This is a genomic window from Bacillus sp. N6, assembly GCF_052805735.1.
On record NZ_CM127843.1, the window covers coordinates 417,844 to 475,514 of the forward strand.

At 35.2% G+C, this 57,671-nt stretch carries 52 protein-coding genes, 1 pseudogene, 2 riboswitches and 1 other annotated feature (1 of these 56 running past the window's edge); of the genes and pseudogenes, 38 read left to right on the plus strand and 15 right to left on the minus strand.

Going from position 1 to position 57,671, the window contains the following annotated elements:
- Positions 1-70: 70 nt before the first annotated feature.
- The gene (locus ACUXVC_RS02175) at positions 71-1,384 is read right to left on the minus strand and encodes an anaerobic C4-dicarboxylate transporter family protein (protein ID WP_064532153.1); all 1,314 of its coding nucleotides are present in this window, start codon (positions 1,382-1,384) and stop codon (positions 71-73) included.
- Positions 1,385-1,666: 282 nt separating this feature from the next.
- Positions 1,667-1,751, plus strand: a riboswitch (cyclic di-GMP riboswitch).
- 135 nt (positions 1,752-1,886) lie between these two features.
- Between ACUXVC_RS02175 and ACUXVC_RS02180 the strand changes: the two genes are divergently transcribed.
- The 7 genes from ACUXVC_RS02180 (at position 1,887) to ACUXVC_RS02210 (ending at position 12,350) form a co-directional block, all read left to right on the plus strand.
- The gene (locus ACUXVC_RS02180) at positions 1,887-3,629 is read left to right on the plus strand and encodes a methyl-accepting chemotaxis protein (RefSeq protein WP_000761077.1); all 1,743 of its coding nucleotides are present in this window, start codon (positions 1,887-1,889) and stop codon (positions 3,627-3,629) included.
- Between the two features lie 137 nt (positions 3,630-3,766).
- Positions 3,767-7,348, plus strand: coding sequence for a non-ribosomal peptide synthetase family protein (locus tag ACUXVC_RS02185; protein ID WP_098976617.1), 3,582 nt, complete (start codon positions 3,767-3,769; stop codon positions 7,346-7,348).
- A gap of 52 nt (positions 7,349-7,400) precedes the next feature.
- A riboswitch (TPP riboswitch) is annotated at positions 7,401-7,502 on the plus strand.
- Positions 7,503-7,603: 101 nt separating this feature from the next.
- Complete coding sequence (locus tag ACUXVC_RS02190) at positions 7,604-7,924, plus strand: MTH1187 family thiamine-binding protein (protein ID WP_000082906.1); 321 nt, start codon at positions 7,604-7,606, stop codon at positions 7,922-7,924.
- Positions 7,896-8,669, plus strand: a complete 774-nt coding sequence (locus tag ACUXVC_RS02195; RefSeq protein ID WP_001057164.1) for an ABC transporter permease — start codon at positions 7,896-7,898, stop codon at positions 8,667-8,669. The genes ACUXVC_RS02190 and ACUXVC_RS02195 overlap by 29 nt, the downstream gene beginning before the upstream one ends.
- Complete coding sequence (locus ACUXVC_RS02200) at positions 8,666-9,664, plus strand: ABC transporter substrate-binding protein (RefSeq protein WP_000715573.1); 999 nt, start codon at positions 8,666-8,668, stop codon at positions 9,662-9,664. The genes ACUXVC_RS02195 and ACUXVC_RS02200 overlap by 4 nt, the downstream gene beginning before the upstream one ends.
- The gene (locus tag ACUXVC_RS02205) at positions 9,661-10,410 is read left to right on the plus strand and encodes an ABC transporter ATP-binding protein (protein WP_098976616.1); all 750 of its coding nucleotides are present in this window, start codon (positions 9,661-9,663) and stop codon (positions 10,408-10,410) included. The genes ACUXVC_RS02200 and ACUXVC_RS02205 overlap by 4 nt, the downstream gene beginning before the upstream one ends.
- 395 nt (positions 10,411-10,805) lie before the next feature.
- Complete coding sequence (locus ACUXVC_RS02210; RefSeq protein WP_064532160.1) at positions 10,806-12,350, plus strand: ABC-F family ATP-binding cassette domain-containing protein; 1,545 nt, start codon at positions 10,806-10,808, stop codon at positions 12,348-12,350.
- Between the two features lie 446 nt (positions 12,351-12,796).
- On the opposite strand, the gene ACUXVC_RS02215 is transcribed toward ACUXVC_RS02210, so the two are convergent.
- Positions 12,797-14,821 (minus strand): glycosyl hydrolase family 18 protein, encoded by a 2,025-nt coding sequence (locus tag ACUXVC_RS02215; RefSeq protein ID WP_064532162.1) that lies wholly within the window; start codon positions 14,819-14,821, stop codon positions 12,797-12,799.
- 371 nt (positions 14,822-15,192) lie between these two features.
- Between ACUXVC_RS02215 and ACUXVC_RS02220 the strand changes: the two genes are divergently transcribed.
- The 7 genes from ACUXVC_RS02220 (at position 15,193) to ACUXVC_RS02250 (ending at position 18,680) form a co-directional block, all read left to right on the plus strand.
- The gene (locus tag ACUXVC_RS02220; RefSeq protein ID WP_017657409.1) at positions 15,193-15,564 is read left to right on the plus strand and encodes a DnaJ family domain-containing protein; all 372 of its coding nucleotides are present in this window, start codon (positions 15,193-15,195) and stop codon (positions 15,562-15,564) included.
- Positions 15,565-15,574: 10 nt separating this feature from the next.
- A complete protein-coding gene (locus tag ACUXVC_RS02225; protein WP_064532164.1) occupies positions 15,575-15,889 on the plus strand; it encodes a thioredoxin family protein in 315 nt (104 codons plus the stop codon).
- A gap of 13 nt (positions 15,890-15,902) precedes the next feature.
- Positions 15,903-16,142 (plus strand): hypothetical protein, encoded by a 240-nt coding sequence (locus ACUXVC_RS02230; protein ID WP_089170349.1) that lies wholly within the window; start codon positions 15,903-15,905, stop codon positions 16,140-16,142.
- A gap of 125 nt (positions 16,143-16,267) precedes the next feature.
- On the plus strand, positions 16,268-16,411 hold the full coding sequence (locus tag ACUXVC_RS02235) for a hypothetical protein (protein ID WP_000817985.1): 144 nt from the start codon (positions 16,268-16,270) through the stop codon (positions 16,409-16,411).
- Between the two features lie 80 nt (positions 16,412-16,491).
- A complete protein-coding gene (locus tag ACUXVC_RS02240; RefSeq protein WP_001254447.1) occupies positions 16,492-17,073 on the plus strand; it encodes a TetR/AcrR family transcriptional regulator in 582 nt (193 codons plus the stop codon).
- Positions 17,074-17,139: 66 nt separating this feature from the next.
- A complete protein-coding gene (locus tag ACUXVC_RS02245; RefSeq protein WP_098975830.1) occupies positions 17,140-18,372 on the plus strand; it encodes an MFS transporter in 1,233 nt (410 codons plus the stop codon).
- A gap of 56 nt (positions 18,373-18,428) precedes the next feature.
- Positions 18,429-18,680: a helix-turn-helix transcriptional regulator gene (locus ACUXVC_RS02250; protein WP_095691464.1), complete on the plus strand. Its 252-nt coding sequence runs from the start codon at positions 18,429-18,431 to the stop codon at positions 18,678-18,680.
- A 69-nt stretch (positions 18,681-18,749) separates the two neighbouring features.
- Here ACUXVC_RS02250 and ACUXVC_RS02255 read toward each other — a convergent pair whose 3' ends face one another.
- Together ACUXVC_RS02255 and ACUXVC_RS02260 are read right to left on the minus strand one after the other, a co-directional pair.
- Positions 18,750-20,033 (minus strand): MFS transporter, encoded by a 1,284-nt coding sequence (locus ACUXVC_RS02255; protein ID WP_000738820.1) that lies wholly within the window; start codon positions 20,031-20,033, stop codon positions 18,750-18,752.
- A gap of 108 nt (positions 20,034-20,141) precedes the next feature.
- The gene (locus ACUXVC_RS02260; protein ID WP_053565342.1) at positions 20,142-21,455 is read right to left on the minus strand and encodes an alkaline phosphatase family protein; all 1,314 of its coding nucleotides are present in this window, start codon (positions 21,453-21,455) and stop codon (positions 20,142-20,144) included.
- A gap of 153 nt (positions 21,456-21,608) precedes the next feature.
- On the opposite strand from ACUXVC_RS02260, the gene ACUXVC_RS02265 reads away from it, so the two are divergent.
- The gene (locus ACUXVC_RS02265; RefSeq protein WP_000383860.1) at positions 21,609-21,902 is read left to right on the plus strand and encodes a YesK-like family protein; all 294 of its coding nucleotides are present in this window, start codon (positions 21,609-21,611) and stop codon (positions 21,900-21,902) included.
- A gap of 93 nt (positions 21,903-21,995) precedes the next feature.
- Positions 21,996-22,202: a binding site (T-box leader), on the plus strand.
- Positions 22,203-22,249: 47 nt separating this feature from the next.
- The gene (proS, locus tag ACUXVC_RS02270) at positions 22,250-23,680 is read left to right on the plus strand and encodes a proline--tRNA ligase (protein ID WP_446025913.1); all 1,431 of its coding nucleotides are present in this window, start codon (positions 22,250-22,252) and stop codon (positions 23,678-23,680) included.
- A 115-nt stretch (positions 23,681-23,795) separates the two neighbouring features.
- Here proS and ACUXVC_RS02275 read toward each other — a convergent pair whose 3' ends face one another.
- On the minus strand, positions 23,796-24,821 hold the full coding sequence (locus tag ACUXVC_RS02275; protein WP_446025914.1) for a cell wall anchor protein: 1,026 nt from the start codon (positions 24,819-24,821) through the stop codon (positions 23,796-23,798).
- A gap of 201 nt (positions 24,822-25,022) precedes the next feature.
- Between ACUXVC_RS02275 and ACUXVC_RS02280 the strand changes: the two genes are divergently transcribed.
- The 7 genes from ACUXVC_RS02280 (at position 25,023) to ACUXVC_RS02310 (ending at position 31,603) form a co-directional block, all read left to right on the plus strand.
- Positions 25,023-25,901, plus strand: a complete 879-nt coding sequence (locus ACUXVC_RS02280) for an ROK family protein (protein ID WP_089170354.1) — start codon at positions 25,023-25,025, stop codon at positions 25,899-25,901.
- Positions 25,902-26,029: 128 nt separating this feature from the next.
- The gene (locus ACUXVC_RS02285) at positions 26,030-26,626 is read left to right on the plus strand and encodes a TerD family protein (RefSeq protein WP_001121586.1); all 597 of its coding nucleotides are present in this window, start codon (positions 26,030-26,032) and stop codon (positions 26,624-26,626) included.
- 22 nt (positions 26,627-26,648) lie between these two features.
- Positions 26,649-27,233 carry a TerD family protein gene (locus ACUXVC_RS02290; protein ID WP_000146729.1) on the plus strand — a complete coding sequence of 195 codons (585 nt, stop codon included), beginning with the start codon at positions 26,649-26,651 and terminating at the stop codon, positions 27,231-27,233.
- Positions 27,234-27,318: 85 nt separating this feature from the next.
- Entirely contained in the window at positions 27,319-27,897 is a 579-nt protein-coding gene (locus tag ACUXVC_RS02295) for a TerD family protein (protein WP_000236649.1), read from the plus strand.
- 72 nt (positions 27,898-27,969) lie between these two features.
- Positions 27,970-28,761 (plus strand): TerC family protein, encoded by a 792-nt coding sequence (locus ACUXVC_RS02300; protein ID WP_023520991.1) that lies wholly within the window; start codon positions 27,970-27,972, stop codon positions 28,759-28,761.
- 109 nt (positions 28,762-28,870) lie between these two features.
- Positions 28,871-30,502: a YceG family protein gene (locus ACUXVC_RS02305; RefSeq protein WP_095691460.1), complete on the plus strand. Its 1,632-nt coding sequence runs from the start codon at positions 28,871-28,873 to the stop codon at positions 30,500-30,502.
- Positions 30,503-30,520: 18 nt separating this feature from the next.
- Entirely contained in the window at positions 30,521-31,603 is a 1,083-nt protein-coding gene (locus tag ACUXVC_RS02310) for a toxic anion resistance protein (protein WP_001064413.1), read from the plus strand.
- Between the two features lie 35 nt (positions 31,604-31,638).
- Here ACUXVC_RS02310 and ACUXVC_RS02315 read toward each other — a convergent pair whose 3' ends face one another.
- Together ACUXVC_RS02315 and ACUXVC_RS02320 are read right to left on the minus strand one after the other, a co-directional pair.
- The gene (locus tag ACUXVC_RS02315; RefSeq protein WP_095691459.1) at positions 31,639-34,305 is read right to left on the minus strand and encodes a cation-translocating P-type ATPase; all 2,667 of its coding nucleotides are present in this window, start codon (positions 34,303-34,305) and stop codon (positions 31,639-31,641) included.
- Between the two features lie 193 nt (positions 34,306-34,498).
- The gene (locus tag ACUXVC_RS02320) at positions 34,499-34,723 is read right to left on the minus strand and encodes a DUF1128 domain-containing protein (protein WP_000366196.1); all 225 of its coding nucleotides are present in this window, start codon (positions 34,721-34,723) and stop codon (positions 34,499-34,501) included.
- Between the two features lie 174 nt (positions 34,724-34,897).
- Here ACUXVC_RS02320 and ACUXVC_RS02325 point away from each other — a divergent pair.
- The 3 genes and pseudogenes from ACUXVC_RS02325 to ACUXVC_RS02335 all read left to right on the plus strand — a co-directional run bounded on the left by ACUXVC_RS02325 (position 34,898) and on the right by ACUXVC_RS02335 (position 36,804).
- Positions 34,898-35,362: pseudogene (locus ACUXVC_RS02325) on the plus strand (low molecular weight protein-tyrosine-phosphatase).
- 53 nt (positions 35,363-35,415) lie between these two features.
- A complete protein-coding gene (locus ACUXVC_RS02330; protein ID WP_001085387.1) occupies positions 35,416-35,931 on the plus strand; it encodes a DUF4075 domain-containing protein in 516 nt (171 codons plus the stop codon).
- 6 nt (positions 35,932-35,937) lie between these two features.
- Positions 35,938-36,804, plus strand: coding sequence for a YihY/virulence factor BrkB family protein (locus ACUXVC_RS02335; RefSeq protein WP_001226536.1), 867 nt, complete (start codon positions 35,938-35,940; stop codon positions 36,802-36,804).
- Between the two features lie 186 nt (positions 36,805-36,990).
- Here the strand turns inward: ACUXVC_RS02335 and ACUXVC_RS02340 are convergent, their stop codons facing one another.
- The gene (locus tag ACUXVC_RS02340; RefSeq protein ID WP_088024143.1) at positions 36,991-38,916 is read right to left on the minus strand and encodes a heavy metal translocating P-type ATPase; all 1,926 of its coding nucleotides are present in this window, start codon (positions 38,914-38,916) and stop codon (positions 36,991-36,993) included.
- 271 nt (positions 38,917-39,187) lie between these two features.
- On the opposite strand from ACUXVC_RS02340, the gene ACUXVC_RS02345 reads away from it, so the two are divergent.
- The 3 genes from ACUXVC_RS02345 to lepB all read left to right on the plus strand — a co-directional run bounded on the left by ACUXVC_RS02345 (position 39,188) and on the right by lepB (position 41,653).
- On the plus strand, positions 39,188-40,138 hold the full coding sequence (locus ACUXVC_RS02345) for a DMT family transporter (protein WP_063546354.1): 951 nt from the start codon (positions 39,188-39,190) through the stop codon (positions 40,136-40,138).
- A 120-nt stretch (positions 40,139-40,258) separates the two neighbouring features.
- Positions 40,259-40,939: a lysoplasmalogenase gene (locus ACUXVC_RS02350; protein ID WP_001051080.1), complete on the plus strand. Its 681-nt coding sequence runs from the start codon at positions 40,259-40,261 to the stop codon at positions 40,937-40,939.
- A 177-nt stretch (positions 40,940-41,116) separates the two neighbouring features.
- Complete coding sequence (gene lepB / locus ACUXVC_RS02355) at positions 41,117-41,653, plus strand: signal peptidase I (protein WP_000983310.1); 537 nt, start codon at positions 41,117-41,119, stop codon at positions 41,651-41,653.
- A 36-nt stretch (positions 41,654-41,689) separates the two neighbouring features.
- Here the strand turns inward: lepB and ACUXVC_RS02360 are convergent, their stop codons facing one another.
- Complete coding sequence (locus tag ACUXVC_RS02360; protein WP_095691458.1) at positions 41,690-44,452, minus strand: tetratricopeptide repeat protein; 2,763 nt, start codon at positions 44,450-44,452, stop codon at positions 41,690-41,692.
- A gap of 475 nt (positions 44,453-44,927) precedes the next feature.
- Here ACUXVC_RS02360 and ACUXVC_RS02365 point away from each other — a divergent pair, with 475 nt between their 5' ends.
- Positions 44,928-45,521, plus strand: coding sequence for a DedA family protein (locus tag ACUXVC_RS02365; protein ID WP_000434876.1), 594 nt, complete (start codon positions 44,928-44,930; stop codon positions 45,519-45,521).
- Between the two features lie 11 nt (positions 45,522-45,532).
- Here ACUXVC_RS02365 and ACUXVC_RS02370 read toward each other — a convergent pair whose 3' ends face one another.
- From ACUXVC_RS02370 to ACUXVC_RS02380, 3 genes are all read right to left on the minus strand, one after another.
- Positions 45,533-45,961: an EamA family transporter gene (locus tag ACUXVC_RS02370; protein WP_000100295.1), complete on the minus strand. Its 429-nt coding sequence runs from the start codon at positions 45,959-45,961 to the stop codon at positions 45,533-45,535.
- A gap of 209 nt (positions 45,962-46,170) precedes the next feature.
- Positions 46,171-46,317 carry a BH0509 family protein gene (locus ACUXVC_RS02375; RefSeq protein ID WP_000817786.1) on the minus strand — a complete coding sequence of 49 codons (147 nt, stop codon included), beginning with the start codon at positions 46,315-46,317 and terminating at the stop codon, positions 46,171-46,173.
- Between the two features lie 154 nt (positions 46,318-46,471).
- A complete protein-coding gene (locus ACUXVC_RS02380; RefSeq protein WP_016083647.1) occupies positions 46,472-46,888 on the minus strand; it encodes a pyridoxamine 5'-phosphate oxidase family protein in 417 nt (138 codons plus the stop codon).
- Between the two features lie 176 nt (positions 46,889-47,064).
- Between ACUXVC_RS02380 and cax the strand changes: the two genes are divergently transcribed.
- Together cax and ACUXVC_RS02390 are read left to right on the plus strand one after the other, a co-directional pair.
- Positions 47,065-48,120: a calcium/proton exchanger gene (cax, locus tag ACUXVC_RS02385; protein WP_000482133.1), complete on the plus strand. Its 1,056-nt coding sequence runs from the start codon at positions 47,065-47,067 to the stop codon at positions 48,118-48,120.
- An 81-nt stretch (positions 48,121-48,201) separates the two neighbouring features.
- Positions 48,202-48,999 carry a YfkD famly protein gene (locus tag ACUXVC_RS02390; protein WP_002083605.1) on the plus strand — a complete coding sequence of 266 codons (798 nt, stop codon included), beginning with the start codon at positions 48,202-48,204 and terminating at the stop codon, positions 48,997-48,999.
- A 35-nt stretch (positions 49,000-49,034) separates the two neighbouring features.
- On the opposite strand, the gene yfkAB is transcribed toward ACUXVC_RS02390, so the two are convergent.
- Entirely contained in the window at positions 49,035-50,162 is a 1,128-nt protein-coding gene (yfkAB, locus tag ACUXVC_RS02395) for a radical SAM/CxCxxxxC motif protein YfkAB (RefSeq protein WP_000156022.1), read from the minus strand.
- Between the two features lie 213 nt (positions 50,163-50,375).
- Here yfkAB and ACUXVC_RS02400 point away from each other — a divergent pair, with 213 nt between their 5' ends.
- The 6 genes from ACUXVC_RS02400 to truA all read left to right on the plus strand — a co-directional run bounded on the left by ACUXVC_RS02400 (position 50,376) and on the right by truA (position 56,300).
- Complete coding sequence (locus ACUXVC_RS02400) at positions 50,376-50,558, plus strand: SE1561 family protein (RefSeq protein ID WP_000513558.1); 183 nt, start codon at positions 50,376-50,378, stop codon at positions 50,556-50,558.
- 206 nt (positions 50,559-50,764) lie between these two features.
- Entirely contained in the window at positions 50,765-52,285 is a 1,521-nt protein-coding gene (fumA, locus tag ACUXVC_RS02405; RefSeq protein ID WP_000413530.1) for a class I fumarate hydratase, read from the plus strand.
- A gap of 125 nt (positions 52,286-52,410) precedes the next feature.
- Positions 52,411-53,193 carry a delta-lactam-biosynthetic de-N-acetylase gene (pdaA, locus tag ACUXVC_RS02410; RefSeq protein ID WP_000875957.1) on the plus strand — a complete coding sequence of 261 codons (783 nt, stop codon included), beginning with the start codon at positions 52,411-52,413 and terminating at the stop codon, positions 53,191-53,193.
- A gap of 59 nt (positions 53,194-53,252) precedes the next feature.
- A complete protein-coding gene (locus tag ACUXVC_RS02415) occupies positions 53,253-54,116 on the plus strand; it encodes a DNA-3-methyladenine glycosylase family protein (RefSeq protein WP_095691457.1) in 864 nt (287 codons plus the stop codon).
- Between the two features lie 10 nt (positions 54,117-54,126).
- Positions 54,127-55,506 (plus strand): 23S rRNA (uracil(1939)-C(5))-methyltransferase RlmD, encoded by a 1,380-nt coding sequence (gene rlmD / locus ACUXVC_RS02420; protein WP_089170364.1) that lies wholly within the window; start codon positions 54,127-54,129, stop codon positions 55,504-55,506.
- Between the two features lie 56 nt (positions 55,507-55,562).
- Positions 55,563-56,300 carry a tRNA pseudouridine(38-40) synthase TruA gene (gene truA / locus ACUXVC_RS02425; RefSeq protein ID WP_095691456.1) on the plus strand — a complete coding sequence of 246 codons (738 nt, stop codon included), beginning with the start codon at positions 55,563-55,565 and terminating at the stop codon, positions 56,298-56,300.
- Positions 56,301-56,345: 45 nt separating this feature from the next.
- Here the strand turns inward: truA and ACUXVC_RS02430 are convergent, their stop codons facing one another.
- A complete protein-coding gene (locus ACUXVC_RS02430) occupies positions 56,346-56,549 on the minus strand; it encodes a hypothetical protein (protein WP_089170366.1) in 204 nt (67 codons plus the stop codon).
- An 83-nt stretch (positions 56,550-56,632) separates the two neighbouring features.
- Positions 56,633-57,671, minus strand: the 3' portion of a protein-coding gene (locus tag ACUXVC_RS02435; RefSeq protein ID WP_089170367.1) for a sigma-54 interaction domain-containing protein. It continues 365 nt past the right edge of the window; 1,039 of the gene's 1,404 nt are visible here — the last part of the coding sequence; its start codon lies beyond the right edge, outside the window — the gene reads right to left on this strand; the stop codon is at positions 56,633-56,635.

The following is a 57,671-nucleotide window of genomic DNA, read 5'->3' on the forward strand; positions in this document are numbered from 1 at the left end:
CCCCAAATTTTAAACAAACGTTTGATTAAAAAAGCACAAACCTTTTTAAATAAGGGTTTGTGCTTTTTCTTTAAAACATAATAGAAATTAAAAGCATTCCAATGCCGATAGAAGTAAATGTTGCGATTAAACCTGGAATCATAAAGCTATGATTTAATACGTATTTACCGATACCTGTTGTACCAGTACGGTCAAAGTTAATGGCAGCAACGATTGTTCCATAGTTTGGAATGAAGAAATATCCGTTTACTGCAGGGAACATTGCAATCAGTAGTGCTGGTGGAATACCAAGGGATAGTCCAAGTGGCATTAAGGCACGTACTGTTGCTGCTTGGCTGTACAGTAAAATAGATAGAATGAATAGCGCGATGGCAAATAGCCAAGGTGCACTTGTTACTAAATGCTGAATGGATCCTTGAATCATATTTAAGTTTCCGTTAAAGAAAGTATCTCCCATCCAAGCGATACCGAAAATAGCAACAACTGCTGTTGCCCCTGCTTTAAAGACGTTACCAGACACAATGCTTTCTACATTTGGTTTACAGAAAATAATAATAAGAGCCGCGATAGTTAACATGACCATCTCAATTGTGTTCGGCATGGAAAGGCGAGCTAACTTCCCATCAACTATCCATCCTGGACGAAGTGCTTCAAATGAACCAAGAAGTACAACAAGGAAGGTTCCTACAAGGAAAAGGATAACTGATAATTTTGCGCCCTTTACACCTACAAATTCTTTTTTCTCTTCAAGCTTAGGAATCATTCCTTCTTTTAATCGTTTTAAGTATTCAGGGTCCTCACTTAATTCTTTTCCCATCTTACTAGCAACGAATGCTGCTAACATACAAGCAATGAAAGTGGAGGGAATACTCACTTTTAAAATATCTAATAAAGTGATTTTATAGTCAGCTAACATTGCTAAAAGAGCAACTGTGGCAGCTGAAATTGGACTAGCTGTAATTGCTTGTTGAGAAGCGATTACGGCAATCGACATTGGGCGTTCCGGTCTAATCCCTGATTCACGAGAGACTTCTGCAATAACAGGAAGTACAGAATAGGCAACGTGACCAGTGCCTGCACATAGTGTGAATAAATAAGTAACAATTGGAGCAAAAAAAGTAATACGCTTTGGATTTTTTCGTAATGCCTTTTCAGCTAGATGAACAAGATAGTCCATTCCTCCAGCAGCTTGCAAAGCACCAGCAGCTGTAATTACTGCCAAAATCATAAGCATTACATCGATAGGAGGCGCGGTTGGTTGTAAGTGGAAGACAAAAACGAGTATTGCCATACCAACTCCACCCATTACTCCTAAACCAACTCCGCCTAGGCGTGCACCAATAAAAATACAGAGTAACAAGGTAAGAAATTGTAGCCAAAACATGATAAACTACCTCCGAAATTCATTAGTTAAGATATATTCGAATAGTTTAATTTGAATGAAAATTAAATAAATACCCGAAGAAATCCTTGTTGTTTATACATTTTTTATTATATAACACAAAAAAAGTAACATTCACGTACTTTTTGAAATTATTTTGAAAAAGCAATGCATTAAAAATTTGTATTTATATCTCTAAATAAGTAGACATTTTGATTTATATGTTGTAATCTTTGAAAGAGAATAAATTAATTCTCATAGAACTCCCATATCGTTCAACTCGTTCAGCGAGAAAGGCAAACTGATGGAAACATGAGGACGCAAAACTACAGGAGCTAAGGTCGAAAGGCTACGCTAGCCAGTTACCGGACGGATAGGGTTGGTCTTGGCCAATGCTTTTACATTGGCTTTTTTTTATTCTCGAACATATTGAGAAACATTTTCAAACAAAATATTCATATATTTTGTTTTTTTTGTTTATGTTAATTAAGGAAGGTGGATATTAATGAAAAAATATTGGCATAAGTTATCGTTCCTTCAAAAGAACGTCTTATTAACCGTATTAGTTATTTTGACACTTGTTGGAAGTATGGGTGCACTAAGTTTCAACATGTTTCAAAATAGTATGATGTCTTTATTTGAAAGGCAGTCTATTGAAACAGGAGAAATAGTATTGAAAAAATTGGATGTAGAATTAGTTAGAGACATGGCGAAAGATCCTACAGCCGAAAAAGTGAAAAAAGAAAAGTTAACAGAGAAATTAGATGAAGTGTCAAAAGAATTGAAAAGTGTTGGACAAACGTATGTTACAGGAGCAAAGCCGAATGAAAAGCGAGAATTACAACTCGTTGGTTTGACTACAGAGTTAACAAAAGCGTTCCCTATAAAGCCGGGAGATTATTATGAACAACCCGCTCATTGGATGAAGGCATACGATAAAGTCATTGATACGAAAAAGGCCCAAATGACAGAAGTATATGAAGATGAAATAGGTTCGTGGGTGACAATATTAGAACCAATTACAGATGGAGAAAATAATATTGTTGCAATTATTGCGGCTGACTTAGATGCTTCCATTGTTCCTATTACAAAAGAGAAGTTTATGATACAGGGCTTACTCTTTATCATTATTTCATTAGCAATTGCGACTATTACTCAATTCTTTATCGTGCGTCACTCGTTAGCTCCATTAAAAGATTTACGAGAAGGGTTACGTAAAATTGGTGAAGGTGACTTAAGTATTAAATTAAAAGAAAGACCAGATGATATTGGAATTATTAATGTTTATTTCAATAACACGATTGAAAAATTTAAAGGGATTATAGATAAAGTAAGGCAAACTGCTGAGCAAGTTTCTTCTTCTTCACAAGAATTGTCGGCGAGTACAGAGGAAAACAGCATGGCAGTTCAAGAGATTGCAAGTTCTATTGAAGGTTTAAGAGTAGGGGCACAGTCTCAAAAAACTTCAGTACAACAATGTTTAGGAATTGTACATGGAATGGAAGATAAGGTAGAAGAGATAACTGGGGCTGCGAAACAAGTTGCGGTTGCTTCTGAAGGTATGGAGCAACATTCAATTGAAGGTAATGAAGTGATTGGACAAATTATTAATCAAATGAGTTTAATTCAAAATGCAGTACAAGATTTATCTTCCATCATTTATTCGTTAGAAACAAGGTCAAAAGAAATTAGTGATATCGTAACTGTAATTACAGGTATTTCAAATCAAACAAATTTATTAGCTTTAAATGCTTCTATTGAGGCTTCACGTGCTGGAGCAGCGGGGAGAGGGTTTGCAGTTGTTGCTGATGAAGTACGAAAATTAGCAGAACAAACGGAAGCGTCTGCTAAAGATATAGCGAAATTAATTGGTGAAACACAAGCTGAGACAGAAGATGCTGTAGTTTCAATGCAAAAAGGTTCAAAAGAAGTAGAAACTGGAATTTCACTTGTTCAAAGTAGTGGAAATTTCTTTGAAAAAATCTCCAAATCAGCGCAATCTGTTACAGATCAAGTAAAAGCTGTTTCGGGTAATTCGAGTGACATTTTACAAAATAGCCAGAATATCGTTCAAGTCGTAAATGAATTATCACATATTGCAAACACTTATGCCAACAGCAGTAGTAATGTTGAAGAAAGCATGAAAGAGCAAGAAATATCAGTACAAGATATTGCAGAATTAGCGACTTCTTTAAGTTGGCTTTCTCAGGAATTACAAGAGCTTATTGGTGAGTTTAAAAGCGAATAAGGAGAAAGTTCAATTCTAATCAAAGGGGATATCTCCGCTACTGATTATGAATTGAACGAATCTGCCCGTTAATAAGGGATGAAAAAGGTGTGAATTTTCACACCTTTATTATATTTAAGAGAGGAATTTACATAAATATGAAATTAGCAATTTCTTATAATGAGATGGTAAAAGAATTTTTAGGGAAAGTAGAAGGAAGTATTAAAATACCTAAAGATGTGCAAGGAACGGAACTTAGGATAAAAAGGAAAACTGAACTATTTCCAAATTTGACTCATATTGTAGATTTAATAGGAGCGACTGCAACGTGGTTATATCATATTTCTAAAGAAAAACATATTGTCGTGCTTTATCATGTAAGAGGAAGTTTATTTCCGATTACTATTGAAGTTTCTAATTTTCTCTCCTATGAAAGTTTGAATTTACAGATTGAAGAGCAACTGGAACAAATTAAAGAAATGAATGAGGAAGAAATAGAAGAGTTTCAAAACGGTAATACATTATATGAAATGTCACCTATTATTATTGGTGAAACATATTATGAGCTACAAGACACGAATACATTACAATTTGTATTTAGTAAAAATATGCAAAGTGTAGAAATAATATTTAATAGTGTTAATTGGAAGGAAACAACGATTACTCGTTATGCACAACAAATACAAGGTGTTTTAGTTGATATATCACAAAATACTAATAAGTATATAAAACATTTTAATATTATTACAGAGGCCGAGATGGCACTTTATAGTCAAGTGAATGATACGACAGCAGTATATCCTGAGAAAAGTATCGTCGATATGTTCTATAATACTGTTACTCAATTTCCAAATCGTATAGCTTTATCTTCAAGGGAAGGTACTTTAACTTATGAGGAGCTAAATAAAAAAAGTAATCAAATAGCTCATATGTTAATTAAAAACGGCGTCCAATTAGGAGACTATGTTGGAATATTTATGAAACGTAGCATAGACACAGTAGTAAGTATGGTAGCTATATTAAAAGCTGGTGCAGCGTATGTTCCGATTGATCCAGATTATCCGGAAAGTAGAATACAGTACATTATTCAAGATAGCCAAGCGAAAGTTATATTGATGAAAGAGACGCCTATAACATGTGATGGAGTTCAAACAGTTTCAATGTATGATAGTGAAACTTGTGAAGATATAGATGTAAAGTTGTCTATTCATTGTGATGATGTAGCTTATATGATTTATACGTCTGGTTCAACAGGGAATCCAAAGGGAACGATGTTAGCACATAGAGGGGTTGTTAATCTGTACACTTGGATGCAAAAGCAATATGAATTGACAGAAGAGGATGTATTTGCCCAATTTCCTTCTTTTAGTTTCGATGCTTCTGTATGGGAGTCATTTGCTTCTTTATTCTGCGGAGGAAACTTGTATGTATTATTAGAGGAAGAGCGATTGTCTGTAGAAGCATTTGCAAATGCAATCTATAAAGTGAAAGCAACTTCGATCTTGGCATTAGCAACAATTTTTGTTCGACAAGTAGCAACTTATTTAGCAGAAGAAGATATATATAAGCTAGCTTCCCTAAAAAGAATTGCGATTGGCGGTGAAATGTTGCCTGTAGAGGTTATTAAATTGTGGAGAGAAAGGATAGGTACAAATGTTGAAATTCATAATGTATACGGACCGACAGAATGTACTGTAGTGACGACAACCTATAAAATACCTAGTCAGTTAAATGAGGATGTTGCGAGTATTCCCATTGGTAAACCATGTGCTAATTATCAAGTTATGATTTTGGATGAGAATATGAATCTTTGTCCAATTGGTGTACCTGGTGAATTATATATAGATTCAGTAGGATTAGCAAAAGGGTATTTTAATAAGCCTAATAAAACAATTGAAGCTTTTATTCAGAACCCTTTTAATCCTATAGTTAATATATATAAAACAGGTGATATTGTTAAGTTGTTAGAGGATGGAAATATAGAATTTTTACATCGGAAAGATGATCAAGTAAAGATTAGAGGACATCGTATTGAACTAGGAGAAATCCAAAGTAAAATTTCTCAAAATCATAATATAAAAGAAAATGCTGTTTTTGCTAAGAAGAGTAAGGAAGGTAGCCAATATTTAATCGCGTTCTATACAACTTTAAATAAAAAAGAAATACCAGAATTAGTTTATCAGTTACAAGAGCAATTACCAGATTATATGGTGCCATCTAAACTAATTTATATTAATGAATTACCACTTACACCTAATAAAAAGATTGATGTTAAGAAGTTAGCTCAGTTAGAAGAAAAGTATGAACCGGTTCGTCTACAAGAATATGTTGCACCTTCTAATAAAGCAGAGAAACAAATAGCGCGCGCTTGGGCGGAAGTATTAGGAATTTCAAAAGTTGGAGTGCATGATGATTTCTTTACAATTGGTGGATATTCATTAAAAGTATTACGAGTCTTAACATTGTTAAAAGAAGATTTTTCACATTTAACAATTCAAGATTTCTTTAAAGAAAGAACGATATATGGATTAGCTCGAATTGAGCGAGAAGTAAAAGTAGAGAAAGAAGGAGTATTTCGTGAATATAAAGTGATTCACGAACCAGATACTATTACGTATGCAAACGTTTTGGAAGAAACCCAGATTTCAAATGTCTTTTTAACAGGAGCTACTGGTTATTTAGGATCACACATATTATATGAATTGTTGAGAGATACATCTGCTACTATTTATTGTTTAGTAAGACCAACCAAAGATGTGCAACAAAGAATTATAGATACATTAACAGGCTACTTTAGTGATATATGTGAAGAATGGTTACAGCGTATACAGGCCGTAGCTGGTGATCTGGGGGAAGAGTATCTTGGGATGAGCGAAGAAGAATTTATGTTCATCAGTTCTAAGATGGATACGATAATTCATTGCGGTGCAGATGTAAGACATTTTGGAGATGTAAAACAATTTGAAAATATAAATGTCCAAGGAACTAGCCGTATGCTAGCATTAGCGGAGAAAGGTGCTACATTCCATTTTATTTCTACAATTGGTATCCCGTTAGAATTAGCGGTAGATCAATGGGATACATACATGAAAACTGGTGATTTTAATTACAGTGTAGACTTAGAGAATGTATATTCAAATAGTAAACTACAAGCGGAAAACATTGTTCGTGAAGCAATGAAAAATGGTTTGCGCGGAAATATTTATCGTGCAGGTAATTTAGCATGTCATTCAGAAACAGGTTCGTTCCAACAAAATATTGAAGGAAACGCATTTTATCGTCTTATTAAAACAATGCTATTAATTGGGAAAGCACCAAATGTGAAGTGGAAAGTTGATTTCACACCAATTGATTTTGCTAGTAAATCAATTGTATCGTATTTAAAAGATTCGCAAATTGTAGGAGAGACGTTACATATTTGTCATCCACATCAAATTGAGTTTGAACAATTTATACAGTTAATTGGAGAGTGTGGATACAATCTTGAAATGGTTCCACTTTCAGAATATGTAAATACCGGACTTGAATTAGCGAAGGAAAATGAAGTAATAGCAGAGTTAATTGCTTCTCAAGTTGCAGGAGATGGAGCGCAGCAATCTGAAATTGTAATGGGTACGCGTAGAACGAATGAATGGATTAAGAAAAAAGAATTGATAGTACCAGCAATCAATAAAGAATTTATACAGCAGTTATTAGCTCATGGTGAAAAAGTTGGATATTTTCCAAAAATAATGAAATGATTATGCATGCTTTTGTTTGTTCAATAAAATAAATCATGCTACAATGAAAACGAATTAAGGACCGGGGAGCCAATTGGCTGAGAGGATGTAAGTAAACATCGACCCTCAACCTGATCTGGATAATGCCAGCGTAGGGAGTTACTTAAAGTGATGTAGCATATGTTATTCTATAATAACTTGCATACAAGGCTTTCCTACGCAGTAGGAAAGCCTTTTCTTATTTTTGAAATCTAATTTTATAAGGGGGATTTTATTATGTCACAACAAGTTACAATGTCATTTTCAGTAGTACCACAAGCGAAAACGAAAGATGTATATTCTGTTGTCGATAAAGCAATTGAAGTTGTGCAACAATCGGGAGTTCGTTATGAAGTAGGGGCAATGGAAACAACTTTGGAAGGAGAATTAGATGTACTTCTTGATGTCGTTAAACGTGCGCAACAAGCTTGCGTCGATGCTGGAGCAGAAGAAGTGATTACTTCTATTAAAATCCATTATCGTCCAAGCACTGGTGTAACGATAGATGAAAAGGTTTGGAAGTACCGTGATGAATATGCAAAACCAGAAGCAATCTAAACTTATTACAACTATTTGGCTTATCCTTCTCATTGCGATATGGGAAGGATCTGTTTCATTATTTAAAATCGAACCGTGGATTTTACCAAAGCCTTCTGCCATTGTTCAAGAATTAATTGGGATGAAAGATTTACTATTACCAAATACGATGCAAACACTGCAGGAAGTTATAATTGGACTATTCTTTGCAATTTTATTGGGGACGAGCATCGCAATTATTATGGACGTTATACCGTTATTTCGTATTTTAATAAATCCATTGCTCGTTATTTCGCAAACAATTCCAATTGTTGTACTTGCACCGCTATTTATTATTTGGTTTGGATATGGGATGTTGCCGAAAGTAATGGTCGTAATACTCGTTTGTTTCTTCCCAATTGCGCTTAGTATTTTAGAAGGTTTTCAAACAGTAGATAAAAACATGTTGAAGCTTTTACAAACAATGAAGGCGACAAAATGGCAAGTTTACCAGAAAGTAAAATTTCCAGCAGTGCTTCCATACTTTTTCTCCGGTTTAAAAATTGCAGTTACATATAGCGTAATGGGGGCAATTATCGGAGAATGGCTCGGTGCAAGTGAAGGATTAGGCGTTATGCTTACGAGGGCTACAAAATCCTTTTTGACTGCCCGAGTATTTGGTGTTGCAGCAATCATCGTTATAGTGACATTATGCCTGTATTTTATCGTAGAGTTTATGGCAAGAATAACAGCACCATGGATATATAGAAAGGACGGCAGAAAATGAAAAAAGGTTTGAAAGTTATGTTAGCTGCCTTAGTAGCGGTAGGTGTGGCTGGATGTAATCCGGCGAAGAAAGAAGAAAGTGCAAGTAAAGATCAAAAAGTAAAAGTAGTATTAGATTGGTTTCCAAATACGAATCATACTGGCTTGTATGTAGCGCAAACGAAAGATTATTACAAAAAGCAAGGATTAGATGTAGAAATTATTCAACCAGGTGACAATGTAACAGCAGAGCAAATGATAGCATCAGGAAAAGCAGACTTCGCAATAAGCGCACAAGAAAATGTAACATTAGCTCGTGTGGAAGGAATTCCTGTTGTATCTGTAGGAGCGATTATTCAGCATAACACTTCAGCGTTTGCATCGCTTAAGAAAGATAATATGACGTCACCGAAAGATTTTGAAGGTAAACGTTATGGCGGCTGGGGAGGACCAGCGGAAGAAGCGACATTAAAGACGATTATGGATAAGCATCAAGCTGATTTTAATAAAGTTGAAAAAATCATCTTAGGACAAACAGATTTCTTTAAATCAATCGGCCGTGATGCAGATTTCGAATGGATTTATTACGGTTGGGATGGTATTGAAGCGAAGCGCCAAGGAAAAGAGTTAAATACGATTATGGTGAAAGACTTAGATCCAGCGCTTGATTTCTATAGTCCTGTTATTATTACGAGTGAAAAACATACGAAGCAAGATAAAGACTTTGTGAAAAAGTTTATGAGTGCAACAACAGAAGGTTATAATTTTGCAATTAAGGAACCGAAAGAAGCTGCTGATATTTTAATTAAAGCTGTTCCAGATGTAAATAAAGATTTAGTTCAAGAAAGCCAGAAATGGTTAAGTACGAAGTATCAAGATGATGCGAAAGCATGGGGAGTACAGAAGGAAGAAATTTGGACGAATTACATGAATTTCTTATATGACAACAAAGTTATTAAAAAGAAAATCGATGTAAAAGATGCTTTTACAAATGAATTCCTTCCAAGTGAAAAATGAGCGGATTACAAATAAAAAATATAGTGAAATCTTTCGACGGAAAGAATGTATTAGAGAATATTAGTGCCTCTATACAAGAGGGAGAGTTTGTTTCTTTTGTAGGACAGAGTGGTTGCGGGAAAAGCACATTATTAAACATGATTGCAAATGTTGAAAAACCAACAAGCGGGAACGTAATATATAAAGATAAGCAAGTACAAGAGCAAGATGTTGTTAGTTATATGCCACAACAAGATTTATTACTACCGTGGCGATCAGCTTTGCAAAATATCGTTCTTCCGTTAGAAATTGAAGGAAAGCCGAAAAAACAAAGGCTGACAGAAGGAATGGAAGCATTAAAGCAGTTCGAACTAGATGAATATGCAGACCATTATCCAGATGAATTGTCTGGTGGTATGCGTCAAAGAATTAGTTTTCTGCGCACATATTTATGTGAAAAGCCAATTATGCTGCTTGATGAGCCTTTTGGAAAGTTAGATGCATTTACAAAAATGGAAGTACATAGCTGGCTTTTAAACTCTTGGCATCAAGAGAAGCAAACAATCGTTATGGTGACACATGACTTAGATGAGGCAATCTTGCTTTCAGATCGCGTATTTATTTTATCTCAAAGACCAGCGTCAATTGTTGGCGAGGTACAAGTGAAATTACCTAGACCGAGAACGATGGATATGTTAACATCACTCGAATTAAAAAAGGATAAAGAAGAGATTTTAAGTGTGTTAGCTCCTTATATGAAAAAATAGAAAAAGCCTTTTAACAGTTTTTAGTATAATTACTGTTAAGAGGCTTTTTTTAGAATATGAAAAGATGGAGAAGGAACAAAAGGGAAAATAGAGAATAGAATATAACAGAGTAGTTTATACTCTTAATATAACAAATGTTAAAGGAGTGAAAGGATAAAATGACTTTATCAACTGTTCTTCAAATGGTTTTAGCTTGATATGGGAGAAGTCTGCCCATTTTTTAAGATTAAGCTAAATTGAAGACAGCAGGTAAAGAACCTTAATCCTTTTTTACGATAATATGTAATGGGTAAGGTGTATTCACCTTACCCATTTTTATATGCATAATTAAATAAGGCTTCATACTGTTGGTCTCTCTATTTAGCTTATGGACGATAAGTAAAGGAGAGAAAAAAATGAGTATATTAACAGTAGAAAATTTAAGTCATTCGTATGGTGAGAAAACCATCTTATATAATGCGTGCTTTCGATTATTAAAGGGGGAGCATGTTGGGTTAGTAGGGAAAAATGGGATTGGAAAATCAACACTGCTAAGAATTTTAACAGGAGAACTTATACATGATGATGGGAACATTGAATGGTTTCCACATGTGAAGGTTGGATTTTTGCAGCAGCATATAGATTTACAAGAAGGGATAACAATTGAAGGATACTTGCAAAGTGCATTTTCTAACTTGTATGCAATTGAATACGAAATGTTAAAAATTGCAAAAGAGATGACTGAGGCAGTAGAAGTAGAAAAATTGTTAGTAAGGTATGGAGAGTTACAAACTATATTGGAAAACTCTAATTTCTATCAAATTCATACAGAAATTGAAGAAGTAGCAATTGGTTTAGGGCTGTTTGAAATAGGATTGGAAAAGGATGTTTCAAAGTTAAGTGGAGGACAGCGGACAAAGTTATTACTAGGAAAGCTTCTTCTAGAAAAAGCTGATGTTTTATTGCTAGATGAACCAACGAACTATTTAGATACAGCACATATAGAATGGTTGCAATCGTACTTGAAGTTGTATGAAAAAGCTTATATTATCATTTCGCATGACGAAGTGTTTTTGAACAATATTACGAATGTCATTTACCATCTAGAAGAACGAAAAGTTAAGCGATATGTAGGGGATTATGAAAAGTTTTTACAAAGTTATCAAGTGCAAAGGAAACAATTACAATCGGCGTATGTGAAACAACAAAAAGAAATTGCTCAGTTAGAAACATTTATTCAAAAAAATAAAATTCGAAAAGCAAAACAGGCAAAAAGTCGAGAGAAAGTATTGGAGAAAATGCGAAGGGTTGAAAAGGTAAATAATGTACCTCAGTCCTGTTTTGCTTTTACTGTTTATAATGAACCAGTAAGTCGTATATTACAGGCTGAGAAACTAAGAGTGGGTTATAGTGAGCCGTTATTTCCAGACTTGAATTTACAAGTGAAAAAAGGAGAAAAGATAGCTATTGTTGGTCAGAATGGTATTGGAAAAACGACAATATTAAAAACATTATTAGGTCAAATAAAGCCGCTAAGCGGTTCGATTTTTGTTGGGGACCGAGTAAATCCTGCTTATTTTGCACAGGAAGAGTTTGCTTCAGAAATAACACCATTAGAGAAAGTTTGGGCACAACGACCAGATATGACAAAGAAAGAAGCGCGCCAAGCATTAGCGAAGTGTGGATTGAAAGAAGAACACGTATTAAAACCTATTCGTTTATTAAGCGGTGGAGAGCAAACGAAAGTGCGTTTATGTGAACTTATCGTAACGAAAAGCAATGTTTTAATTTTAGACGAACCGACTAATCATTTGGATGTAGAAACTAAGATGGCTTTACAGGAAGCGTTACAACAATACAAAGGAACGATTTTAATTGTCTCACATGAACCTTCTTTCTATGAATCGTGGATAACAAAAGTATGGAATATAGAAGATTGGAATGCTGAACAATATGAATAAAGAAAAGGCATTAGCTTTTATGAGCTAATGCCTTTTCTTTGTGATTAACATGATTTTCGAGAACTCTTACATGAGAATTGTATGAAGAAGCACTCTTATGGTGCGCTTATAAGCGTGCTTTTTCTTTTGTTATATTTATAATAATACGAAAGCCTTTCCCTAACAGGTGACTATCTTTCTTTATATATATAGATAGTTCAAAACGGAATGAAAATAATTCCTATATGTAAAGGATAATGTGGATATTATAGGAAGACAATAGAAATTAAAGGAAATTCATGTAAAATTCAAGTGAACTTCATATAAACTTCATATTAGAAACTAAATATAATTATAATAGGTTATTATGATATTTTTGATTTTTCATAAAATTAAAAGTTTGAATTTAGGAAGTCTTGCTCGAACCTAAATTCAAACTTTAGTGAAATAATTAATGGATATTACGTCTAGTTTTCGCTAATGACGGCATTTAAAATTTCGGCAGGATTACCTGTTCCTGCACCACCAATTGTAATAGATCCACCAGGAGGAATTTCGCCATTCCATCCTGCGTTTGTAATTACATAATGATTATTTGTTTTACTACTAATTTTAGAATCCCAAACTTGTGTTAAATTGCCGCTATAATCAAATTCTAATTTCCAATTTTTAATAGGAGTCGTTCCATTATTTTTGATTATAATCGAGAAGTTATAACCGCTGCCCCAATTCGAAGTGACTGAAAATGTAGCAGTGCCATTTCCATCAGGAGGTGTCGTATTAGTTTCATCCGTTTTGACAGTAAGAGCGGTAGGTTGTGATTTATTTCCAGCAGCATCTTTGGCAATTACTGAAAATGTGTATTCTGTATTAGGTTTTAAGTTTTTAATTGTAATGCTATTTGTTGTTGTACTCCATTTCTCTTCTCCAGCAGTAATTTCATATTCCGTAACTCCTACGTTATCAGTAGATGCAGTCCAGTTTAATTGAACTGAGTTTGAATTTTTATTCGTAACTACAATATTTTTAACATTCGTTGGTGGCTCAGTATCTTTTTGACTAATAGGTCCACCAAGTAATTCTTTTACTAGCGTATCAAGTAATTTTGGACCACTACAACTATATTTTGGACTTGTACGGCAATCCCCGCTTAGTTCCCAAAACATTGCTCCACTTAAACCCTTCGTCTTTATATAGTCTGTTTTATATTTCATAGATTCATTGTCATCGTAGCTAATAAATGTGCCTGTAGTCGCATTATATAAGTAAGGTACTTTAGCTGTGTCATTCCAGTAGCGTACAAAACCATTTTTATTAACGTAATTGGCTGCTAAATCACCGTAATCATACACACCTGTGTCACCGGTAGAATAATCATCCCAAGTACCTTTAGAAGCAAGTTTCCCATCGCTACCTGGTTTGCAAGGTTGATATTGTCCGTTATTTTCTTTGCCACAACTTTTCCAGCCACGTCCGTAAAAGGGTACGCCTAATACTAGTTTATCGACTGGAACACCTTCATTTGTATAAACATTTATAGCACCATCTACGTAAAAATTCGTATTTGCTGCTGGATCATTTGGATCCTTATATAGAGCTGCATTATGATTAGAAGTAGCTTCCCATCCGCCGTGGAAATCATATGTCATAATATTAATCCAATCGAGTATTTGAGAAATTTTCTTTAGCTCTGTATGATCAGCGTAGCGTTGGCTTGCACCTGAAGCGATTGTTAGTAAATATTGTTTGCCATCTTCAGTACCTGCTTTATTCAAAGCATTTCGGACGTCTTGAAGAAGGAGAGTGAAATTTTGTTTATCTTCAGGACGATAACTACCACCAGGAATCGTTTCAACGCCCGGATATTCCCAGTCTAAATCTACGCCATCAAACCCATATGCGCGAAGAAAAGCTACTGTAGATTCAGCAAATACTTTTCTTGTTTTTTCATCAGCGGCCATATCAGAAAAGCGGTTAGACCAAGTCCAGCCACCAACGGAAATAATTGTTTTTAAGTGAGGATATTTAGCTTTTAATCGTTTTAGTTCTCCGAAATTTCCGCAACGGGCATATTTATCGCAATCTTCCCAAGTTGTACCTGAGCCAGGATACGATTTGGTAACATCAGCCCATGGTTCCCCGAGTACGAGAGTACCATTAGGAACCTCTTTATTTTGCAATGGTACACCAGATTCTTTACAGTTCCACGTTTGTTTATTTGGATTATCAGGATGAGTAGAAGGGTTTCCATGTTTTCCATTCCAACAAATATCCGCGAAAGCATAGTTAAGGTGAGTAAGTTTTGATGCATCAATGTCAGCAACTTGATAATTACGTCCGTAAACGCCCCACGAAGGAAAGTACCCAACAATTTTTTGATTTTGCTTTGGTGAATCTGCTAATGCGAGATTTGGAGTAATAAAATTTGTGAGAAAAAGAGGTAAGAAAAGTAGTAGAGATAGTAATAGCAGTGTGAATTTTTGAGACCTCATAGCCATTTCTCCTTTCAAAATAAAAGATATATTTAAAGGCATACGCCAATAAATCAAAATGAATCTAGACGTATGAAACGTCTAGATAAAATGATCAGACATCACGAAGTCTATACAAGGGAGCTGGGGGTGATTAAATCGTAACAAATGTAAGATTTAGTGTAAACGCTTTATTCAGTTGTAAAAGACTTTCTCAATACAAAAAGGCTTGAATACAAACTATATATGAAAACGAAAGATCGGTATGGGAGGAAATAGCTCATTATAAATAAATTTGAGAAAAAATTGTATGGAGCCAATTATTAAAGACGTAGAAAGATAAGGAAATATCATGTAAAATAATAGTAAAAATATGTAAAGGAGGGAATAGTGTGGATGTGTTTTTGAACATTGCTGAAGAAAAAATTCGAAAAGCAATACGGAACGGTGATCTTGATTATCTTCCGGGAAAAGGAAAACCACTACAATTAGAAGATTTTTCAATGGTACCTCCAGAACTTAGAATGAGTTATAAAATTTTAAAAAATGCGGGAATGATTCCACCAGAAATGGAACTACAAAAAGATATATTAAAAATAGAGGATCTAATTGCTTGCTGTTATGATGAAGAAGAGAGAAAGAAATTAAGAGAAGAGTTAACAGTAAAAACGCTTCGTTTTCAGCAGGTAATGGAAAAGAGAAAGATTAAAGATAGTTCAGCTTTTCGTATGTATCAAGAAAAAGTATTTCGTAAATTACGCTAAGAGGGATAAGATGACTACATTTAAAACGATAGAAGAATTAGCGACCTATATCGAAGAACAACAATTGGTACTTCTGTTTATTAAAACGGAAAATTGTGGTGTTTGTGATGTTATGCTAAGAAAAGTAAATTGCGTATTAGAGAATTATGATTACGTAGAGAAAATAGAGATATTACTACAAGACATGCAAGAGATTGCGGGGCGATATGCCGTATTTACAGGACCGACAATTTTATTATTTTATAATGGAAAAGAGATCCTTCGAGAATCGCGCTTCATTTCACTTGAAAATCTAGAGAGAACCATTCAATTATTCGAGGAATAAGGGAGGCTTTTATATGGAATTTATTATTGTCATACTATTATTTGTTGTAGTTGGAATAATTGTAACAGCAGTTCGATCGAACAAAAAGAAGGTAAATCTTACAAAACAAAATAACATTCATAATTCATCTAACAGCTCATCACCATTATTTTTCTTTGCTGGATCTGATAATGATAGCTCGCATGATGGTGGCTCACATGATTGTGGAGGGTCTTTTGGGGGAGATAGCGGAGGAAGCTGCGGTGGTGATTGATGAAAATGCGCCTTATATAGGCGTATTTCTTTTTAAACAAACGTTTGATTAGTCGGCTTACATATGCATAAACACAGTTAAACAAACGTTTGATTAATATTTTTAACATACTAAGGGGAATGGAAATGAAAAGGGAACCGAAAGTGAAAAATAAGGGGAAAGTAGTGTTGTTTTTATTAGCTGCGGGAGGTGTAATTCTTGTTAAATTAGCATTTAAATTTGGAACAATACATATGATTCGAACTTGGTTTGAAAGTACGTTTTCTTAAATAAGGAATATAGCCTCTTGCGATAGAGGTTTTTGATTTGTTATCATTAGACTGAACGGTCGGTTTAAAGAGGTGTGAATATGAGAAGAAGTGCAGAAGAGATAAAGAAAGAAATTGCATATAAAGCAGAAAGTCTATTTTCACAGAAGGGCTATGCAGCTACATCTATGGAAGAGATTTGTGAAATTACAGAGCGAAGTAAAGGAAGCATTTATTATCACTTTAAAAGTAAAGAAGAATTATTTTTATTTGTAGTGAAACAGCATACGTATGATTGGGTTGAAAAATGGAATGAAAAAGAGAAGTTGTATAGTACTAGTACTGAAAAACTATATGGTCTCGCGGAATATCATGTAGAGGACATACAGCAACCAATTTCAAATGCAATAGAGGAATTCTCTATGAGCCAAGTTGTAAGTAAAGAGATTCTGGATGAACTGTTAGCTTTAACTAGAGAATCATATGTTATGTTTGAGAAATTAATTGAAGCAGGTATACAGTCTGGAGAGTTCCGTGAAGATAATGCTCGTGATCTTATGTATATTGTGAACGGATTATTATCAGGGCTTGGAGTACTTTACTACGAGTTAGATTATAAAGAGCTGAAACGTATTTATAAAAAGGCAATAGATGTATTGTTAAAAGGAATGGCAGCTGAATAATAAGTCAGTTGCTTTTCTTACAAAACAAATTAGACCGAACGGTCGGTTTATGGAAGGGGGATGAAAGTGAAAGCTTTATTTAAAAACCGAGCATTTATGCTCGTTATGGCATCTGATATTTTACAACAATTTGCAATTTGGATCAGAAATATGGCTCTTTTATATTTCATAATGGAGCGGACAAATAATGATCCAGTTTCAGTGTCTCTATTATCTGTCATGGAGTATGCACCTATCTTTATTTTCTCGTTCATTGGTGGTGCATTAGCAGATCGCTGGAATCCGAAAAGAACAATGGTCGCTGGAGATTTGTTGAGTGTACTGTCTATTATAGGAATTGTCCTGTTGTTAAAGCTGGATTATTGGCAGGCTATATTTTTTGCAACACTCATTTCCGCGATTGTAGGTCAGTTTTCTCAACCGTCATCGTCGCGTATATTTAAGCGCTATGTAAAAGAAGAACAGGTAGCAAATGCGATTGCATTTAACCAAACATTACAGTCATTATTTATGATTTTTGGACCAGTTGTAGGATCAATTGTGTATACACAACTTGGCTTATTTACATCACTATATAGTTTAATCATTCTATTTTTGTTATCGGCTATCGCCCTTTCATTTTTACCAAAATGGGTTGAAAAAGAGCAAGTGGCAAGAGATTCATTAAAAAATGATATAAAAGAAGGATGGAAATACGTTCTTCACACGAAAAATTTACGTATGATTACGATCACTTTTACAATTATGGGTTTAGCTGTTGGATTAACAACTCCATTAGAGGTGTTTCTTGTAATTGAACGTTTAGGCATGGAAAAAGAAGCTGTTCAATATTTAGCAGCAGCTGATGGAATAGGTATGTTAATCGGTGGTATTGTTGCTGCAATTTTCGCTTCAAAAGTGAATCCGAAAAAGATGTTTGTATTCGGTATGGGCATATTAGCGATATCATTTTTAGTAGAAGGGCTATCTACATCATTTTGGATTACTAGTTTCATGAGATTTGGAACAGGTATTTGTTTAGCTTGTGTTAATATTGTTGTCGGTACGCTTATGATTCAACTTGTACCAGAAAATATGGTTGGAAGAGTAAATGGGACGATTTTACCACTGTTTATGGGGGCAATGCTAATTGGAACTTCACTAGCTGGAGGATTAAAGGAACTAACTTCACTAGTTACTGTATTTTGTATAGCGATGGCACTTATTTTATTAGCGATAGGGCCAGTTCTACGTATGCAAATAAAGAAAGAAGCTGTCGCTAATAAAGAGGAACTAACAAATTCGTTAGCTTCGAAATAACTATTGTAAGGGAGCAAAATTGCTCCCTTTTTCTTTGAGGAACTTTTGACAACTATATGAGCCAATTATATACTGATGTTGTAAAAATGATTTTACAGGTTAGGAGCAATGGTGTGAAAAATCAAATCTATGAATTACGCACTGAAAATAATATTTCACAAGGCGCATTAGCTGATAAATGCAAGGTTTCTAGACAAACGATAAATGCAATTGAGAATAATAAATATGATCCAAGCTTAGCGTTAGCATTCCGTTTAGCTGAAGTATTAGGAACAACTGTTGATAAATTATTTTTGTACAAGCAGTAGAGTCGTTCATTATAAGGCGCACTGTTAAAAATAAAAAAGATCCTCTTCTTATGAGAAGAGGATCTTTTCTTATAGCGTTTTAGTCTTTGGACTAGGTGGTGTAACAGATGTATTATTTTCTGGAACTCTAGTGAGTAAGAATCCACCGATAATAAACAATACAATAATACTAAGAACACCAGCGTTTGTTTTTCCTGTTAATTGCGTTGTAACACCGACTAATACCGGGCCCATAATTGCGGCGAACTTACCAAAGATATTATAAAATCCGAAGAATTCATTAGCAGATTCTTTTGGTACTAGTTTTGCAAAGTATGAACGACTTAGTGCTTGAATACCACCTTGAGATGTAGCAACTAACATTGCTAAAATCCAAAAATCAAGTGTCGTTTTTAAGAAATAAGCATATGTGCAAATAATGATATAAATAATGATACCGACATATAACATTTTTTTACCAGTAAATGTTTCAGATAGTTTTCCGTATAGTAACGCAAATGGACAAGCGACAATTTGTGTTACAAATAATATGATTAATAGGTTCGTTGCACTGATACCGAGATCGGTTCCGTAAGCTGTAGACATAGTAATAATTGTATCGACTCCGTCAATATAGAAAAAGTAAGCAATTAGAAACATAAATACAGTTTTATATTCTTTAATATTTTTAAAAGTATCAGCAAGACGTTTGAAGCTCATTTTAATAGGTCTTGGATGACGCTCAATATAGTGTGTTTGCTCTACGTTTTTAAGCATCGGAATTGTAAATAACCCCCACCAAAGAGCTGTTATCGCGAATGAAATTTGACTAGCAATGCCTACTGATAAAGGGATAGTTCCTTTTTGAGCAAGAATAATAAGAGCGATACAACCGATAAAAGGAATAGTACTCCCAATATAGCCTAAAGCGAAACCTCTTGTAGAAATTCGATCCATTCTATCTTCAGAAGTGACATCTACTAAAAATGCATCATAGAAAATGTTGGCTCCAGCAAAACCAACTAAGGCGAGCATATAGCATCCTAATAATAAGTACCACTGAGATGTTGGAACGACTGCTAACATACTTGTAAATACGATACCAAGTCCAAAGAAGAATGTGAAAAATCGTTTTTTAAATCCTTTATAATCAGCAACTGTGCCGAGAATAGGAGCAAGTATAGAAATTAAAAGTGTAGCGAACGAGTTTGCATATCCCCAATATGCTGTTGAAGTTGCACCAGATAGCCCGGCTTCTTTTGCAGCTGCTTTAAAGTAAATTGGAAATAATGCAGTTGTAATGACGAGCGAATATACCGAGTTCGCCCAATCGTATAATATCCAGCTTTTTTCTTGTCTGGACATTTTTTTCATATAGTGTTCCCCCTTAAATTTGTTCTACTAACAGTGTACAAAAATAAAAATTATAAAAAGAGAAACAGTGATGATTTTTACAGAACTTTTACATATATACACAGTTCTTTACAATTGGAGTAAATCCTCTACAATTGATCCGTCTGTTTCGCCTAAGTGTAAACCGAGTAGTCTAGCGATAGTTGGACCTTCATCAATAAGTCTCATATACGGGACGGTAACGCCGGTTTTTATTCCTTTTCCAGCAGCGATAAAAATTGTTTCATAGTTAGGTTTTGTTGGAGAGTATCCATGCGTACCAAATGTATATTTTTTACTAGGCGTAACATCTTTTTCAGTAATGTCTTTTATAAAATCTCCTGTATAGTTTTCAGTGAAATAATACCCCTCTTGCGCTTCTAACATAAATAAACAATTACCATCTGCACCGCAGTCTTTCGCAGCTTCATCATGAAGTATAAATTCAATTCCATTCTGTTTATTTTGCAGCAGTTCTTCAAGGAGTAGTTGTACTTCTCGAATTGTATCCGTATCATTTTTGTCTTTCACATATACATAGGCAGACCCGTCGCAACTTTGACAATAGGCCTTCCAATCTACTAATAGCCCTTTTTTATTTATAGATACGAGGCCTTTTTGTTGGAATAGCACATTTAATTGAATCGCTTTGTTTTCACTTAAAGCGCTATGGTCACCAAGAGCGATAATTGTACTCTCTTCGTATAGGTCACTGTCTTTTAAAGTTTGAATAATTTTCCCGAGCCGCTCATCATGTCTATGAATTGCAGCTATTGTTTCGTTAGATTCAAAGCCATGATAATGTCTTTGCGTGTCTAAATCAGTGAAATGTACGAACATAACATTAGGCTTTTTCGTCTGAATGGTGTGTACAGCAGAGGCGAGGACGAAATCATCCAGCTCTGGTTGTGATAAACCATTTCTTATATGGCCGAAACGAAGATTTAAATCTAATTGGTATAGTGGGCTACCGCTAAATAAGGAAACTAACACTTGATTTTGCCAAGGTCTATTGGGGAAAATTTCTGGTAAATTGTAATCAATGTTTGCTCTCCCAGTAACAGGCCATAGAAGGGCAGCTGTCGTTAAATTTGCTTTACGCGCTTCATCATACAATGTTGTTCCTTTTATCGATTTTCGGTACCAATGCCAATCAGGTGATTCACGTCCTGGTTGAAGTAACGTATTACTAACAACACCGTGCTTGTTAGGGTAATTACCGGTTACGATTGTTGAGTGGCTTGGATATGTTACAGAAGGATAAATTGGTTCTACTTTTTCGACAACCGTGCCCTTTTTTATTAGAGATTGGAAATGAGGTAGTTTTTGTAGTATAGGAAAATCTAAAGCTGATAAACAGTCGAATGATAAAATAATGACACGATTCGTTAATGCTTTATCCATAAAGTAATCCTCCTAATTATATAAAACCTATTATTATATATTACTATTAATACCTAGTAATAAAAATATGTTTCTGAATAAAATTTATTGTTTATTTTCAGAAAAATTAAACATATAATAAGTATAAGGGAATCTATGGACGGAGGGAATAGTATGGACTGGTTAGATGGATTCGGTATATTTTACATCATTGGTGGCATCACAATTCTCCTTGTATTTGCTATTTCATATTTACTAAAGAAACGTTTTCCAGACAAACAGTTTGATATTATATTTGCACTGATTGTAATACTTCTTTGCTTAGCATCATTTCCTGTTACCATGATGGTTATTGGTGGGTGGGAAGGAATGGGATATGGATTTATTGGTTTCTTCGTTCTACTAGGTACACTTATTGGTATGATTGCACATCAACTTGTAAAAATCTCTCGAAAAAGCTACGTATAAAACTGTAAAAAATGAAAAGAATATATAATAATAAGAAAATTAGCTATTGTTTTAAAAAAGAATTTGTATTATGATAATCAACAAATTTATTTCGTTATAACGATGAAAAAGGACTAGTACATATTCAACCTTTTTAGCAGAGAGAGAATCCGCCAGGCTGAAAGATTCTTAAAAAGGCAATATGGAACCTGCCTTTGAGTTCTGCATATGCAGCGGGAATTTCCCGTTATCAAAAAGAGAGCATGCGCAATTTTTGTGCATGAATCAGGGTGGTAACGCCGGCAAAGCTCGGTCCCTATTTAGGGACGCGGGCTTTTTTGTATTTTCTAGAAGGAGGAAGACTGACTATGGCAAAAGAACAAGTGCAAGCCATTACGAAGATGGAAGAGGACTTTGCGCAGTGGTATACCGATATTGTAAAAAAAGCCGAACTTGTTGATTATTCAAGTGTAAAAGGGTGCATGATTTTACGTCCGTATGGTTATGCCTTATGGGAGAATATGCAGAAGGTGATGGATGAGAAGTTAAAAGAAACTGGCCATGAAAATGTATATATGCCAATGTTTATCCCAGAGAGTTTATTGCAAAAAGAGAAGGATCATGTTGAAGGATTTGCTCCTGAAGTAGCATGGGTTACACATGGCGGGGATGAAAAGTTAGCGGAAAGACTTTGTGTACGTCCTACATCTGAAACTTTATTCTGTGAGCACTTTTCAAAAATTGTGCAATCCTATAATGATTTGCCAAAGTTATATAATCAGTGGTGTTCAGTAGTTCGTTGGGAGAAGACAACTAGACCATTCCTTCGTACGACTGAATTTTTATGGCAAGAGGGTCATACAATCCATGAAACGGCAGAAGAATCGCAGGTTGAAACATTAAATATTTTAAACTTATATGCTTCTTTCTGTGAGGATTATTTAGCGATACCAGTTATTAAAGGACAAAAAACAGAAAAAGAGAAGTTTGCTGGAGCAAAGGCAACTTATACAATTGAAAGTTTAATGCATGATGGAAAAGCGCTTCAAACAGGAACCTCTCATAACTTTGGGACGAATTTCTCAGAAGCATTTGATATTAAGTTTTTAGATTGTAACGGTAAATGGCAATATGTGCACCAAACATCTTGGGGTGTATCAACAAGAATGATAGGCGGGCTAATAATGGTTCATAGCGATAATAATGGACTTGTAATGCCACCAAAAGTCGCTCCAGTGCAAGTTGTTATTGTACCAATTGCTCAGCATAAAGAAGGAGTTTTAGCAAAAGCAACAGAGTTACAAGGACATATTCAAAAGGTTGCACGAGTAAAAATAGATGCTAGTAATAAAACGCCTGGTTGGAAATTTAATGAGTATGAAATGAAGGGTATTCCAATTCGATTAGAAGTTGGTCCTAAAGATATTGAAAAGAATCAAGTTGTACTTGTAAGAAGAGATGCGAAGGAAAAAGAATTTGTACCAATGAATCAATTAGAAGAACGTATTCCAGCATTACTTGAAGAAATTCATAGTTCTTTATTTAATAAAGCAAAAGCATTTCGCGATGAGAATACGTATGCTGTGACAAATTTCGAAGAGATGAAAAAAGTAGCTGACGAAAAGCAAGGCTTTATTAAAGCAATGTGGTGCGGGGAATTGGCTTGTGAAGAGAAACTAAAAGAAGAAGTGGGAGTATCTTCACGTTGTATGCCTTTTGAGCAAGAGCATTTAGCTGAAGAATGTATTTGTTGTGGTAAAGAAGCTAAACAAATGGTGTATTGGGGAAAAGCGTATTAATACTCTTTTGATAGGTGATAAAAAGGACTTTGGGCTGCATAATAAAATGCAATCCAAAGCCCTTTTTAGTTTTATACATTATTTCATGTACTTTTTAGATGGAAGGATGTTGTTCTTATTTTACGTTTTTACGACGAATAAACAGTAACATACCAATGAGGAATGTTGAAAGACCCATTAAAATAGATATAGGGTAATGCGTTGCAGTATTAGGTAATTTATCACCTTGTTTTTTTGTATTATCTTTTACATTACCACCTTGAGAACCGTTGCCCTTCTGAGAATTGCTATCGCCTTTAACACGATTGCCACCTTGAGAGCCATTACCCCCTTGAGAACTGCTATCACCTTTAACACGATTGCCACCTTGAGAGCCATTACCGCCGTGAGAGCCACTGCCACCAGAACCGTTACCGCCAGAACCATTGCCACCAGAACCGTTACCACCGGAACCGTTACCACCGGAACCGTTACCACCGGAACCGTTACCACCGGAACCGTTACCACCAGAACCATTGCCACCAGAGCCACTGCCACCAGAACCGTTACCGCCAGAACCATTGCCGCCAGAGCCACTGCCACCAGAACCGTTACCGCCAGAACCATTGCCACCAGAACCGTTACCGCCGGAACCGTTACCACCGGAACCATTGTCACCAGAGCCACTGCCACCAGAACCGTTACCGCCGGAACCATTGCCGCCAGAGCCATTGCCACCAGAACCGTTACCACCAGAACCGTTACCACCAGAGCCACTGTCGCCAGAACCGTTACCGCCAGAACCGTTACCGCCAGAACCATTGCCACCAGAACCGTTGCCACCAGAACCACTGCCGTCAGAGCCGCTACCACCAGAACCGTTACCGCCGGAACCGTTGTCACCAGAGCCACTGCCACCAGAACCGTTACCGCCAGAACCATTGCCGCCAGAGCCGCTGCCGCCAGAACCACTATCGTCCTGAGAACCGTTATTTCCTGGAGGTTTATTATTATCCTTTAAATTTCCTTCTGCAAAATGATCGCTATTTTGTACAACAGCGTTTGTTAATGGATGGAAGTTTTCGGTTGCAGCATTACCGATATTTAAACCGCTAAAAAAAGATAAAGAGAGTGTTGATGCTAAAATGAAGATTTTCGTCATGGTTTTCCTCCTAAGAAATTAATATTCCATCTAAAATACATCCCTTTGTAATATTTCTTAGGAAAAAGAGTTTTATGCAAAAAAAACTATATATAGAAAAAGGTGGTGTATTTGTCAAAGCAGAAAAGAGTTAATGTAGATTTCCTACAAATAGTAGAGGCGGAGAATTTACATTCATAACGGTAGAGGAAGTGGCAGTAGATGAAAGAGTACATAGCGTTTGATATTGGCGGTACGCAAATTAAGTGTGGCATTGTTTCAGAAATAGGGAGAGTATTAAAGCGTAAAACAGTTGCAACAGAAATTCATTTAGGCGGAGAACAAATTATTCAAAAACTTATATATGTATCCAAAAAAATAATGAATGAACATACTATTGCAGGAATTGGTATTAGCACTACGGGAATTGTTGATATTAATAAAGGAATTGTGACGGGAGGTGCGGATCATATTCCGGGATATAGTACTATTCCTATTATTGATAGATTGCAAGAGATATTAAAAGTACCAGTATCGATTGACAATGATGTGAATTGTGCAGCGTTTGGAGAAAAGTGGAATGGTAGTGGAAGAGAGAAAGAGAACTTTATTATGCTCACCCTTGGAACAGGAATTGGGGGAGCAATTTTTATAGATGGAGAATTGTACCGAGGACATTCATTTAGTGCTGGTGAATGGGGGAATATGTTAATAGAAGGAAAAACGTTTGAAGAGGTTGCTTCGATTTCAGGATTAATTCGGCTTGTAAGAAAATATAAAGGCAAAGGCGAGTGGAATGGGAAAAGAATTTTCGAGTTGTATGATAAAGGAGATCGGGAAGTTGCTCAAGCAGTTGGGATCTTCTTTAAACATTTGGCGATCGGAATTAGTAATCTTGCTTATATTTTTAATCCAGAAACGATTATTATTGGTGGAGGAATTACCGATAGAGGAAATGAGTTTTTAAAAGAAGTAAAAGAGGAGGTCAGTAAATACTTAAATCAAGAGATTTATAATAATTGTGAGATTGAACTTGCGCAAAACGGTAATTGTGCAGGAATGATTGGTGCTATTTACCACTTCTTACATCATCATAAGTAAATTATATGAATGTTTTCATATAACTGAGAATTTATCCTTTTTATCGCTAGGTAAATAATGCTACAATATAAGAGAAGAATACAATATTTTCCGATTTGGAAAATGCTTTGTAGAAAGGGAGAAACTTCATGCCTATTATTTTAGAAAAAGGTCAAAAGATCGATTTAACGAAAGGACAACCAAAAGTAGCAAAACTACAGGTTGGCTTAGGCTGGGATCCAATTGGGCAATCAGGTGGATTTCTGTCTTCATTATTTGGAAGTAAACCAAATGTAGATTGTGATGCATCTGTTGTTATGTTAGAAGGAGATCGTTTTTTAAACAAAAATGATTTAGTTTACTTCGGAAATAAACTTTCTACTTGTGGTAGTATTATTCATTCAGGAGATAATTTAACAGGCGAAGGCGCTGGTGATGACGAAACAATTTTCGTAGAATTACATAAAGTTCCGAGCCGTATTAATCGTTTAGTATTCGTTGTAAATATTTATGACTGTGTAAATCGTCGTCAAGATTTCGGGATGATTCGTAATGCATATATTCGTATTCAAAACCCGCAAACTGGTGAAGAATTAGCACGCTATAATTTATCGGATAATTACGCTGGCAAAACGACTCTAATTGCAGGTGAAATGTATCGTCACGGAAGTGAATGGAAGTTTTCAGCAGTTGGAGAAGGAACACAAGATAAAAACTTAAGTGAGATTGTATCACGTTATCAATAAAATAACCGAGGAGGAATTGTGTATGGCATCAATTTCATTGAAAAAAGGACAAAAGGTAGACTTAACAAAAACGAATCCAGGTCTTTCAAAAGTTCTTGTAGGACTTGGTTGGGATACGAATCGTTATGATGGACAAAACGATTTCGATTTAGATGTTAGTATTTTCTTAGTAGGTGCTAACGGTAAAGTTTCAGGTGCAGAGGATTTCGTCTTCTATAATAACCCAAAAGGTGCGAATGGTGCTGTAGAGCATTTAGGAGATAACCGAACTGGCGAAGGTGAAGGCGATGACGAATCGATTAAAGTAGATTTGAAAAATGTACCTGCACATATCGAACGTATTTGCTTCACAATCACGATTTACGATGGAGAAGGACGAAGCCAAAACTTTGGACAAGTTTCTAACTCTTTCGTACGTATTTTAGATGAAGAAAAGAATGCAGAATTAATTCGTTACGATTTAGGAGAAGATTTCTCTATTGAAACAGCCGTAGTAGTAGGTGAATTATATCGTCATGCAGGTGACTGGAAATTCAATGCAATCGGAAGTGGATTCCAAGGTGGATTAGCGTCTCTATGTAATAATTTTGGTTTAGATGTAGAGTAATAGATTTGATTTATATATCCATCGGTGAAAGGCGTGTATACCGATGGATATATTTTTAAAGATAAAAATATAGAGGTGAATATAGATGGTTATTCAATTACAAAAAGGACAGAAAATCGATTTAGGTAAGACAAGCCCTGGTTTAACAAAAGCAGTAATTGGTCTTGGATGGGATATTAAATCTTATGACGGTGGATCAGATTTCGATTTAGATGCATCTGCCTTTTTATTAGATGCAAACGGAAAATGTACGAAGGAAACTGATTTTATTTTCTATAATAATTTACAGTCTCCTTGTGGATCTGTTTTACATACAGGAGATAACCGTACAGGCGAAGGCGAAGGCGACGATGAGCAACTTGTTGTAGATTTGAAGAAGGTTCCAGCAGATGTTCATAAAATTGCTATTACAGTTACGATTTATGATGCAGAAGGCCGTAGTCAAAACTTTGGACAAGTTGGAAATGCGTTTGTTCGTTTAGCGAATGAAGAGACGAATGAAGAAGTTCTTCGTTTTGATTTAGGGGAAGATTTCTCCATCGAAACAGCAGTTGTCTTTTGTGAATTATACCGTCATAATGGACAGTGGAAGTTTAATGCAGTAGGAAGTGGATTCCAAGGTGGTTTAGGTGCGCTTGTAAGAGCGTATGGCTTGGATGCATAGAAAGGAAACGATATTCGTTTCCTTTTTTTGACCTTTCTATAAATCTAGCAAAGAATAGGGGATAAAGGTAAGATGAGTATTTTGCAAGGAATCCTTGATACGTATGCTCAGTTTTTCGACTTGGACATGTGGATTAAAGTGTTGCAAGATCCAGTATCTTGGGGATTAATAGGTACACTTGTTGTACTTGAAGGGTTGTTATCTGCTGATAACGCACTTGTGTTAGCGGTAATGGTAAAACACCTTCCGGAAGAAAAACGTAAAAAAGCATTATTCTATGGACTTATTGGAGCTTATGTGTTCCGCTTTATTGCGATTGGAATCGGGATGTTCTTAATTAAATTAGCATGGGTAAAAGTGTTAGGTGCACTTTACTTAGCGTGGCTTTCAGTTAAATACTTCATTGATAAAAGAAAAGGTAATGCAGAAGAAGAGGAATCTCATGGTATGAACCAAAATAGTATTCTCTTCAGAATGTTCGGTGTCTTCTGGGGAACAGTTGCGATGGTTGAATTAATGGATATCGCATTCTCTGTAGATAGCGTACTTGCTGCATTTGGTGTATCTAATGAAGTTTGGATTTTACTATTAGGCGGAATGCTAGGTATTTTAATGATGCGTGGTATCGCTGGTGTATTCTTAAAATTGTTAGAGCGTATTCCAGAACTTGAAACGACAGCATATATTTTAATTTTAATTATTGCAGCAAAAATGTTATTGTCTGTTATTCATATTGAAATAAGCCATACAGTGTTCTTCATTATTTTGGTTGTAGCATTTGGAGCAACATTTATACTTCACTACATGAAGAATTCTGGACAAGCTAAAGAAGAAGTAGCAGCTACTAAAGAAGACAATAAATAATTGAAATGGGTTTGCTCGTTTTGCGAGCGCCCATTTTTTATAACCAAAAATAGTTTATAATAGAAGAAGGACTTAGAAAAAACGTAAATGTTTTTGGAGGTGAACTGTTGTGTTTTCACGTTTTACACTTCAACCATATGCATTAAAAGATGAATCAGATTTAAAGCAATTTGAAGCGCTTTTAGAAAAACGCCCACAATATGAGCTGACAGAGAATGAGATGAAATTTAGTTATATAGCATGTCGAATCCTTGGCGTTCCTAATGATGTAGATGAATATTTTAATGAACTGTTTGATTATAGTGAAGCGAAAGGAATCGAAGTTTTACACGAACAAAATTTAAACAAAGTGATTGATTCAGAAAAGCTTCGTCATATTCAAGAAGTGTTCGGATTACATCAAGAAGCACCAAATGGTCTGACAGTAAATAGGTTAGTTGCACACTTATCTGGGAAACAACTTTTACCGAAAGTAGACAACCCTGATTTACAGCATTACATACATACGACGTTTATTGCAGTATTGAAATTATATGAGAAACAACATAATCAGTCGTTAAAGACAGAAGGCTTCCGTCGTTTCTTAATCGACATAATTAAACTAAGCGAAAATTACGTAGCGAAGTGGTTCTCTACGATTAATTATAAGAAACGGATGCCACGTATCGTTTGGTATGGTGATGCACAGGAAAGCCGTATATATTTCTTATATTTTCTTATTATGCTCGGTTGTGATGTGCTTTATTATCACCCCGAAGGAAAAGATGGATTTGAAAATATTGATGAAGAGGGAAGAACTTTTATTATGTCCCATCCGGGTCGCATTTCTCTTGAACCATTCCCTGATCGCCGCCGCGAGCGTGTTGCAACAGTAGCGTATCAAGCTTCGAAAGAAATTGAACAAGTACTTCACCACGATAATTCACTATTATATAAACCGTGGCAATTCCGTTCGTATACACCTGTAGCACGTACGTTAAAAACGACATATGATGAACTCTTTTTAATTACGAAAGAAAAGGCATTTGTACGTCCAACATTCTTTGTTGAAAATAAACATATTTATATTCCTTCTTTATTTGCGAAAATATCAGGCGTTTCAAAGAATGATAAAGAATATTTTCAACGATTAAAGGCGGTTACATCATTTGATAACAGTTTATTAATTAATACATTCCCGTTTACGAAAGAGCAAAAAGCAAACTTCCAATATCATTATCGAGATGCATTGGACCGAGCTGGAAAATTACATCCTGATCTAATTATGAATAGCCATTGGTGGCCACATAAGCGTTTACCGGAAGGTTTACAACATGGGATTGCAGAGGCGATTATCCATACGTGCGAAAGTGAAATATGCAAACCAATTGCGAAAGAGACGAAACAAGATGTAGCGCTATATGTTTTCGCACAACTTTCTCAAATACCACCCAATATTTTAGAACAGCTTGAGAAATTTGATTATTCACAAGATGTACCGAAAATTGTTATATTTAATAATGAGAAGAGCGGAGAATTAACTCGTTCTGACGCTGTTTTATTACTATTTTTGAATCAAATTGGAGTAGATGTATTCCATTTCAATCCCACGGGCAGAAACGATATTGAACCATATGTTGAAGCGGGAGCATTTGATTCCCATTGGCTTGAAGAAGTTAATTTCGATCTTGAGTTTCATGGTTCATCAGCCTATAAAAATTTATCACAAACAATAAAAGGACTATTTCGTCCATTTTTATAAGGAAAGGGAGAATACCATATGAATAACCCAGTCGTACTAGATTCGAAAACTGAATTGAATGAGCAAACCGCACAAGATGTTCGCTTGCAACTTAGACAAGATGCAGATGTGCAACGTATTTATAACGCAGTAGATATTAAAGATCAATTGGAATTAATTGAACTTGGAAAAGAACCTTCTATGGAAATTTCACGTTTTGCTGATCAAATTTTACATACAATGTCATTATCAAAGATAGAAGATTCTGGTGAATTGTTAAAGCAACTTGGTAAAATTATGGACAGATTTGATAGTAAAGACTTTGCAGAAGAAAAAAGTGGTTTCTTCTCGCGCATGTTCAAAAAAGCGGATAAAATGATAGAACAAATCTTTAGTAAATATCAAACGATGGGCCGCGAAATTGATAAGGTTTATGTGGAAATTACGAAGTACCAAGATGAGATGAAAAAATCAATTGGAACGTTAGATGGCTTGTATGAGCAAAACTTAAAATATTATTTAGACTTAGAGAAGTACGTAGTAGCAGGAGAAATGTTATTAGAGCGTTTAAATACAGAATTAGTTCCGATGTATGAAGAGCGCGTGCGTAATAATGATCAATTAGCAGGTATTGAATTAGAGTCGCTTAAAAACTCGGTTGAAATTTTAGAGCAACGTATTGATGATTTAGAAAAAGCGCGTATGGTTGCGCTACTTACAGCGCCGCAAATTCGCATGATTCAACGTGGTAATAATAAATTAATTGGTAAAATCAATACAGCATTTATTACAACGATTCCTATCTTTAAAAATGGTATCATTCAAGCGGTAAATGCCAAGCGCCAAAAGCTTGTTGCAGATTCTATGGCTGAACTGGATCGCCGTACAAATGAATTACTTAAGAAAAATGCACAAAATATCGCAACGCAAAGTGTAGAAGTAGCGAGATTATCAGGTTCTTCTAGTATTAAGATGGAAACACTTGAGGAAACTTGGAACATTATTTCAAGAGGTATGCAAGAAACACAACAAATTGAAGAACAAAATAAACGTGAGCGTGAAGAAAGCCGCAAGCGTATGGCTACATTAACAGAGAATATCAAAAAAGAATTACAAGGATAAATGAAAAGGCAATGAGGAATATTCCTCATTGCCTTTTAGTTTCTCTTCACTAATTTAATAATCTCATTCACAATAAGTGGAATGATACTCAATAAGAGAACAAATCCCCAATCTCGCATCGTTAATGCATGTACACCGAATATATTTGCAAGGGGCGGGATGGAGATGATACAAACTTGCATAAGAACACCGATAAGAAGGGAGAAAACTAAATATTTATTTGTAAAGATCCCAATTGAAAAAATTGATTTCGTTCTTGAACGCAAGTTAAATGAATGAACGAGCTGAGAAAAACTAAGAACGACAAATGCCATCGTTTGAGCGTGTAATAGAGCATCGTCATCAATTCGCTCTGGGAAAAGAGGGAATAAATTTGTATCTCCAGTATAGAATTTTGCTCCGGCGATAAAAGCTATTAGCGTTAAAAGTCCAATGATAACTCCATTGAAAATTAGGAAAGGAACGCTGCCACTAAATAAGCTTTCTTTTGCATGTCGTGGTTTTTCCTTCATCACATCTGGATCTTCAGGATCAACCCCAAGTGATAATGCAGGCAGTGTATCTGTAATTAAATTCACCCATAAAATATGAATAGGTCGTAGTGGTGTTGCCCAGCCGAGTAAAATTGCTAAAAATAAAGCGATAATTTCTCCGAAGTTACAAGAGAGTAGGAAGAGAATTGATTTTTTTATGTTGCGATAAATATTTCTACCTTCTTCAACAGCTTTCACGATAGATGAAAAATTATCATCTGTTAACACAACATCCGCTGCCCCTTTTGCAACGTCTGTTCCTGTAATGCCCATCGCTACGCCGACATCGGCTTGCTTTAAAGATGGTGCATCATTGACGCCATCACCAGTCATAGAAACGATATTTCCTTTCGCGCGTAATGCCTTTACAATTTTCACTTTATGCTCTGGAGAGACTCTAGCGAATACATTTAAATGATTAATTTTGCTAGCTAGTTCTGTATCAGAAATGTTATCTAATTCAGTTCCAATCATAATTTCCGATATTTCTTCAGCAATGCCAAGTTCTTTGGCAATTGCAAAGGCGGTATCTTTATGGTCACCAGTAATCATAACTGTGCGAATACCGGCTTTTTTACATTCTGTAATAGAATCTTTCACTTCAGTTCGTGGTGGATCAATCATACCGACAAGACCAATAAAGATAAGATTTTCTTCAAGATGATTTATATCCACATCGTTTGAATTGTATTGTTTAAATGCGAATGAAAGTACTCTTAAAGCTTCTTGAGACATTGCTCCGGCAGCTTCTAATATTTGATTTTTATCAGAATCAGTTAAAATCTCGATTTTGCCGTTTTTAAAAATATGGGTACATCGAGGTAAGAGCTTATCAATAGCGCCTTTCGTCATGCTATAGTAGCTTTCATCGTATGTATGTACAGTTGACATCATTTTACGATCTGAATCGAAAGGTACTTCGTTAACACGTTCATGTATTTTTTCTAAATGATCTTTTTGCATGTTAAAAGTGGTTCCAGCAACGAGAAGTGCAATTTCAGTCGGGTCTCCCGTTTGTGATTCGTTATTGTAAGATGCATCATTACATAGCACCATATTTTCTAACAATAGACGTTGCGCATCATTATTTACATTTAAACTTTCTAAGCGATCGTATGTGTTATCACTATAAAAGTGAGTAACGGTCATTTTATTTTGCGTTAACGTACCTGTTTTATCTGAACAAATAATTGTGACAGAACCGAGGGCTTCAACAGCTGGTAGTTTGCGAATGATAACGTTTTGTTTAATCATACGTTGCACACCAATTGCAAGAACGATGGAAACGATAGCTGGCAAGCCTTCTGGAATAGCTGCAACGGCTAAACTAATAGCAGTCATAAACATTTCTAACGTATCCCGGCCTTGTAAAAAACCGATGAGGAACATAACGATACAAATAGCTACAGCGACAAAGCCTAAATATTTTCCGACTTGTGCTAAGCTTTTTTGAAGTGGTGTCATATCATCGTCTGCTTCATGTAAAAGGGTAGCAATCTTACCAATTTGTGAGTTCATTCCAGTTTCAACAGCAACACCGACGCCTCTTCCATATGTTACAAGAGTAGACATAAAGGCCATGTTTTTTTGATCGCCGAGTGGTACTTGCTCATCACTTTGCATGGAAGGGTGGTAGATTGCATCTTTATCAACAGGGACAGATTCACCAGTTAGAGCAGATTCTTCAACTTTTAAATTTGCGGTTTCAATAAGGCGTAAATCGCATGGGATATATCGTCCGGCGTCGAGCATAACGATATCCCCTGGAACGACGTGCTCAGATGGAATTTCTTTTAGTTCACCATTTCTCTTGACGATAGCTTTAGGTGTTGCCATCTTTTTCAATGCCTCTAAAGCTTGTTCTGCTTTCGATTCTTGGACAACACCGATAACAGCATTTAAAACTACAACAAGCGCGATAATACTGGCATCCGCCCATTCACCTACAAAGGCAGAAATAAGGGCAGCAATAATAAGGACATATACGAGGACGTCATTAATTTGGGCGAAAATACGCTGCCATAAAGTGCGTTTTTGTTTTGTAGCTAATTCATTAGAACCGTATTGCTTTAAACGTTCACTTACAATCTCATCTGTTAAACCGTGTTGTTCGTTTGTTTCTAGGTCAATCAATGTTTGATCTTTCGTCTTACTGTACCAATTGCTCATAAGTAAGCACCTCCAGTAAAAACAGTTAGCAATGGTAGTGTTGCTATTATTTGTGAGTAGTATGTATGGAGAAAAAATCTAAGGTGAGGTTCTACTTCTATTGTACAATATTTTACAGTTGGTTGAGGAAAAGAGAAGAGTTGTCATGAATTTGTTGGAAGTAAAAAAGAGCCTCATATAAGCGAGGCCCTTTTTACTTTTTAATTAATGTACCTAATTCTTCTGTAATAGCTTGCATTTCACTAATGCTGAATGTTTCACGTTTCATAACATGATCATAAATGTCACGTAAATCTTCGTACATTTCTTCGTTAAAACTAGCAGCTCTCATCGCTCCAGCATTAACCATACGTAATTTTTCTTTAATAGCTTCGACCATGTATTCAACGTTTTCTTCTGACTTTACGGATAAATCCACCGAAGTGTCCCCCTTTAAAATAACATAAGGCTATCTTAACATTTTTTATCATTTTCGTTAATGAATCTTTTCAATCCTATTAAATTAGTAGGGATTTCCTTTATATTTCATAATTGGTTGTTTATACTATAAGTATATATGAAGAAATGCACCAAGAAGGGAAGAAACAAAAACATGGTTCAAGTATTGTTTGTTTGTCTTGGGAACATTTGCCGTTCTCCGATGGCAGAAGCGATTTTTCGAAATCTTGTCGTAAAAGAGGGACTTGAAGAGAAAATTGTCATTGATTCTGCAGGAACTGGAGATTGGCATGTTGGCCATCCGCCACATAAAGGAACACAAAAAATTTAAAAAGAAAATGCAGTCACTTTTGAAGGAATTAAAGCAAGGCAAGTAGAAAAAGAAGACTTAACAAAGTTTGATTATATTATTGCCATGGACAACAAGAATATAGCAGATTTAAAAAGTTTAGGTAAAACTGGAGGCTATATTGGTAGGCTGTCCGATTTTGTTCCAGACGGTGGCTGGACAGACGTTCCTGACCCTTACTATACAGGGAATTTCCAAGAAGTATATGACCTTGTAACAGAAGGGTGTGCAAAGCTATTAGCTTTCATTCGAAATGAACAAGGAATATGAGGAAGCTTAGAAAGAAATACTTTCTAACATAAGAAATGAAAGGGTGAAGGAATATGGCAAAGAAAAATAATATTGCTCGAAACATTGCGATTGGTGTAGCGGCAGGTGTAGCTGTATCCATGTTAAAGAAAGAAAACCGTGAAAAAGTAAAAAATACAGCAGAAAAAGCAAAAACAAAGATGATTGAAATTGGTGAAAATGCAAAGATCAAAGAAAAAGTGCAAACTGTTACAGATAAAGGACGCGAACTTGCTGATTTCAATGTGGTAAAAGCGAAAGTAGCAGAAATTAAAAAATTAACCCCATCTGTTGTAGAGACGTTAAAAGAAACGAAAGAAATTTTTAGTAAGAAAAAAGTTGAGCCAGAAGAAAAGCCAGAAACGATTGAAATTCAAGCTGTATCTCCAAAGGTAGATGAGCTGAAAGCAGAAGAAGAGCCAGTAGTTGCTGAAGATGGTGGTATGAAAGAAGCGCGTGAATTATTTATAAAAGACTCAAATGCAGTGGAAAAAAAAACTGAAGCGTACATTGAGTTAAAGCAAGATAAAGAAGAGAAGAAAAGCGTTTAAACATATATGAGAAAAATTTTAGAAAAGGTGAGAAGAAATCGTACTTATTCGTTTGGTAAAGATTTATATGACCGGACGATGCGCGATGATGTAGCGGGCTTGGCAGCACAGCTCGCTTATTTCTTCTTGCTTGCAATTTTTCCTGGGCTCGTTTTCTTAATTACGCTTCTTGGATTTATTCCCATTCAAACAGAGGATGTGCTTAGTTTATTAGAGGTTTATGTACCAGATGATGCAATGAACTTAATTGAGGTAAATGTAGATAAAGTTGTAAACCAGCAAAATGGTGGTTTATTATCATTTGGTTTATTATCCATGTTATGGTTTGCCTCAAATGGTGTTAATGCGGTTATGAATGCTTTTAACCGCGCTTATGACGTGAAGGAAACACGTTCTTTTATTACAACAAGAGCGTTATCAATTGTGTTTACATTAGCTATTATTTTTATGATTGTCTTTGCGTTAATTGTTCCGGTATTCGGACAAGTTATTGGAGCAGCAGTGTTTAAAGCACTCGGTTTATCAGATAGTTTTTCTTTCGTATGGAGCATTACACGATTAGTAGCGAGTTTCTTCGTACTATTTGCTTTGTTTAGTTTCTTATATACATTTGCACCAGATCGAAAGTTAAAAAGAAGAGAAGTTATTTCAGGGGCGTTATTTGCTACTGTAGGATGGATTGTGGTGTCTTACTCATTTGCTTATTATGTAGATAAGTTTGCGAATTACGCCAATACATATGGTGGTCTCGGTGGTATCATTATTTTAATGTTATGGTTTTATTTAACTGGATGGGTAATTTTACTTGGCGGTGAAATTAATGGTTTACTCCACCATTATAGAACCGGTGACAATAATTCCCGTAATGAATAATGAGTTCTTGTTCCATAATAAAAAGGAACAGGGGGGATATTTCATGAGTAATAATAAAAAGAACCATAATAATAAAAGTAATAATAAACAAAAGAGCAGTTCGCATCCAAAGCATAAAACGAGTAGCAGTGCGAACGGTCATAATAGCTATCACTAAAAAAACGGGTCCTCTATGAGGGACCCGTTTTATTTGCTTCCTTTTAGTAATCGTAAGCCATTCAAAATGACAAGAATCGTACTTCCTTCATGGCCAATAACACCGAATGGAAGAGCTAAAAATTGCAAGAAGTTTGAACAAATTAGCATGGCAATAACGACTAGCGAAAAGATTACGTTTTGCTTCACAATACGGTTCATTCGTTTTGATAAACGAATTGCTTGGGAAAGGCGAGATAGTTCGTTCTTCATCAGTACAACATCTGCAGTTTCTAAAGCTACATCTGTTCCTTCTCCCATTGCGACACCAATGCTAGCAGTAGCTAGTGCAGGTGCATCATTTATACCGTCTCCGACCATTGCTACTGTACCGTATTTTTCTTTTAACTTTTTAATCGTTTCAACTTTTGTTTCTGGTAAGCATGATGCGTAATATTCCTTTATATTACTTTCAGAGGCAATTGCTTTTGCCGTTTCTTCATTATCTCCAGTAATCATAATTGCTTCGACACCAATGCTTTGTAAATCACGAATAGCAGCTATTGTTTCTTGGCGAAGCGTATCTTTTAAAGCGATAAGTCCAAGAATGCCTCCCTCATCACTAATATAAACGACAGTTTTACCTTCTTTTTCAAGTGAGGCAGAAATACCATTATGAAATGTCTTTGTTTCTTCACCGATAAAATCAGCTTTACCTATTTTATAAGCGTTGTTTTCCAATATTCCTTTTAGACCAAAACCAGTTACATCTTCAACCTTTTCTGGTTTTTTTAAAGTAATGTCGTACGCATGTTGTGCATATTTAACAATGGATTCAGCTAAAGGATGTGTAGAGTGACTTTCAATTGATGCTGTAATAGAAAGTACTTCTTTTTCTGTTATATTTTCTCGAACATATACATCTGTTACGGTAGGTTTACCTTCTGTTAATGTTCCTGTTTTATCAAACGCGATTGCTTTCACAGAAGCAAGGCGTTCTAAATGTATACCGCCTTTAAAGAGAATACCGTTTCTCGCTCCGTTAGAAATGGCTGATAACGTAGCTGGTGTAATGGCAGCTACGAGCGCACAAGGAGATGCGACTACAAGTAAGATCATAGCGCGATAAAACGTTTCATTCCAGCTCCAGTCAAGTAAGAAATGAGGAACGAACATCATAAGCGCAACAACGAGTAGTACACCTTTTACGTATGTTCCTTCAAACTTTTCGATGAATAGTTGTGATGGTGATTTTTCACTTTGTGCACTTTGGACGAGACGGATAATCTTTTGGAATAATGTTTGATCGCTCGGCTTCGTAATTTTAACTTCGATAGCACCACGTAAATTTACAGTACCGGCAAATACTTCATCGCCATGTCTTTTCTCATTTGGAATAGGTTCTCCTGTGATTGCTGCCTCATCGATATTTGTTTCACCGTTATGAATCGTACCGTCAGCAGGAACACGTTCACCGGGTTTAATTAAAATAATGTCGTTAATTTGTAACTCTCCAACAGGAACACGTTCCTCAGTTCCGGTGGAAATACGTAATGCTTCTTCAGGTTGTAAGTCAAGAAGAGCGGAAATTTCTTTTTGGCTCTTACTTAACGTATAAGATTCCATAGCACCGCTGAGTGCAAAGATGAAGATTAAAATAGCCCCTTCTGCCCAGTAGCCAATAATTGCAGCACCGATAGCTGCAAAGAGCATTAGCATTTCAACATTTAGCTCTTTTTCTTCAATCGTATCTTCAATGCCTTCTTTAGCTTTTGCATATCCACCAACTATATAAGCAAGGATATAGCAAGTAATACCTACATTCATTGCATCGTTCTTTGTAAATAACCAACCAACTAAAATAAAAATACCAGATGCTACTGCAAATACAAGTTCATAATGTTTTTTTAATGTGTCCCATAAAGAGGGATGAGAAATTGTTTCTTTTGCGTGTAACGTTTTTACTTCTGAGTTCATTACTACTCGCTCCTTCCGAATTCTTATTGAGAAAAATAATCAAAATCGAAACCCCTATAAAACGACGAAAGCTGCCATCCATAATGGATAGCAGCATTTCTGTTGAATCTGTTTTTAATCGTTCTTATGTTGTAATTATTCTATAGTATATCATATGTTTTTATGAGATGGTACGGTTTTGTTTCAAGTATAAACGGAAAACTTGTGTTTTCGCAATTCCTTTGGTATATATGAATATTGTTCATAAAAAGGTCGGAAAGGAAGACAACAAGTGAAGACAGAGAAATTTTTTACCCATCCGATTGGCGTATTTATTGCTGCAATAGTAGCAACTTTTTTATGGGGAAGCGCATTTCCTTTTATTAAATTAAGTTATGTTGAACTTGGAATTCAACCACAAGAAGTTGGAGAGCAAATATTATTTGCCGGTTATCGTTTCTTTTTATCTGGATTCATGCTCTTATTATTCTTTAAAGTATTAGGAAAAGATATGAGCTTCAAAAAAGGAACGGGGAAACAGTTAATACAAATTGGTTTATTCCAAACGTTTCTTCAATATATCTGTTTTTATATTGGAATGAGTTATAGTTCGGGAATTGAAGGAGCTATCATTTCAGGGACATCATCATTCTTTCAAATTTTACTCGCCCATTTTTTATATAAAGATGATGCCCTCAATATGAGAAAAATAATTGGCGTATCGATTGGCTTTTGTGGCGTCGTTTTAGTAAATGTGCCGAGTGATGGTAGCTTATCATTTCATTTTGGAATCGGAAGCTTATTACTTCTTAGTGCAGCAATGCTGTATTCATATGGAAACATATTAGCGAAAGAAGGTAGTAAAACGTTAGATGTTGGCTATATGACAGCATACCAAATGATGTTTGGTTCTATAGGATTATTATGTATAGGGGCTTTACAAGTTGGAGTAATGCCATTTACATTTAGTCTACATGCACTACTTATGCTGATTTATTTATCTTTCTTATCTGCAGCTGGTTTTTGCATTTGGAATACAATTATGAAGTACAATAAGGTTGGAAAAGTATCTATGTATATGTTCTTTATACCCGTATTTGGTGTGTTATTATCGAGCATGATTTTAGGTGAAGCAATTCATTCATTTGTGTTACTCGGTTTAGCATGTGTAGCCGCGGGAATTATTGTGGTAAATCGGACGCCAGCTAAGCAAAAAATAGAGAAAGAAAAACAAGTAGCATAGAAAGCAGAAAAGCGATTACAATGGAAGAACAGTACTGTTCTTCTTTTTTTATAGAAAAAGGATAATAGACTAAGTGTAACGAAAAAAGATACAAAAAGCATTTATTGAGGAGAACATATTATGAATCTACTTTACGTGGTGTTAATTGGGCAAATACTTCTTTTTTTAATTGGTGCAATTTATGCAATGCGGCAGACAAAAAGAACGAAAGATAATATGCCGTTACCTTTAGCAATCCGTCTTATTCTTAGTTTTTCTTTAACAGGTAGTGCAATTTGGATATGGTTACAAGATCCATCTGTAGAGTATAGTACGTGGGTTGCACTTGGTATGACTTTATCGACTGTGGGAGATTTGTTTATGGCTGGGCTGATTCCAATTGGTCACAGGTTAATTGGTGGGATGGTTACTTTCGCTCTTGCTCATTGTTTTTATGTAAAAGCATTTTTGCAAACAGGAATTTCGTGGAATGGTTTTTGGATTGGCTTACTCGTATATGGGCTCTTTCTAATTGTAGGATGGTTCTTCTTTATCCGAAATGATAAACAGGATAAATTGTTTACGATAGGAGCTCTAATTTACGGATTGTGGGTTGGAGGAATGGCTTGCTTTGCATTCGCCTTATATTATGAAAATACAGGAATATGGTGGATACCAGCGTTTGGTGGTTTACTGTTTGTGATTTCTGATTTTATTATTGGCGTGACAGATATCGGAGGGCGTAAATTGAAGTATGAGCCACTTTGGATTTGGTTTACATATGTAGCTGCTCAAATGTGTATTGTATATGTGGGATTATAAAAAGATACTCTCAAAATAGTGAATAGACTATTTTGAGAGTATCTTTTTTGCTTGTTTAATTTGATCAGTATTACCATTTTGAAATTTCTAATATTATAATTTTATGATTCAGAATTTTGTAGAAAAATATCGGTTGTATTATTTATAATAAAAGTAAAAAGATGATGAGATGGTGAAATGATGCAAAAGAAAAAACGTTGGCGTGAATTCTTTGGAACTATTGCAATTGCATGTTTATTGGTGTTTTTGGCGAAAATTTTTGTGTTTTTCCCTACGACTGTAAAAGGAGCATCTATGAGGCCAACGTTGCAAGATGGAGATAAGGTAATTGTTAATAAGTTAGCAAAACAATTTGAAAGCTATGGGAGAGAAGACATTATTGTTGTGAAAACAGATAATTTTTATGTCAAAAGAGTGATTGGATTATCTGGAGATATAATTGAGATGAGAAATGATCAATTATATGTAAATTCTGAAGTGAAAGATGAAGAGTATTTGGATAGTAATAAAAAACAAGCAGAAAAAAAACTTATGAATTTAACAGAGGACTTTGGACCGATTACAGTTCCTAAAAATAAGATTTTTGTTATGGGAGATAATCGCTTAATAAGTAAAGATAGTAGAAATGGTTTAGGTTTTATTGATAGAGAAGATGTATTAGGAAAGTTAGCAGGCATTTATTATCCGTTTGAACATATGAAAATAATAAAGTAAAAAACCAAGCAAATTTTAGTTTGCTTGGTTTTTTTGTTAAACAGTAGGAGATTCGTTAGATACAAACATATTTTCATGTTTCTTTGTAGTACTTAAAACGAATTTATGTTGTAGCAATTGGAGTTTAAATAACGCCAAAGGATCATGATATGTTTCTGGATTGCTTCTTAGCGTTGCTAATGTTTGCTCGTCTTCCTTTATCTCAAGTTGAGCTGCATCTACATTTTGTTTCAATATGTTAAGTGGATCTTTAAAGAACATCATGATATCACGTTCTAATGCACCTTCAAATACTTCAAATTGTAGGAAGAATTGTTTTGAAATTGTGTGAGCAATTTCTGTATAGTCTTCTGTTTCAATATATTGTTTATATTTGTTGGCGAGCATAGATTGGTTTTTTTGCATATTACCAAATAATTTTCCGGCACTTTTTAAGAAAAACTGTGTCGGTGTAAAGCGTAATAAAATATTGATGTTCGTTACTGTAATTCGATTTGTCATTCGTGCAACATCTCGATTCCAATCATCTAATAATTTGAAATCGCAAGGAAGTTTCATACGTTCTTCTTTATATAATTTATTAAACGTTTCACTCATTTCATCTAAATAAGCTTGAGCTTGAATAAATTCATTATGTGCTGTTTCAATCCATTCTTGAATAGACCCAGTAAATTTAGGAAGAAGTACCTGTTGTACATGCTTTTGAACTCGTTCATTCATTGCAGCATTTAATTCTTCATGAACTAGTTTGAAATCACTATCTTCTTGAACAAGATCAGAGCAGCTCTGTAATAATTCAGGAATTTGAGAATGTATATCTCGTGTAATTTCTTCTTTCGTTAAAAGATAGGATTCGGTAATAGAGCGAATTTTATCTTTTTCAAGAGCAGTAAGGTTATTAATAAATCCAGTAAGTTTCACTGAGATGTGTTTATTCCAGCGTACGGATTTTACTAATGTATTTTCTAATTCCACACGTTCATTTATGAGATAAGCAATTGTCTTTTGCGTAAACCATATTAGCTTTTCTATACGTTCTTTTTCTATATCGCGTTTTGCAAGATTAGAGAGAATAGATTCTGTTACATCCCCAAGTTGCTGACTACTCTCTTGCGAAGGAGAGTATGGGAAGAATTGTGCATCTGGAAAATGTACTTTAAGTTTACTAATTAGTTTTTCATTAGTAGTCGTATTATTTGTGTGTAATACGAAGTGAATTTGTAAGTTTGGTACTTGTTCACGTAAATAAATTAACGTATCAATTTCTTCACTATGCAATGGTGAAGAAGAATTTAATACGTAAACAAGGCTATCTGCTGCTTGTAAGTATTCAAAGTATGCATTGTTTTTATCCAATTGTCCTTGAATGGATGGTGTAATAAGAAATGTAAACTTATTTTTTCTTAAAAATCTACTTGGTAGCTTAATTTCTATACATTTTTTCTCAAGTTCTGACTGAGCAGATGTAGCCGCTATTTGATGGAATTCATCAAGGTTAGAGATATTTCTGATATCTAACTCGGTAAATTCTGTTATTTCAGTTTGACTAGCGTCTTTAAATAGAATAGGAGTTGTTAAAGTTTCAGTTAAGATGTTCTCTCCTAATATTGAATTAACAAATGATGTTTTATCATGGTCACTAGTTCCAGCTATTAGTAGTGGTGTGACATTTAAATCACATAGTTCATGGACGAGTAGCGTAAATTGATGACTTAAATCTACATCATTTTTCTCAGCCCATACAGCGATTGTTTCGAATAAATGAGAAACTATTTCCATATTTACATCTGCTTCAGCTGATGTATTAGAAAGTAAGGATCCAGCACTTTTTACGAGTAATGATTCTAAGGTTGTAGGTGAGACTTCATTCCATGCTAATACTGCTGCAGAGACAACTAGAGAATCTTTTGCTTTCGTTAAACTGAACCAATTTGTTAATAGATTTGGTACAAGTCCGTTTAATTCATGCATAAAATGATTTCCGGTAATTAATGCAAAGTATGTTTCTTGATAGCGAGTAGAAATTTCATTCCAATCGTCATTATTGTCTGTTTCAATATGCAAGAATAAATGATTAATACTTTGAATCCAAGGAAGGTATAAGGATTCATGTTGGTAGCTATTCCAAAGAGCAATAACAAGTTCTTTAAATTGAGCTTGATCAACAGCATATAGAGCTTTTAAAGACTCATAGAAATATTCAGGCTTAATATTTTTAGTAAATCCTTTGTTTATGTAATTTATTAATGTATCAAACCAGTGTAAAGATTGTGTTCGAATACCTTCTTGAACAGCTAGTTCGATAGCGTTGTTCCAATCTTCTTGTTTTTCATAGAAAGAACGTGCAATTGCAGTAATGTTTGGGTAATCCGGTTGGAATGCAACAGCTTCACTAATCGTCTTAAAAGCAAGTCCTAAACGATCTTGTTCGATATAAAGAGAAAGAAGTTGTAATGAAACTTCCATCGTAAGAGTTGTATCTTCTGTTTGAATAGATTGATAAATTTCTTCTGCCTTTGGTAGGAATCCTAGTTCAAAATAAGCATCTGCAATATTTTTTGTTGCCCAAAGTGCAAGAGTATTATTAACTTTTTCCCATTTAAATATAGCTGCTTCAAAATCTTTATTTTGATAATAAAATTCACCTTGAGCAAATCGAATATTAGAAATGTTGGAGAATTCATTTTTAGATTCATTTATATATGCTTCACCGAGTACTTCCGATGCAGGAGTAGAAGTTTCTTCTGTTAAAAATGTTTTATAGTAAACTTTTTGAATAAATTGATTTTCAATGGTCATGTTCGTTCCCCCCTGTATAATTTAGAAAAATGATGTTGTATGTAAAAGGGTTCATGTTCTTTTAATAGGTAGAAGTTGGATTATATAGACCAAACTATGTTTTTGCTAGATATATCATTTTTCTTGAGAGTTAAACCGTTGCGAAAAGTAACTTTCCTTTATTGTAACAAAAAAACACGCATATGAATTTTTATTTTTTATCAGGACATTTGCAGGCAGTAAGAATCTAATCTCAAAATTAGTGAATGTAAGTGAGTTATGTGGGAGTCGGGATGTCTGTAGAAGCAAGATTGGCATAGGTTAATAATTACAAAACTCCCACTGATTAAAGTTTCACTTTATCTCTGTTAAAGGAAAGAATAGAAGTAGAGTTCATTATAAAAACAATGTATAGTGAATATGTATACCATGTTTGCCTTAAAGATAGAAAGGGTACAATGTGGAATAACGATCGTGCATAGGATGTGTCTTCCGAATGGAACAACATATTGGCGAGTTAATCGCGCATTATGGCTATTTTGGAATTGTTATAGCTTTGGCTGGTGGGATTGTCGGATTACCGATACCAGACGAGTTTTTATTGACCTTTGTTGGTTATAATGTTTCAAAAGGAGTTATGTCAGGAACTGCTGCTTTTTTAAGTGGGATGGCTGGTGCGATGTTAGGGATTACGTTAAGCTACATATTAGGTTTAAAACTTGGGCTCCCTGTTTTAAAGAAATATGGGCCGAAAATTAGAATTAAAGAACATCACATTGAAAAAACACATATTTTATTTGAAAAATATGGGCCATTTCTTTTAATGATTGGTTATTTTATACCGGGAGTACGTCATTTAACAGCATATTTTGCTGGGGTATCAAATTTGACACTTTGGCGTTTTTGTTTGTACGCTTACGGTGGTGCGCTCATTTGGATAAGTGTTTTTATTGGGCTTGGCTGGAAGTTAGGCGAGAAGTGGCGCTTCGTTGAGTATAGTTTACATCATTATGGAATATGGATTTTATTAATTTCAGCAGTTGTTACATGTGTTGTATGGTTTTATATAAAGAAAAAGAAAAACCGCTAATAGCGGTTTTTTTAGCTGAAAGCAATAAATAATACACCAGCTGTAATAAAGACTACACCAACGCCGGTCATAAAGTTTAACTTTTCACCGAGTATAATCATAGCGAGAATGATAGAAAATACGACGCTTAATTTATCGACAGGAGCTACTTGTGAAACCTTTCCTGTTTTGAGGGCAAGAAAATAAAATAGCCATGACGAAGCACCTGCAATCCCACTTAATGTGATAAATAGCAGTGCTTTTTTATTTAGCAGTACGTCGCCGATATTTTGAAATTTACCTTGTATGATAATAACGCCTATCATAAATAATGCCATAATAATAGATCGAATTGTTGTTGCAACGTTTGCATCGATTCCGTCTAAACCAAACTTTCCAAAAATCGATACAAGGGCAGCAGCAATTGCTGATAATAGTGCAAACAAGAGCCACGAACTCATAGTAAAATCCCTCCAATCTTACAGTATTATACATGAAAATGATTCTCATGTATAAAGTTGAAGCAATTGAGGTTTATAGGAAGCACGACTTCAACTTAACTTCTTGTTCCACCTGAATTTTAAGGTGGGAGTTTGACTGCCCGCAAATAGTGGGCTAAATAACGAAATAATCCCCACCTTATATTTTTAATAAGGTGGGGATTATTATACTACTCTGCAATTTCCTCATATAAAAAGTACGTTACATTATAAATATGTTCTACTTCATCGTCTGTCATAAACAGTAATTCGTCACGCTCAATCCCTTTTTTCTTTTCAATAAACTCAATCATGTTTTTGCGTTCTTCTCTCTTCATCAATTTTATTTCTCCTCTCAATCTGTTTTAATACAGTTTATTTAAGTTAATGCTATTATATAACAGAATCTTTAGAAAGTTCCACCTATTTTATTGTTTTTTTCAAAAGAACTTTTCGACAAAACAAGCCCACCTAAGGGGGGCTTGTTTTATTTTATAGTCGTAAAAACTCAGGCTCCGTCGTACCGGCACCATCGATGTAATAAATTGTGTCGGGATTAATTTTTATCAATACGTAATTAGGGTCTTCAGGACCGAGTAACCAACGTTTTAAGCTATTATTCCAAAACTTGTTTTTTAATGTCGAGTCTTCCTCGATTGAAGCTAACCCTTCAACTTCAATATAATCTTCATCTAATTTTTTTCCTTCTCGTCCGAGTAATACATGGACATTAGGATTGTTTTCAATATCTGTTATCTTTTTTGATTTCCGATCTGTTGCAATATATAACACAAAATCTTCGTGGAAAAACATCATAAAGGCACTATGAGGTTTATTTTCACGTACAGTAGATAATACACCAGTTCGTTGACCGCATATAATAGTTTCAATTTTTTCTTTTAAATGCATGCTTTTAGCCTCTTTTCATACTTTGTAGTTTTCTTCGTCAAAATAAGAATGAAGTATCTTTCATACTCTTTTCATCAAGATGATTTTTTAAACGTAATTGTGATGAAATCGGACAAGTTAGGAGAAGAATAATAATAATATTGAGGAGAAATACATACGATGGAAGGGTGAAAAGCATGTTTAATAAAATATTTCTTATAGTAGCACTTATAGGTGTACCACTATCTGTACTTGGAAAAACACTTCATTGGCCAGAAACAATTATGTTCGCTGTGTATTGTATTACGATTATCGCGTTAGCTGGTTTTATGGGGAGAGCAACAGAGAGTTTAGCAATTGTATCTGGTCCTAGAATAGGCGGATTATTAAATGCTACTTTCGGTAATGCTGTTGAACTTATCATTTCAATTTTTGCACTTCAAGCAGGGTTAATTGAAGTGGTGTTAGCTTCTTTAACGGGTTCTGTACTTGGAAATTTATTATTAGTAGGAGGACTATCCTTCTTTGTAGGTGGACTTAAATATAAAAGGCAAAGCTTTAACGTTTACGATGCAAGGCATAATTCAGCTTTATTAATATTTGCTGTTGTCGTAGCCTTTGTTATTCCAGAGATCTTTTCAATGAAGATGGACGCTGGCAAGACGTATCAATTAAGTATAGGTGTTTCTATTATTATGATTATCATGTACCTTGCTGCATTACTATTTAAGTTAGTTACGCACCGTGGTGTATATCAACATAAAAGTGACGAAGTAGCGCATGAAGAAGAGCCAGAGTGGTCGAAAGGGAAAGCACTCCTTATTTTAGCGATAGCAACACTGGCAGTAGCTTATGTGTCAGAGGCGCTCGTGCATACTTTTGAAACTGTTGCAAAATCATTTGGTTGGTCAGAATTATTTATAGGGGTTATTATCGTTGCAATTGTTGGAAATGCAGCGGAACATGCATCTGCAATTATTATGGCTTATAAAAATAAAGTAAATATTGCAGTCGAAATTGCAATAGGTTCTACATTACAAATCGCCATGTTTGTTGCTCCTGTACTAGTATTGCTATCTATGTTCTTCGCGCAGAGGATGCCTTTAGTATTTACCATACCAGAACTTGTATCTATGATTACAGCTGTTTTCTTAACGATTGCGATTTCAAATGATGGAGATACAAACTGGTTTGAAGGCGGCACTTTACTAGCGGCGTATGTCATTATGGGAATTGGTTTTTATTTATTATGAAAAATAGGCATAACAATTGTGCTCAGAGAAAACAATAAACAAAGTAGTATATATACCTTTACATAGGAAGGAGCCAGACAGGTGAAACGAGTATACAGCATATGTCTTTCAACTATGGTCTCGTTTATTTTATTATTTCCTAACATGAGTTTTGCAAAGACAACAGTAGGAACAAAAATGCCTTCATCTGTTTTAAATATTTCAAAAGACAATACATTTCCAAATGATGCGCAAGATTTGCCACGTTTACAGCCAAGTAAGTTTGCTCAAGAACTATTGAAAACAGCTAATATTAAAATTGAAAATCCAGACTTAATTCGGATGTTTAATGAAACGACAATTTCAAATGCGCCGCTTGCAGTAGGGTACCGGGCAAAAATTTATTTAGGTCAATGGGCTTTACATTATGAATCAGTAGACACATCGATTAATTGGGAATATAAACAAGTGAATCGAAATGTGTATGATAATCGCGGAGGAGACCGTTTATATCCACTTCGCTATAAGCAAGAAACACAAAAGACGGTTGAAGGCGATTTAACAGCAGATATGAAAGATGCTGCAGATGTGAAAAAAATGATGCTTCTCAAAGCGCTTGAAAAAGTACAATTGCCCCTTTCGTTTAAAACAACTATTGGTTATGGTACTGGACATGAGCGTGTGTATAATATTAGTCCGAGTCAACTCGGATATTTATACGCTTATACACCAGCAGTAAATGAAAAGGGAAAAGTAACATTTGGAGAAGTGTATCTTGTATTAAAGGGAAATCAAAAAAGACTTGTTGTGAAAAATATTACTTCTCAAGGAATTGGAGCGGCGATTCCAATTCATGATCATTTATTTTTTAAATTCATTTCTTCTTCCCACTCGCAATAACATAAAAAAACGTCAGCTTATAAGCTGACGTTTTTTTATAATGTAATGTTTGCTGTTTTTGATAAGAAATCTTCTGTCGGATAGTAGCTGTTTTTTACAAGAACATTTGGTCCAAGACATTTTACTGCAGGACAGTGACAGCTTAATGATTTTGCTGTTTTTGAAGCACTCCATTTGTCATATGCTTCTTGTAATGTGTTTGTTTGTATGTTTCCTAGAAGTGGAACATCACCAAAGTCCGTCACAATAATATTTCCATCGAAAATATTTACATTTAAACGAGAACGGCCATCTGGATCATTACGAACAGTGACATTTTTGCTCTCTTGTAATTTTTTAAATGTGGCAATGTCTCGCTCGTCATCGCTACAAGCATAGAAAGGTAACGTTCCAAATAACATCCATACATTTTCATCACGAATTTCTAGTAAATGCTCAATAGCATCACGAATTTCAGCTTTTGTTAAAATCTCTAGATTACTCGCGAAGTCACTTGGATACATTGGGTGAACTTCATGACGTTTACAGCCCATCTCTTCGACGATTTGACGGTGAATATGTTCAATATGTGGTAGAGTTCTTTTGTTTAACATTGTTTCGGCCGATACAAGTACACCTGCATCTGATAGAGCCTTACTATTTGTAATCATTCTTTCGAATAATTTTGCACGTTGTTCGTAAGTAGGTTTACGCTCCATCATTGCAAATCCGCCTTCAACGAAGTCATCAATTGTTCCCCAGTTATGAGAGATATGCAACACGTCTAAATAAGGAATAATTTGTTCGTAACGTGCTAAATCTATAGTTAAGTTAGAGTTGATTTGAGTGCGAACGCCTCGTTCATGGGCGTATTTTAAGAGTGGTGTTACATAGTTGTCGACGGATTTTTTTGAAAGCATAGGTTCTCCGCCAGTAATACTTAAAGAACGTAAATGAGGAATCTCATCTAATCGTTTTAATAAAAGATCCATCGGAAGCGGATTTGGGTCTTTCGGCTGTAACGTGTAACCAACAGCGCAATGCTCACAGCGCATATTGCATAACGTCGTCGTTGTAAATTCAACATTTGTTAATAGTAGTTTGCCGTACTCTTCAAGGTCCATATACGCTTCCCATGGATCGTAAGAAGGAGTAATCGGCTTCATTTTTTGTGATATCGTCATATGAAATACTCCTTTGACTATTGAAATAACAATTTGTCCATTCTCTATAATAGAAGAATATGTGCTTTTTATAAAGTGAAACTTTTTAGCGTGAAAAGAGAGAGGGCTTACATTATAGTGGATGACTGTGACAAAATTGATGAAATTTCATGCCCATAGCAATCATTTTTGCGGTATAATAAAAGCAACTCGAATTAAAAGGAGAGTGCCTTCATGGGAAAAGCAATTCAAGATAAAGATACACAATTAGTATATTTAAAAGAGCGTTTAAATATGTTCATTGAAGTAATTGATACAATTGAACCTGAAGAAGTAGAATTAGAAGATGTAGATCGTCTTCTTGCAATGTTAGATGAATTAGAATTAAAATGTGAGCAATTTAAAAAAGACGAATAATATATTAAAAAGGCTGCCAATTCCAATTTGGTAGCCTTTTTCTGTGCGGATAATAGAAGGACGATAGAAAAAGAGGTATAATCAAGTTGTGAAAAATTTCATTTATGCTTTAATAGCGTGAAACAAATAAAAAGCTAAAGAGCATAACAATGGAATTTTCAGCTCATAACGTTTTGGTAGCGTTCACAATTGAGGGGGAAGTAACAATGGAAAAGCTTCAAGAAAGCATGTATCAACTAATTGTTGAAACGTCAACGAACTTACCGAAAGATGTTCGTCGTGCGATTCAACAAGCGAAAGAGCGAGAAAATGCAGGGACTCGTTCTGCGATGGCACTTGGCACAATTACAAATAATATTAAAATGGCTGATGATAACATCTCACCGATTTGCCAAGATACAGGGATGCCAACGTTTAAAATTTATACACCAGTTGGTGTGAATCAATTAAAGTTGAAGGAAGCTATCTATAATGCGCTTGAGCGGGCGACAAAAGATGGTAAACTTCGTCCAAATTCTGTTGACTCTCTTTTTGGAGACAATAGTGGAAATAATTTAGGACCAGGTACACCGGTTATTAAGTTTGAACAATGGGAAAAAGATTATATTGATGCACGTTTAATCCTAAAAGGTGGTGGCTGTGAGAATAAAAATATTCAATATAGCTTACCGTGTGAACTAGAAGGACTTGGACGAGCTGGCCGTGATTTAGAAGGAATTCGTAAATGCCTTCTTCATGCAGTATACCAGGCACAAGGTCAAGGATGTAGTGCTGGTGTAATTGGTGTTGGTATCGGGGGAGACCGCACATCAGGTTATGAATTAGCAAAAAATCAATTATTCCGTACATTAGATGATGTCAATCCAGTACCAGAGTTACAACAACTTGAAGAGTACGTATTAGAAAATGCGAATAAGCTTGGCATTGGTACAATGGGATTTGGTGGAGAAACAACTTTACTGGGCTGTAAAATTGGCGTGTATAACCGCCTGCCGGCTAGCTTCTACGTATCTGTGGCGTATAATTGCTGGGCATATCGCCGCCTAGGTGTAACAATCCATCCTGAAACAGGTGAAATTATGGATTGGTTATATCAAGAAGGTGAAGATACACTTCAGCATGAAGCACAAGAAAAAACAGAGCAACGTGAGATTGTATTACAAGCACCAATTACAGAAGAGCAAATTCGTGGACTTCGCGTTGGTGATGTTGTAACAATTAATGGCATGATGTATACAGGTCGTGACGCAATCCATAAGCATTTAATGGATAATGATTGTCCAGTAGATTTAAATGGACAAATTATTTACCACTGTGGTCCAGTTGTTGTGAAAGATGACAATGACAATTGGCAAATTAAAGCGGCGGGTCCAACGACAAGTATTCGTGAAGAACCGTACCAAGGCGATATTATGAAGAAATTTGGTATTCGCGCTGTTATTGGAAAAGGCGGTATGGGTGCGAAAACATTAGCGGCTTTAGAAGAACACGGCGGCGTGTACTTAAACGCAATTGGCGGTGCGGCGCAATATTATGCTGAATGTATTAAAGAAGTGAAAGATGTTGATTTCTTACAATTTGGTATTCCAGAAGCAATGTGGCATTTACGCATTGAAGGTTTTAAAGCAGTTGTAACGATGGACTCTCATGGTAATAGTTTACATGCAGATGTTGATAAAACATCACTTGAAAAATTAGCGAGCTTTAAAGAGCCGGTATTTAAATAAACAAAAATGCATCTCGAATCTTTCGAGATGCATTTTTTGGTATATATAGAAAAACATGCACAGCATGAAAGTAAGTAAGGAAACAGAAACTACAGGTACGATTATATATGGAAAGGAGACTATTTATGAAATATAAATGGTTATATATCGGTCTCATTTTTTCAATTATGATGGCACTTGTTCCAGTTTCGGCATTGGCTTATACAAATACTCCACATAACTGGGGAATCCCGCGTCCTAAAAATGAAACAGTACCAGATGCAGGAAAGTTATATACGGATTTACTGCAAAAAAATGGCGGGTTTTATTTAGGAGATACGAAGAAAAAAGATATTTATTTAACATTTGATAATGGATATGAGAATGGATACACAGGGAAAATCTTAGATGTATTAAAAGAGAAAAAAGTACCAGCAACTTTCTTTGTAACGGGGCATTACATTAAAACACAAAAAGATTTATTGTTAAGAATGAAGGATGAAGGACACATTATTGGAAATCATTCTTGGAGTCATCCTGATTTTACAGCGGTAAATGATGAGAAGCTTCGTGAAGAATTGACGAGTGTAACGGAAGAAATTAAAAAAGTAACTGGGCAAAAAGAAGTGAAATATGTACGTCCTCCGCGCGGCGTATTTAGTGAAAGAACGTTAGCTCTTACGAAAGAAATGGGCTACTATAATGTATTTTGGTCACTTGCATTTTTGGATTGGAAAGTGGATCAGCAAAGAGGATGGCAATATGCGCATAATAATGTTATGACGATGATTCACCCAGGATCTATTTTATTACTTCATGCAATATCAAAAGATAATGCAGAAGCACTTGCGAAAATCATTGATGATTTGCGCGAGAAAGGGTATCATTTTAAAAGTCTAGATGACTTAGTAAAAAGCAATCAACCGTAAGCATGTATGCTTACGGTTTTCTCATGCTATAATGATGTGTAAAAAGGATGGGGAAACGTATGTGGAGCGAACATGTTACGTTAGAGTATCCGTATCATTTTGAAGAAGTATTAAAACGTTTATCTTTTGATCCTCTTAACGTCATTCAATTAGATGAGAAAGTCATTTATATCCCGCTTTGTATAGACGAGGAACAGGTTGTTGTTCGCTTGCAAGGGATTGGTACTGTTCAAAATCCACAGTTTTGGATTTCTAGTCAGACAGGAAATCCGGAGAAAGTTATGAAACGAATGAGGGCCATTTTTCATTGGAATGAACCGTTTCATGATATACAAAATCATTTTTTAAACACATCATTACGTCCACTATTTGAAACATATGCTTATACTCCAATTATTTTAGAATTTGATTATTTTGCTTGTCTTCTTCGCTGTATCATTCACCAACAAATAAATTTGAAATTTGCTACTGTGTTAACAGAACAATTTGTGAAACGGTATGGAATAGAGAAGAACGGTGTATTCTTTTTCCCCACTCCGGAAATAGTAGCAAATATTTCAATAGAAGAATTGAGAGAGCAGAAGTTTAGTCAGCGAAAGGCTGAATATATAGTAGGATTAGGTCGAAGTGTTGTCAGTGGTACATTAAATTTAGCGAGTATAGAAAATGGAACGGAAGAAGAAGTTTCAGCACAATTGTTGCCAATTAGGGGAATTGGTGCATGGACAGTGCAAAACTTTTTAATGTTTGGGCTTGGACGGAAAAATATGTTCCCGAAAGCGGACATTGGGATTCAGCGTGCAGTGCAAGGTATATTTCAATTAGATGATAAACCTGATGATGTATTTTTAGAAAAAGTGAAACAAGAGTGTGAACCATACTGCAGTTATGCAGCGTTATATTTATGGAAAAGTATAGAGTAGAGGTGTAATAATGATACAAAAGCAACATGAGAGTAAGTTGGAAGTTGGTCAAACGTTTCCTGTGACAATTAAACGTCTTGGGATTAACGGAGAAGGCGTTGGTTATTTTAAGAGACAAGTTGTTTTCATTCCAGGGGCATTACCAGGAGAAGAAGTTGTTGCAGAAACAACGAAAATTCAGCGTGGCTTCGCTGAAGCGAAAGTGAAAAAAGTTCGTAAAGCTTCACCGCATCGTGTGAAAGCACCGTGTCCAGTATATGAGGAGTGTGGCGGTTGTCAGCTGCAACATTTAGATTATAAAGAACAATTGAATCAAAAGCGTGATATCGTTGTACAAGCATTTGAGAAGTACATGAAAAACAGTATGGAAGAGAAAATTCGTCCAACGCTTGGCATGGAAAATCCATGGCATTACCGTAATAAGAGTCAATTACAAGTGGGGCGTAAAGACGAAAAGGTTATTACAGGGCTATATAAACAAAACTCACATCAGTTAATTGATATTGCTCATTGTATGATTCAACATAAAGCAACGAATGAAGCGACAAAAGTTGTAAGACGTATTTTAGAAAAATTAAATGTTTCTATTTACAATGAGAAAAAACAAAAAGGTTTAGTACGCACAATTGTAACACGTACTGCAGTTCAAACAGGGGAAGTACAAGTTACACTTATTACAACAAAAGAAGAATTACCAAATAAAGAACAATTTGTTGCAGAAGTACAAAAACAGATGCCAGCGGTTAAATCAATTATGCAAAATGTAAACTGGCGTAAAACATCTGTTATTTTTGGAGACAAAACATTTAAATTAGCTGGAAAAGAAGTAATTCAAGAAACACTTGGCGATTTATCATTTGAATTATCAGCACGTGCATTCTTCCAATTGAATCCAGAACAAACAGTTGTTTTATATGATGAAGCGAAAAAAGCAGCTGCGTTAACAGGCGATGAGAAAATTGTAGATGCGTATTGTGGTGTTGGTACAATCGGACTTTGGCTTGCGAACGATGCAGCGGAAGTACGTGGTATGGATGTAATTCCAGAAGCGATTGCAGATGCAAGGAAAAATGCGAAGCGTCACGGATTTACAAATACGAAATATGAAGCAGGTAAAGCTGAACAATGGTTACCGAAATGGGTAAAAGAAGGATGGCGTCCAGATGTAATTGTTGTCGATCCACCACGTACAGGTTGCGATGATAAATTACTGGAAACAATTTTAAAAGTGAAGCCGAAACAAGTTGTGTATGTGTCTTGTAATCCTTCTTCATTAGCACGTGATGTACAAGCATTAATGAAGAGCTATGAAGTGGAGTATGTGCAACCAGTTGATATGTTCCCGCATACAGCTCACGTAGAAAATGTAGTGAAGCTTGTTAGAAAGTAAAGTTTATTAATATTCCCTCATGGTATGAGGGAATATTTTCTATGAAGGAGAATATTATGCATAATTATAAATTAACGATTCAGTACGATGGTGCACGTTTTAAAGGATGGCAACGTCTCGGTAATAATGATAATACGATTCAAGGAAAAATTGAAAGTGTCATATCTGAAATGGTCGGAAAAGAAATTGAAATTATCGGTTGTAGTAGAACAGACGCTGGTGTACATGCTTTGAATCAAGTTGCTAACTTTCAAAGTGATGAGAAGTTAGTGGAACATAAAGTGAAAAAATATTTAAATCAATATTTACCTAACGATATTAGCATTACGAATGTGGAAGAAGTACATGATCGCTTCCATGCTCGTTACAACTCTAAAGCAAAAACATATCTGTATAAAATTTGGAATGAAGAGCATACAAATCCATTTATGCGTAAATACAGCATGCATGTGAATAAAAAATTAAATGTGGAAAGCATGAAAGCAGCTGCGAAACATTTAGTTGGTTCACATGATTTTACTGCTTTTTCAAATGCGAAATCAAAGAAAAAATCTATGGTTCGAGAAGTATATACACTTGATGTGATGGAAGAGGCAGGGTTTGTACAAATTAGAGTAAGTGGTAACGGCTTCCTTCATAACATGGTAAGAAAAATTGTTGGGGCATTAATTGAAGTTGGATTAGGACAATTAGATGCTGAAGCAATTCCAAACATTTTAGAGGAAAAGCAGCGCAATCAAATTAATTGTCTTGCTGAGGCAAGTGGGTTGTATTTAGAGAATGTTGAGTTTTAATGGCAAATAAAAAAATCGGGCTAAGTAGCTCGATTTTTTTTAGTATTACGAAGATTTCTCGTTTTTTATACGTAGCTTCAAATTCCAAAAAGCAGCAAGCATAATAGCTGCAAAGGAGCCAAAAATTGTTCCTAATAGCTTTGCATAAGGAGAGCTGCTTACATCGGCATTAATGAATAACATCATACAGAGCATGGCAGGGAAAAAGTATAAGTATTGTAATAACTTTAATTTTTTATCATCACTCATATATATAGCCCCTTTCTAGCATGTTATATGTTTATTATAACATATTTTACCAAGTTGTTTTTACACTTGGAGACATGTTCATTTCATATGTGTAAATGCAGTTTTTTAATTCGATATTGTAAGTTTTGCCTACTTAATCCTAAAAATTTTGCAGCTTGTGAGATGTTGCCATGATTCTCTTTAAGAATTTGGTTAATGTAGTTCTTTTCCATCTTTTCTATTGTGTGTTTTAAAGTTTTTGGTGCATCAGTATTGTGATTAGTTAGTGCATGTTGCATATTGAATTCTGTTTTTATTCGTTCACGGAAGCGAGTAGGCATATGAAACGCTGTAATGATGGTTTCATCTTCTATTAAGTTCATGGAACCTTCAATTATATGTTCCAACTCCCGTACGTTCCCAGGCCAATCGTATGCATAGAAAAATTCTCTTACATTTACATCTACATCGGTTACGTTTAGCCCGAATTGAGTATTATATTTTTCAATAAAGTGCTGAACAAGAGCTAGAATATCTTCTTTTCTTTCACGTAAAGGCGGAAGACATAAAGTAACGACGCTTAATCGGTAATATAAGTCTTCTCTTAATCGATTATGTGAGATGGCTTCGAAAGGATCTTCATTGATAGTTGCTATAATACGAACATCAATTTCTTTTTCGTGTGTGCCTCCGATTCTTCGTATTGTTTTTTCTTGTATAGCTCGTAGTAACTTCGCTTGAAGTGCTGGACTTAATGAGTTGATTTCATCTAATAGCAAAGTTCCTCCGTTCGCTTCTTCAAATAAACCAGCTTTATCGATAGCTCCTGTAAATGCACCTCGGTTTGTACCGAATAATAAGCTTTCCATGAGTGTATCAGGTATAGCGGCACAGTTCTGTGAAATAAAGGGTTTTGTTGAACGCTGACTTTCATTATGGATGCTTTGTGCAAATAGTTCTTTCCCAGTGCCTGTTTCTCCTACTAGAAGTATGGAGGAAGATGTACGAATTACTCTTTTCCCTTCAGTAATGATTGATTGAATAGCTTCAGAATCACCAATTATGTGATCAAAGGTAAATTTAGTGCTTTGTTTTCGAGAAGGGCCCATTCTTATTGTTTGCTTTAAGTTACTAATTTCTTTT

Excerpts from the sequence above, each read along its gene's own strand:
- ACUXVC_RS02260 (WP_053565342.1), bottom strand. The coding sequence starts at position 21,455 with ATGGATAAAGCATTAACGAATCGTGTCATTATTTTATCATTCGACTGT.
- ACUXVC_RS02255 (WP_000738820.1), bottom strand. The coding sequence starts at position 20,033 with ATGAAAAAAATGTCCAGACAAGAAAAAAGCTGGATATTATACGATTGG.
- ACUXVC_RS02235 (WP_000817985.1), top strand. The coding sequence starts at position 16,268 with ATGAAAAGGGAACCGAAAGTGAAAAATAAGGGGAAAGTAGTGTTGTTT.
- ACUXVC_RS02330 (WP_001085387.1), top strand. The coding sequence starts at position 35,416 with ATGGCAAAGAAAAATAATATTGCTCGAAACATTGCGATTGGTGTAGCG.
- cax (WP_000482133.1), top strand. The coding sequence starts at position 47,065 with ATGTTTAATAAAATATTTCTTATAGTAGCACTTATAGGTGTACCACTA.
- ACUXVC_RS02300 (WP_023520991.1), top strand. The coding sequence starts at position 27,970 with ATGAGTATTTTGCAAGGAATCCTTGATACGTATGCTCAGTTTTTCGAC.
- ACUXVC_RS02350 (WP_001051080.1), top strand. The coding sequence starts at position 40,259 with ATGAATCTACTTTACGTGGTGTTAATTGGGCAAATACTTCTTTTTTTA.
- ACUXVC_RS02180 (WP_000761077.1), top strand. The coding sequence starts at position 1,887 with ATGAAAAAATATTGGCATAAGTTATCGTTCCTTCAAAAGAACGTCTTA.
- ACUXVC_RS02200 (WP_000715573.1), top strand. The coding sequence starts at position 8,666 with ATGAAAAAAGGTTTGAAAGTTATGTTAGCTGCCTTAGTAGCGGTAGGT.
- ACUXVC_RS02360 (WP_095691458.1), bottom strand. The coding sequence starts at position 44,452 with ATGACCATTGAAAATCAATTTATTCAAAAAGTTTACTATAAAACATTT.
- pdaA (WP_000875957.1), top strand. The coding sequence starts at position 52,411 with ATGAAATATAAATGGTTATATATCGGTCTCATTTTTTCAATTATGATG.
- rlmD (WP_089170364.1), top strand. The coding sequence starts at position 54,127 with ATGATACAAAAGCAACATGAGAGTAAGTTGGAAGTTGGTCAAACGTTT.
- ACUXVC_RS02175 (WP_064532153.1), bottom strand. The coding sequence starts at position 1,384 with ATGTTTTGGCTACAATTTCTTACCTTGTTACTCTGTATTTTTATTGGT.
- ACUXVC_RS02210 (WP_064532160.1), top strand. The coding sequence starts at position 10,806 with ATGAGTATATTAACAGTAGAAAATTTAAGTCATTCGTATGGTGAGAAA.
- ACUXVC_RS02310 (WP_001064413.1), top strand. The coding sequence starts at position 30,521 with ATGAATAACCCAGTCGTACTAGATTCGAAAACTGAATTGAATGAGCAA.
- ACUXVC_RS02315 (WP_095691459.1), bottom strand. The coding sequence starts at position 34,305 with ATGAGCAATTGGTACAGTAAGACGAAAGATCAAACATTGATTGACCTA.
- ACUXVC_RS02400 (WP_000513558.1), top strand. The coding sequence starts at position 50,376 with ATGGGAAAAGCAATTCAAGATAAAGATACACAATTAGTATATTTAAAA.
- ACUXVC_RS02290 (WP_000146729.1), top strand. The coding sequence starts at position 26,649 with ATGGCATCAATTTCATTGAAAAAAGGACAAAAGGTAGACTTAACAAAA.
- ACUXVC_RS02335 (WP_001226536.1), top strand. The coding sequence starts at position 35,938 with ATGAGAAAAATTTTAGAAAAGGTGAGAAGAAATCGTACTTATTCGTTT.
- ACUXVC_RS02280 (WP_089170354.1), top strand. The coding sequence starts at position 25,023 with ATGAAAGAGTACATAGCGTTTGATATTGGCGGTACGCAAATTAAGTGT.
- ACUXVC_RS02295 (WP_000236649.1), top strand. The coding sequence starts at position 27,319 with ATGGTTATTCAATTACAAAAAGGACAGAAAATCGATTTAGGTAAGACA.
- ACUXVC_RS02215 (WP_064532162.1), bottom strand. The coding sequence starts at position 14,821 with ATGAGGTCTCAAAAATTCACACTGCTATTACTATCTCTACTACTTTTC.
- ACUXVC_RS02225 (WP_064532164.1), top strand. The coding sequence starts at position 15,575 with ATGACTACATTTAAAACGATAGAAGAATTAGCGACCTATATCGAAGAA.
- ACUXVC_RS02370 (WP_000100295.1), bottom strand. The coding sequence starts at position 45,961 with ATGAGTTCGTGGCTCTTGTTTGCACTATTATCAGCAATTGCTGCTGCC.
- ACUXVC_RS02240 (WP_001254447.1), top strand. The coding sequence starts at position 16,492 with ATGAGAAGAAGTGCAGAAGAGATAAAGAAAGAAATTGCATATAAAGCA.
- fumA (WP_000413530.1), top strand. The coding sequence starts at position 50,765 with ATGGAAAAGCTTCAAGAAAGCATGTATCAACTAATTGTTGAAACGTCA.
- ACUXVC_RS02375 (WP_000817786.1), bottom strand. The coding sequence starts at position 46,317 with ATGAAGAGAGAAGAACGCAAAAACATGATTGAGTTTATTGAAAAGAAA.
- ACUXVC_RS02190 (WP_000082906.1), top strand. The coding sequence starts at position 7,604 with ATGTCACAACAAGTTACAATGTCATTTTCAGTAGTACCACAAGCGAAA.
- ACUXVC_RS02205 (WP_098976616.1), top strand. The coding sequence starts at position 9,661 with ATGAGCGGATTACAAATAAAAAATATAGTGAAATCTTTCGACGGAAAG.
- ACUXVC_RS02430 (WP_089170366.1), bottom strand. The coding sequence starts at position 56,549 with ATGAGTGATGATAAAAAATTAAAGTTATTACAATACTTATACTTTTTC.
- yfkAB (WP_000156022.1), bottom strand. The coding sequence starts at position 50,162 with ATGACGATATCACAAAAAATGAAGCCGATTACTCCTTCTTACGATCCA.
- ACUXVC_RS02230 (WP_089170349.1), top strand. The coding sequence starts at position 15,903 with ATGGAATTTATTATTGTCATACTATTATTTGTTGTAGTTGGAATAATT.
- proS (WP_446025913.1), top strand. The coding sequence starts at position 22,250 with ATGGCAAAAGAACAAGTGCAAGCCATTACGAAGATGGAAGAGGACTTT.
- ACUXVC_RS02195 (WP_001057164.1), top strand. The coding sequence starts at position 7,896 with ATGAATATGCAAAACCAGAAGCAATCTAAACTTATTACAACTATTTGG.
- ACUXVC_RS02185 (WP_098976617.1), top strand. The coding sequence starts at position 3,767 with ATGAAATTAGCAATTTCTTATAATGAGATGGTAAAAGAATTTTTAGGG.
- truA (WP_095691456.1), top strand. The coding sequence starts at position 55,563 with ATGCATAATTATAAATTAACGATTCAGTACGATGGTGCACGTTTTAAA.
- ACUXVC_RS02275 (WP_446025914.1), bottom strand. The coding sequence starts at position 24,821 with ATGACGAAAATCTTCATTTTAGCATCAACACTCTCTTTATCTTTTTTT.
- ACUXVC_RS02365 (WP_000434876.1), top strand. The coding sequence starts at position 44,928 with ATGGAACAACATATTGGCGAGTTAATCGCGCATTATGGCTATTTTGGA.
- ACUXVC_RS02265 (WP_000383860.1), top strand. The coding sequence starts at position 21,609 with ATGGACTGGTTAGATGGATTCGGTATATTTTACATCATTGGTGGCATC.
- ACUXVC_RS02340 (WP_088024143.1), bottom strand. The coding sequence starts at position 38,916 with ATGAACTCAGAAGTAAAAACGTTACACGCAAAAGAAACAATTTCTCAT.
- ACUXVC_RS02285 (WP_001121586.1), top strand. The coding sequence starts at position 26,030 with ATGCCTATTATTTTAGAAAAAGGTCAAAAGATCGATTTAACGAAAGGA.
- lepB (WP_000983310.1), top strand. The coding sequence starts at position 41,117 with ATGATGCAAAAGAAAAAACGTTGGCGTGAATTCTTTGGAACTATTGCA.
- ACUXVC_RS02380 (WP_016083647.1), bottom strand. The coding sequence starts at position 46,888 with ATGCATTTAAAAGAAAAAATTGAAACTATTATATGCGGTCAACGAACT.
- ACUXVC_RS02415 (WP_095691457.1), top strand. The coding sequence starts at position 53,253 with ATGTGGAGCGAACATGTTACGTTAGAGTATCCGTATCATTTTGAAGAA.
- ACUXVC_RS02250 (WP_095691464.1), top strand. The coding sequence starts at position 18,429 with ATGAGCCAATTATATACTGATGTTGTAAAAATGATTTTACAGGTTAGG.